At 71.3% G+C, this 53,864-nt stretch carries 55 protein-coding genes and 1 pseudogene (1 of these 56 running past the window's edge); 24 read left to right on the forward strand and 32 right to left on the reverse strand.

Annotated features, from left to right (window positions below):
- Positions 1-96: 96 nt before the first annotated feature.
- The 3 genes and pseudogenes from ACH4D3_RS35310 to ACH4D3_RS35320 form a co-directional block, all read left to right on the forward strand.
- Positions 97-498: pseudogene (locus ACH4D3_RS35310) on the forward strand (ATP-binding protein); the annotation flags it as partial.
- An 857-nt stretch (positions 499-1,355) separates the two neighbouring features.
- On the forward strand, positions 1,356-1,709 hold the full coding sequence (locus ACH4D3_RS35315) for a plasmid mobilization protein (protein WP_372458728.1): 354 nt from the start codon (positions 1,356-1,358) through the stop codon (positions 1,707-1,709).
- Positions 1,706-3,448 (forward strand): relaxase/mobilization nuclease domain-containing protein, encoded by a 1,743-nt coding sequence (locus ACH4D3_RS35320; protein ID WP_398331053.1) that lies wholly within the window; start codon positions 1,706-1,708, stop codon positions 3,446-3,448. Before ACH4D3_RS35315 ends, ACH4D3_RS35320 begins: the two co-directional genes overlap by 4 nt.
- Positions 3,449-3,462: 14 nt before the next feature.
- On the opposite strand, the gene ACH4D3_RS35325 is transcribed toward ACH4D3_RS35320, so the two are convergent.
- The 4 genes from ACH4D3_RS35325 to ACH4D3_RS35340 all read right to left on the reverse strand — a co-directional run bounded on the left by ACH4D3_RS35325 (position 3,463) and on the right by ACH4D3_RS35340 (position 6,819).
- The gene (locus ACH4D3_RS35325) at positions 3,463-4,209 is read right to left on the reverse strand and encodes a trans-aconitate 2-methyltransferase (RefSeq protein WP_115742897.1); all 747 of its coding nucleotides are present in this window, start codon (positions 4,207-4,209) and stop codon (positions 3,463-3,465) included.
- Entirely contained in the window at positions 4,206-5,519 is a 1,314-nt protein-coding gene (locus ACH4D3_RS35330) for an asparagine synthase-related protein (protein ID WP_224309377.1), read from the reverse strand. The genes ACH4D3_RS35325 and ACH4D3_RS35330 overlap by 4 nt, the downstream gene beginning before the upstream one ends.
- A gap of 786 nt (positions 5,520-6,305) precedes the next feature.
- Positions 6,306-6,455 (reverse strand): hypothetical protein, encoded by a 150-nt coding sequence (locus tag ACH4D3_RS35335; protein ID WP_393210681.1) that lies wholly within the window; start codon positions 6,453-6,455, stop codon positions 6,306-6,308.
- Positions 6,448-6,819, reverse strand: coding sequence for a hypothetical protein (locus tag ACH4D3_RS35340; protein WP_148315135.1), 372 nt, complete (start codon positions 6,817-6,819; stop codon positions 6,448-6,450). The genes ACH4D3_RS35335 and ACH4D3_RS35340 overlap by 8 nt, the downstream gene beginning before the upstream one ends.
- Before the next feature lie 167 nt (positions 6,820-6,986).
- Between ACH4D3_RS35340 and ACH4D3_RS35345 the strand changes: the two genes are divergently transcribed.
- From ACH4D3_RS35345 to ACH4D3_RS35365, 5 genes are all read left to right on the forward strand, one after another.
- The gene (locus tag ACH4D3_RS35345; protein WP_398331059.1) at positions 6,987-8,297 is read left to right on the forward strand and encodes a helix-turn-helix domain-containing protein; all 1,311 of its coding nucleotides are present in this window, start codon (positions 6,987-6,989) and stop codon (positions 8,295-8,297) included.
- Positions 8,298-8,311: 14 nt separating this feature from the next.
- Complete coding sequence (locus ACH4D3_RS35350; protein WP_031043854.1) at positions 8,312-8,677, forward strand: hypothetical protein; 366 nt, start codon at positions 8,312-8,314, stop codon at positions 8,675-8,677.
- A 715-nt stretch (positions 8,678-9,392) separates the two neighbouring features.
- Complete coding sequence (locus ACH4D3_RS35355; RefSeq protein ID WP_398331062.1) at positions 9,393-11,120, forward strand: SpoIIE family protein phosphatase; 1,728 nt, start codon at positions 9,393-9,395, stop codon at positions 11,118-11,120.
- Positions 11,121-11,514: 394 nt separating this feature from the next.
- Entirely contained in the window at positions 11,515-12,030 is a 516-nt protein-coding gene (locus ACH4D3_RS35360) for a DUF5994 family protein (protein ID WP_031043860.1), read from the forward strand.
- Positions 12,031-12,130: 100 nt separating this feature from the next.
- Complete coding sequence (locus ACH4D3_RS35365) at positions 12,131-13,168, forward strand: fatty acid desaturase family protein (protein ID WP_393210676.1); 1,038 nt, start codon at positions 12,131-12,133, stop codon at positions 13,166-13,168.
- Here ACH4D3_RS35365 and ACH4D3_RS35370 read toward each other — a convergent pair.
- The gene (locus ACH4D3_RS35370) at positions 13,165-13,446 is read right to left on the reverse strand and encodes a hypothetical protein (RefSeq protein ID WP_165685330.1); all 282 of its coding nucleotides are present in this window, start codon (positions 13,444-13,446) and stop codon (positions 13,165-13,167) included. The genes ACH4D3_RS35365 and ACH4D3_RS35370 overlap by 4 nt on opposite strands.
- Positions 13,447-13,451: 5 nt before the next feature.
- The gene (locus ACH4D3_RS35375) at positions 13,452-14,042 is read right to left on the reverse strand and encodes a DUF5994 family protein (protein WP_031043866.1); all 591 of its coding nucleotides are present in this window, start codon (positions 14,040-14,042) and stop codon (positions 13,452-13,454) included.
- Positions 14,043-14,357: 315 nt separating this feature from the next.
- On the opposite strand from ACH4D3_RS35375, the gene ACH4D3_RS35380 reads away from it, so the two are divergent.
- Positions 14,358-14,753: a DUF5994 family protein gene (locus ACH4D3_RS35380; protein WP_398331067.1), complete on the forward strand. Its 396-nt coding sequence runs from the start codon at positions 14,358-14,360 to the stop codon at positions 14,751-14,753.
- On the opposite strand, the gene ACH4D3_RS35385 is transcribed toward ACH4D3_RS35380, so the two are convergent.
- Together ACH4D3_RS35385 and ACH4D3_RS35390 are read right to left on the reverse strand one after the other, a co-directional pair.
- On the reverse strand, positions 14,721-15,254 hold the full coding sequence (locus tag ACH4D3_RS35385; protein ID WP_398331070.1) for a DUF5994 family protein: 534 nt from the start codon (positions 15,252-15,254) through the stop codon (positions 14,721-14,723). The genes ACH4D3_RS35380 and ACH4D3_RS35385 overlap by 33 nt on opposite strands.
- Before the next feature lie 242 nt (positions 15,255-15,496).
- On the reverse strand, positions 15,497-16,873 hold the full coding sequence (locus ACH4D3_RS35390; RefSeq protein WP_191878945.1) for an NAD(P)-binding domain-containing protein: 1,377 nt from the start codon (positions 16,871-16,873) through the stop codon (positions 15,497-15,499).
- Positions 16,874-17,002: 129 nt separating this feature from the next.
- Between ACH4D3_RS35390 and ACH4D3_RS35395 the strand changes: the two genes are divergently transcribed.
- Positions 17,003-18,085, forward strand: a complete 1,083-nt coding sequence (locus ACH4D3_RS35395) for an NAD(P)/FAD-dependent oxidoreductase (RefSeq protein WP_115742902.1) — start codon at positions 17,003-17,005, stop codon at positions 18,083-18,085.
- Positions 18,086-18,124: 39 nt separating this feature from the next.
- Positions 18,125-18,493 carry a helix-turn-helix transcriptional regulator gene (locus ACH4D3_RS35400; protein ID WP_031045997.1) on the forward strand — a complete coding sequence of 123 codons (369 nt, stop codon included), beginning with the start codon at positions 18,125-18,127 and terminating at the stop codon, positions 18,491-18,493.
- Between the two features lie 10 nt (positions 18,494-18,503).
- On the opposite strand, the gene ACH4D3_RS35405 is transcribed toward ACH4D3_RS35400, so the two are convergent.
- The 3 genes from ACH4D3_RS35405 to ACH4D3_RS35415 are packed head-to-tail and all read right to left on the reverse strand — an operon-like array spanning position 18,504 to position 21,032.
- Complete coding sequence (locus ACH4D3_RS35405) at positions 18,504-19,559, reverse strand: ArsO family NAD(P)H-dependent flavin-containing monooxygenase (RefSeq protein WP_115742903.1); 1,056 nt, start codon at positions 19,557-19,559, stop codon at positions 18,504-18,506.
- Positions 19,560-19,617: 58 nt separating this feature from the next.
- Positions 19,618-20,727, reverse strand: a complete 1,110-nt coding sequence (gene arsB / locus ACH4D3_RS35410) for an ACR3 family arsenite efflux transporter (RefSeq protein WP_061443464.1) — start codon at positions 20,725-20,727, stop codon at positions 19,618-19,620.
- Positions 20,724-21,032 carry a helix-turn-helix transcriptional regulator gene (locus tag ACH4D3_RS35415; protein ID WP_019324863.1) on the reverse strand — a complete coding sequence of 103 codons (309 nt, stop codon included), beginning with the start codon at positions 21,030-21,032 and terminating at the stop codon, positions 20,724-20,726. Before ACH4D3_RS35415 ends, arsB begins: the two co-directional genes overlap by 4 nt.
- A gap of 92 nt (positions 21,033-21,124) precedes the next feature.
- Between ACH4D3_RS35415 and ACH4D3_RS35420 the strand changes: the two genes are divergently transcribed.
- A complete protein-coding gene (locus tag ACH4D3_RS35420) occupies positions 21,125-21,538 on the forward strand; it encodes an arsenate reductase ArsC (protein WP_031046009.1) in 414 nt (137 codons plus the stop codon).
- Between the two features lie 726 nt (positions 21,539-22,264).
- Here the strand turns inward: ACH4D3_RS35420 and ACH4D3_RS35425 are convergent.
- Positions 22,265-22,654, reverse strand: a complete 390-nt coding sequence (locus tag ACH4D3_RS35425; protein ID WP_398331077.1) for a hypothetical protein — start codon at positions 22,652-22,654, stop codon at positions 22,265-22,267.
- Between the two features lie 236 nt (positions 22,655-22,890).
- Here ACH4D3_RS35425 and ACH4D3_RS35430 point away from each other — a divergent pair, with 236 nt between their 5' ends.
- Complete coding sequence (locus ACH4D3_RS35430; protein ID WP_398331080.1) at positions 22,891-24,498, forward strand: alpha/beta hydrolase; 1,608 nt, start codon at positions 22,891-22,893, stop codon at positions 24,496-24,498.
- 152 nt (positions 24,499-24,650) lie between these two features.
- Here ACH4D3_RS35430 and ACH4D3_RS35435 read toward each other — a convergent pair whose 3' ends face one another.
- Complete coding sequence (locus ACH4D3_RS35435; protein WP_398331083.1) at positions 24,651-25,286, reverse strand: TetR/AcrR family transcriptional regulator; 636 nt, start codon at positions 25,284-25,286, stop codon at positions 24,651-24,653.
- A 77-nt stretch (positions 25,287-25,363) separates the two neighbouring features.
- Here ACH4D3_RS35435 and ACH4D3_RS35440 point away from each other — a divergent pair, with 77 nt between their 5' ends.
- From ACH4D3_RS35440 to ACH4D3_RS35450, 3 genes are all read left to right on the forward strand, one after another.
- Positions 25,364-26,137, forward strand: a complete 774-nt coding sequence (locus ACH4D3_RS35440) for an SDR family oxidoreductase (RefSeq protein ID WP_398331086.1) — start codon at positions 25,364-25,366, stop codon at positions 26,135-26,137.
- 279 nt (positions 26,138-26,416) lie between these two features.
- Entirely contained in the window at positions 26,417-28,399 is a 1,983-nt protein-coding gene (locus ACH4D3_RS35445; RefSeq protein WP_398331413.1) for an amino acid transporter, read from the forward strand.
- A gap of 172 nt (positions 28,400-28,571) precedes the next feature.
- Positions 28,572-29,219, forward strand: a complete 648-nt coding sequence (locus tag ACH4D3_RS35450) for a dihydrofolate reductase family protein (RefSeq protein WP_398331089.1) — start codon at positions 28,572-28,574, stop codon at positions 29,217-29,219.
- Positions 29,220-29,257: 38 nt separating this feature from the next.
- Here ACH4D3_RS35450 and ACH4D3_RS35455 read toward each other — a convergent pair whose 3' ends face one another.
- Positions 29,258-31,282, reverse strand: a complete 2,025-nt coding sequence (locus tag ACH4D3_RS35455) for a flavin monoamine oxidase family protein (RefSeq protein ID WP_398331092.1) — start codon at positions 31,280-31,282, stop codon at positions 29,258-29,260.
- 174 nt (positions 31,283-31,456) lie between these two features.
- Here ACH4D3_RS35455 and ACH4D3_RS35460 point away from each other — a divergent pair, with 174 nt between their 5' ends.
- The 4 genes from ACH4D3_RS35460 to ACH4D3_RS35475 all read left to right on the forward strand — a co-directional run bounded on the left by ACH4D3_RS35460 (position 31,457) and on the right by ACH4D3_RS35475 (position 34,730).
- Positions 31,457-31,852, forward strand: coding sequence for a helix-turn-helix transcriptional regulator (locus ACH4D3_RS35460; protein ID WP_356867466.1), 396 nt, complete (start codon positions 31,457-31,459; stop codon positions 31,850-31,852).
- A gap of 150 nt (positions 31,853-32,002) precedes the next feature.
- Positions 32,003-32,815: a molybdate ABC transporter substrate-binding protein gene (gene modA, locus ACH4D3_RS35465; protein WP_398331096.1), complete on the forward strand. Its 813-nt coding sequence runs from the start codon at positions 32,003-32,005 to the stop codon at positions 32,813-32,815.
- Positions 32,812-33,663 (forward strand): ABC transporter permease, encoded by an 852-nt coding sequence (locus tag ACH4D3_RS35470; RefSeq protein ID WP_398331099.1) that lies wholly within the window; start codon positions 32,812-32,814, stop codon positions 33,661-33,663. The genes modA and ACH4D3_RS35470 overlap by 4 nt, the downstream gene beginning before the upstream one ends.
- Positions 33,660-34,730, forward strand: coding sequence for an ABC transporter ATP-binding protein (locus ACH4D3_RS35475; protein ID WP_398331101.1), 1,071 nt, complete (start codon positions 33,660-33,662; stop codon positions 34,728-34,730). Before ACH4D3_RS35470 ends, ACH4D3_RS35475 begins: the two co-directional genes overlap by 4 nt.
- A gap of 55 nt (positions 34,731-34,785) precedes the next feature.
- Here the strand turns inward: ACH4D3_RS35475 and ACH4D3_RS35480 are convergent, their stop codons facing one another.
- The 3 genes from ACH4D3_RS35480 to ACH4D3_RS35490 all read right to left on the reverse strand — a co-directional run bounded on the left by ACH4D3_RS35480 (position 34,786) and on the right by ACH4D3_RS35490 (position 36,656).
- A complete protein-coding gene (locus tag ACH4D3_RS35480; RefSeq protein WP_398331104.1) occupies positions 34,786-35,388 on the reverse strand; it encodes a hypothetical protein in 603 nt (200 codons plus the stop codon).
- Positions 35,389-35,530: 142 nt separating this feature from the next.
- On the reverse strand, positions 35,531-36,109 hold the full coding sequence (locus ACH4D3_RS35485) for a hypothetical protein (protein ID WP_398331107.1): 579 nt from the start codon (positions 36,107-36,109) through the stop codon (positions 35,531-35,533).
- Positions 36,102-36,656, reverse strand: a complete 555-nt coding sequence (locus tag ACH4D3_RS35490; RefSeq protein WP_398331110.1) for a SigE family RNA polymerase sigma factor — start codon at positions 36,654-36,656, stop codon at positions 36,102-36,104. Before ACH4D3_RS35490 ends, ACH4D3_RS35485 begins: the two co-directional genes overlap by 8 nt.
- A 240-nt stretch (positions 36,657-36,896) precedes the next feature.
- On the opposite strand from ACH4D3_RS35490, the gene ACH4D3_RS35495 reads away from it, so the two are divergent.
- On the forward strand, positions 36,897-37,673 hold the full coding sequence (locus ACH4D3_RS35495) for a polysaccharide deacetylase family protein (RefSeq protein WP_398331113.1): 777 nt from the start codon (positions 36,897-36,899) through the stop codon (positions 37,671-37,673).
- A gap of 13 nt (positions 37,674-37,686) precedes the next feature.
- Here ACH4D3_RS35495 and ACH4D3_RS35500 read toward each other — a convergent pair whose 3' ends face one another.
- The 11 genes from ACH4D3_RS35500 to ACH4D3_RS35550 form a co-directional block, all read right to left on the reverse strand.
- A complete protein-coding gene (locus ACH4D3_RS35500; RefSeq protein WP_398331116.1) occupies positions 37,687-38,883 on the reverse strand; it encodes an NAD(P)/FAD-dependent oxidoreductase in 1,197 nt (398 codons plus the stop codon).
- Positions 38,884-39,064: 181 nt separating this feature from the next.
- Positions 39,065-40,006, reverse strand: a complete 942-nt coding sequence (gene sigJ / locus ACH4D3_RS35505) for an RNA polymerase sigma factor SigJ (RefSeq protein WP_398331119.1) — start codon at positions 40,004-40,006, stop codon at positions 39,065-39,067.
- A gap of 21 nt (positions 40,007-40,027) precedes the next feature.
- Positions 40,028-40,705, reverse strand: coding sequence for a potassium-transporting ATPase subunit C (locus tag ACH4D3_RS35510; RefSeq protein WP_398331122.1), 678 nt, complete (start codon positions 40,703-40,705; stop codon positions 40,028-40,030).
- A gap of 5 nt (positions 40,706-40,710) precedes the next feature.
- Positions 40,711-42,849, reverse strand: coding sequence for a potassium-transporting ATPase subunit KdpB (gene kdpB, locus ACH4D3_RS35515; RefSeq protein ID WP_398331125.1), 2,139 nt, complete (start codon positions 42,847-42,849; stop codon positions 40,711-40,713).
- Entirely contained in the window at positions 42,846-44,510 is a 1,665-nt protein-coding gene (kdpA, locus tag ACH4D3_RS35520; RefSeq protein WP_398331128.1) for a potassium-transporting ATPase subunit KdpA, read from the reverse strand. Before kdpA ends, kdpB begins: the two co-directional genes overlap by 4 nt.
- Positions 44,511-44,517: 7 nt before the next feature.
- Entirely contained in the window at positions 44,518-44,607 is a 90-nt protein-coding gene (kdpF, locus tag ACH4D3_RS35525) for a K(+)-transporting ATPase subunit F (RefSeq protein WP_037922167.1), read from the reverse strand.
- 206 nt (positions 44,608-44,813) lie between these two features.
- Positions 44,814-45,602 carry an ABC transporter permease gene (locus ACH4D3_RS35530; RefSeq protein ID WP_398331132.1) on the reverse strand — a complete coding sequence of 263 codons (789 nt, stop codon included), beginning with the start codon at positions 45,600-45,602 and terminating at the stop codon, positions 44,814-44,816.
- On the reverse strand, positions 45,599-46,600 hold the full coding sequence (locus ACH4D3_RS35535) for an ATP-binding cassette domain-containing protein (protein ID WP_398331135.1): 1,002 nt from the start codon (positions 46,598-46,600) through the stop codon (positions 45,599-45,601). Before ACH4D3_RS35535 ends, ACH4D3_RS35530 begins: the two co-directional genes overlap by 4 nt.
- 100 nt (positions 46,601-46,700) lie before the next feature.
- A complete protein-coding gene (locus tag ACH4D3_RS35540; RefSeq protein WP_398331137.1) occupies positions 46,701-47,543 on the reverse strand; it encodes a DUF4097 family beta strand repeat-containing protein in 843 nt (280 codons plus the stop codon).
- Positions 47,544-47,674: 131 nt separating this feature from the next.
- On the reverse strand, positions 47,675-48,193 hold the full coding sequence (locus ACH4D3_RS35545; protein ID WP_398331140.1) for a toxin-antitoxin system HicB family antitoxin: 519 nt from the start codon (positions 48,191-48,193) through the stop codon (positions 47,675-47,677).
- A 162-nt stretch (positions 48,194-48,355) separates the two neighbouring features.
- Positions 48,356-48,979, reverse strand: coding sequence for a carbonic anhydrase (locus ACH4D3_RS35550; RefSeq protein WP_398331143.1), 624 nt, complete (start codon positions 48,977-48,979; stop codon positions 48,356-48,358).
- Positions 48,980-49,117: 138 nt separating this feature from the next.
- Between ACH4D3_RS35550 and ACH4D3_RS35555 the strand changes: the two genes are divergently transcribed.
- Complete coding sequence (locus tag ACH4D3_RS35555; RefSeq protein ID WP_398331146.1) at positions 49,118-49,456, forward strand: ArsR/SmtB family transcription factor; 339 nt, start codon at positions 49,118-49,120, stop codon at positions 49,454-49,456.
- The gene (locus ACH4D3_RS35560) at positions 49,453-49,590 is read left to right on the forward strand and encodes a DUF6126 family protein (protein ID WP_398331149.1); all 138 of its coding nucleotides are present in this window, start codon (positions 49,453-49,455) and stop codon (positions 49,588-49,590) included. The genes ACH4D3_RS35555 and ACH4D3_RS35560 overlap by 4 nt, the downstream gene beginning before the upstream one ends.
- A 14-nt stretch (positions 49,591-49,604) precedes the next feature.
- Here the strand turns inward: ACH4D3_RS35560 and ACH4D3_RS35565 are convergent, their stop codons facing one another.
- Positions 49,605-49,958, reverse strand: a complete 354-nt coding sequence (locus tag ACH4D3_RS35565) for a metalloregulator ArsR/SmtB family transcription factor (protein ID WP_189740087.1) — start codon at positions 49,956-49,958, stop codon at positions 49,605-49,607.
- Between the two features lie 258 nt (positions 49,959-50,216).
- On the opposite strand from ACH4D3_RS35565, the gene ACH4D3_RS35570 reads away from it, so the two are divergent.
- Positions 50,217-51,611: a SpoIIE family protein phosphatase gene (locus ACH4D3_RS35570; RefSeq protein WP_398331153.1), complete on the forward strand. Its 1,395-nt coding sequence runs from the start codon at positions 50,217-50,219 to the stop codon at positions 51,609-51,611.
- A 52-nt stretch (positions 51,612-51,663) separates the two neighbouring features.
- Here ACH4D3_RS35570 and ACH4D3_RS35575 read toward each other — a convergent pair whose 3' ends face one another.
- From ACH4D3_RS35575 to ACH4D3_RS35585, 3 genes are all read right to left on the reverse strand, one after another.
- Positions 51,664-52,089 carry an ATP-binding protein gene (locus tag ACH4D3_RS35575; RefSeq protein ID WP_398331155.1) on the reverse strand — a complete coding sequence of 142 codons (426 nt, stop codon included), beginning with the start codon at positions 52,087-52,089 and terminating at the stop codon, positions 51,664-51,666.
- Between the two features lie 108 nt (positions 52,090-52,197).
- Positions 52,198-53,547, reverse strand: coding sequence for a phosphatase PAP2 family protein (locus ACH4D3_RS35580; protein ID WP_398331158.1), 1,350 nt, complete (start codon positions 53,545-53,547; stop codon positions 52,198-52,200).
- 18 nt (positions 53,548-53,565) lie between these two features.
- Positions 53,566-53,864, reverse strand: the 3' end of a protein-coding gene (locus ACH4D3_RS35585) for a glyoxalase (protein WP_398331161.1). Its footprint extends 322 nt past the window's final position; 299 of the gene's 621 nt are visible here — the last part of the coding sequence; the start codon falls outside the window, past its right edge; it ends in the stop codon at positions 53,566-53,568.

Raw genomic sequence — 53,864 nt, forward strand, 5'->3', positions numbered from 1 at the left:
AACTCCCGTTGATAGCAATGCATCAACGACGCAGAACGCTCACGGTGACGCTCGTTGCAGACAGCGAATCGAGGGGCTCACGCCCCGCTGATAACCACCGGCACGGGCAAGACGCATCAGGCGTACGGCGCCGTCCGGGCTCTCCTCACCCGCGGGGTTCGCCTGCGCTGGGAAGCCGTCACCACCGCCGACCTGTACGCCCGCCTGCGTCCCCGTGCCGGCCACGACGCCGAACGCGACCTGCAGACCCTGGCCCGCAGCCCACTGCTGCTTCTGGACGACCTCGGTGCGGCCAAGACCAGCGAGTGGACCGAGGAGCTGACCTACCGGCTCATCAACCACCGGTACGAGCACTTGCTCCCCACCCTCATCACGACCAATCTGCCCACCGCCGAGCTGCGCACCACCCTCGGTGACCGCGTCGCTTCCCGCCTCGCGGAGATGACCGACCGCGTCATCCTCAAGGGCCCTGACAGACGACGTCACCGCTCCCCCTGACGATGGAGAAAGACCGGATGACGGAAGGGCAGTCCGCGAGCGCGCGTCCTTTCACCAGGAGGACCGGCCGCGTGCCGCGTCGAGGACCGAGCGAGGGTGTCGGGGACCGGTCCTCAATGGCCGGGGACCGGACGGCACATGCGAGGACCGAGCATCCCGGTCCCGGGACCGTGGCCGCCCGAGGTGGGGACCGGTCCTCACCAGACATCGGGGACCGGTCCCGTACGTCTCGGGGACCGGTCCCCGACGGTCCCGTCGGACACGAGAACGGTCTCCTGGCAAAGCAGCAGGTCACAGCCCCCAGGTGGGCGGAAACAACGGTCCTGCACCGCGCATGACAGTCAATCGTGAGGGAGGACCGAGCCCTGCCGGGTCCCGGTCCTGCCGAGGACCGAAGACCCGCACAACGCGGTCCGCGGTCCCCGAGCGTGATGCACAGAGGAAGAGAGGACCGGTCCTCGCGGACCGCTCCAACCTGGAGCCCACCCCACACGGTCCCGTAACGAGCCCGCCCGGTGTCAGCCGCGCACGGCCGCCGCTACGGGTTCTCATCGTGGAACACCCACCCAGAAAAGCGACCCATGCACCAACCACATCAGCACACTCCTGACGACGTGCGTCAGGGGGCCGCCATCTCAGCCTCCGACGGAGCAAGTTGGTGCAAGAGCATTGCTCCCGACGGGAGCAATGCTCTTGCGTCTCCCGCCCCGAGAGCGGCGGGCCCGGAAGCGACCGAGGACGGATCGCAAACCGGCGGGGAAGAGCTACACGCGAACCACAGCATCGACTGCGCGCGCACCTCTCCGTCACAGCCTCGCATACAGCAGCGCGAACGCCTGCGCGACGAGAACAAGCGCCTGCACCAGCCCAGCTGCCGCATGAACGACGCCGAGTACCAACTGCTCGCCCGAGCAGCCGCCACGTGCCACATGAGCATCGCCGGCTTCCTCGCCCGCGCCGCTCTCAACGCCGCCCACGACCTCGGCCGCACCGCCGAGGACATCGCGGGCGAGCGAGAGATGCTGCACGAGCTGTTCGCGCTGCGGCGCCACCTCGGGCAACTCGGCAACAACCTCAACCAGGTCGCCAAGGCACTGAACTCCGGCGCCGACGCACCGCAGGCAGAGGCGGTCCTCGCCGCCGTACAGCGCGCCGCCAGGCGCGTCGACGCCTTCACCCAGCACCACTTGGACAACAGGAGGGCCAGGTGATCCCCCGCATCCACGCAAGAGGCACGCGCACCATCGGCCTGCTCCACTACCTGTACGGGCCCGGCACGCACGAAGAACACACAGACCCGCACCTGGTGGGCGCCTGGGACAGCCTCGCCCCTGATCCCGGGCGCGACCTCGACGCCACGTACGGAGATCTCCAGCGGCTGCTCGACCAGCCGGTCAACGCCCTGCCGAAGAACCGACGGCCCGCCGAGCACGTGTGGCATCTGTCGCTACGCGCCGCTCCTGAGGACCCGGTCCTGTCGGACGAGCAGTGGGCCGAGATTGCGCGCCGAATGGTCGCCGCCACCAGCATCGCTCCCGACGGTGACGACGCCGCCTGCCGCTGGGCAGCGATTCGGCACGCCGACGACCACATTCACATCATCGCCACCGTCGTACGAGAGGACGGCCGGCAAGCCCGCATTCGCCGGGACGGCAAGCGTTCCCAAGCGGAAGCCCGCGTGATCGAGATCGACTACGGGTTGCGCCGCCTCGCCACCGGCGATGGCACCGCAGCCCGTCGTCCGACCAGCGCCGAACGGCACAAGGCCCAGCGGGAAGGCCGGGAGCGCACGGCGCGGGAGGAACTTCGTGAGTCCGTGCGCCGGGCAGTGGCCGGTGCTGCCTCGACGGACGAGTTCTTCGACCGCCTGGCCGCCGCCGGTCTGCTGATCCGCAAGCGTCTCGCGCCTTCCGGCGACCTCCTCGGGTACAAGGTCGCCCTCCCTGATGACCGGAACAAGGACGGCGAGCCGGTCTTCTACTCAGGCTCCAAGCTGGCGCCCGACCTGTCCCTGCCCCGTGTCCGCGAACGCTGGAGCCGGCCCTCGGAGACGCCCACCGCCATCGACGGTTCATGGCCGGATCAGCCTGCACTGCCGCCCGTGACAGGCCCCGCGTTCGCGCGGCGGCGGGCCGCGGCTGCCACGTGGCAGGCCCTGCTGGTGATCGACCACGGCGACGACGGCACCGCAGCAGCCCAGATCGCCGCGACCGGAGAGGTCCTGGACGCGCTGGCCAAGACCTCCGCCGCCCACACCCGGGCTGAACTGCGCGAGGCAGCCTCCGCGTTCGAGCGCGCGAGCCGCTCCTACGTGAAGGCGGTACGCGGGCACGACCGGGGCCTGCGACAAGCCGCCCGTGATCTCGTCCACAGCGGGCCGGTCCTGGGCCGGGGCGAAGACGGCGCATGCACGGCCATGCTCATCGACATGGCCTTCTTCGTCGTGACCGCCGCGGCAAAGTGGCACGCCAGGAAGCATCACACCCAGCAGGCCACAGCAGCCCAGCAAGCCGCCGAGCACCTCCGCGCCGCCTACCAGGCCGCCTCAGTCCAGCCCATGACCGCACTGAGCCAGCGAGGCCGGCGGCTGACTCAACGTGTTCGGCAACAGCAGGCGAACCTGCTCCACCAAGTGCTGCCGGAGCTGGCCGACCAGATCGAGGCTGAGGCCGGTTGGCCCGCCTTGGCCGCCACACTGGACGACGCCCGGAGGGCCGGCCATGACCCGGCCGCCCTGCTGACCGAAGCCACGGCACGGCGCGAACTACGCTCCGCCGGATCCATGAGCGACGTCCTCGTCTGGCGCCTGCGCCGCAGCGCTCACCTGCCCGCACTACCCGACGACCGCAACGCCACGGCCCTCCGAGCCAACCGGCACACCTCGCACTCGGCGCCCACCACGCAGTCGGCGCCCGGCCCGACAGGGAACGATCCCCGCCGTGGCCGCTGACGACCGTGTCCTGATCATCTGTACCGGGCCACGGTGTACGCGGTAGGCCCGTGCAAGGTGCCTGCTCCGATCTCGTCGCTGATCTGGAGGACGTCGAAGCCGGCGAGCGTCGCGTACAGCTCCAGCTCACGCGGCCCGAGAACACGCCGACGAATCACGTCCTGTGTTTCTTCACCTGAGTTGAACACCCAGTGCCGGCGCATGGTGTTCATCTGGGTCCGCAGGTCCCACTCGTAGGTGATGGTCACGTGGGCTGTGTCCGATCCGGTCTCGACCTCTGCTTCCTGCGGCTCATCACGCTCGATCGGGGCTACGGAACAGCAGAGTACAAGGAGCGTCCCGGGACGGGCGTGCGCTGCGAAGGTCCGGAAGACCGCCTGGATGTCCTGGTTGTCGTGCACGTAGGAGAGGGAGTTTCCCAGGCAGGTCAGCACGTCAGCGGTGTGGTCGAGTCGGATGGTGCGCATGTCGCCGAGGCGGATGTCGAGGCCGGGCCGTGTGCGGCGGGCGTAGTCGACCAGGCCGGGCTGGAACTCGACACCGATGCAGTCGAAGTGGCGGGCCAGCAGCTCCAGCTCTCTCCCGGTTCCGCAGCCCAGATCCAGCAGAGTGCGGGCGTCCGGGCGGTGCCGATGGACGAGCGCCCGACAGCTGCTCGCGCTGGTGCTGTCGGACTGCACTCTGTCGTACAGGGCGGGGTCTCGGTAGAAGAGGTTGGAGGCTGCCAGGTGTCTGGGTTCGGCGATGTCCAGGCCGCTCATGCGAGGCTCCGCAGTCCGACTTCCAGGGCGAGTGTGTCGCACAGCAGGTCGGGCACCGCGGGAGTCCGCTCGGCGTGGTCGCGGGCCCGGCTGAGGGCGTCGGCATCAACGTAGCCGAGATCGATCAGCAGGGAATCGGTCAGCATCTCGTCCAGGAGAGGTAGCCCGTAAGTGCGCAGTCCCGACTCCATGACCGCGAGGAAGTTCTCCGGCTCGGTCGGAGCCGCAACGGACTCGGGCAGACCCGTCCGCCGAAGTCGGTCGCGGAACATCTTCTTGTCGCGTTTGTACTCGTACGGCAGTTGCTCCATGAAGCGGATCATCCGGGGGTGGACGAGCGGGGCCACCGGCCAGATACCGAGTCTCACGTACGCCGGGTTGTGCAGGCCGAATGCCATGAGCGTCGGCACAGGCAGGACCGGGATGGGAGCGAGGTTCTCGTTCACCTGGGCCAGCGCCGCGGTGGCCTTGTCGCCGAGCCATGGCACCGGCTCCATCGGCGGGAGTCCGGCTTCCGTACGCGAGTGGTGGGCGTTCACCTCGTCCCCGCCGCCACCTGTGAAGATCAGCTCGCAGCCGTGTGCGGCCACGTGCCCGCGCATGATGTCGAACGCTTCCTGGTAGAAGGCGCCTGCCGGATCGTGCGGCCGTCTGCGTTCCCTCACGCCTCCAGGCACGAAGGGCGGGTGCTGCATCGCCGGCACGGCGGTGTCGCGCAATCCCAGGTGGTCCACCAGGGAGCGGCGTCGGTCTCGCTGGAGCTGGCCGATGCGGCCGCCCATGAGTAGCCCGAAGGTGTGCACGGAGCCGAATCCGGCCGCTACGGCGGACAGTGCCACGTTGGCCGAGTCCGCTCCGCCTGACACCTCGACGCCGACGCGGCCGGCCGTCGATCGCCACTCGGCCACGGCCTCGGTGAGCAGTGCGTCGAACGCGGTCACGGGGTCCACTCCGCTACGGAGGCTGCGGGGTTCCAGGACGTGCTGGGCGGGCTCGGGGTAGAGGATGGAGAGCCCTGCCGGCGTGAAGACCGCGGTAGCGCGTTCGGTGAGTCGGTACACGCCGTCGAAGAGGGTGTCGGTGCTGTAGCGGTGTTGGCGGCTCAAGGTGCGGGCGACCGCTCGTGGATTGAGCTGGTCAGGTCGCAGGTGCGGCCGGAGGTCGACGATGTCCCACGCCCCGAAGATCTCGTCGCCGACAGCTGTGAGGTACAGCGGGACGGTACCCAGCATTCCCGCCGAGACCTGGATCTCGTCGGGCCGGACGAGCAGCGACGTGTAGTCGGCTTCACCGTCTCTGTCTTCTCGCACCAGCACACAGACGCTCGATCCGTCGCCTGGTATGAGGTCCGCGACCAGGACGGTTGCGTGAGCGGGCCGGATCCAGCTCTCCCCCTTGACCCAGCGGTCTGTGTCCCATCGCCAGCCGGCGTCCCGGGTGTCTGCCAGTCGCACACGAAACGAGAGCACTCCGCTCCCCTCCTCTACGGAGCGGCGGAGCAGGACGCCAGGCCCTGCTCCGCCGCGTTCACCGGCCGGTCAGCTGCAGTGGTCGCCGTTGTTGTCGCCACCACCGGGCATCTTGTCGAGCAGCGCCGCGTCCATGCTGGGGACGCCGGTGACCAGGTCTCCCGTGAAGAGCTCGTCGATGATCATGACTGTTCCTTCCTCCTGCGGAGTGGGTGGACGGGCACCGCGAGCTGCGGAACCCGGACCCGTCCCTGCCGCCGGCGTTCACGGCGAACTGGACGGGAGCTCGTCGGGTGGGGGCCCGCTCTGGCCGAGGGAAGAGAGCGGCTGAGCCCTTCCCCGGTGGGGACCGGGTCTTCCCGAGGGCTCGCTCGGCCAGAGCGGGAGTCCGTAGGTCCGGAGCGGACCGGTGGTCTCTCTCAGTCGGGGGCGAGGTGCCACAGAGCCCAGGCGACCGGGGTAGTGGAGACGATGATCAGGGCCGACAGCAGCCACTGCCGCCAGCCATAGGGGCGACCTCGCCTGTTGCGCCGCCGGCTCACCATCCCAGGGACACCGCCACCACGATCGATCCCCCGAGCACCATGACGCACGCGATGTACATGACCTGAGCCGTGACCTGGCCTTTCACTGCGCGCCCTGGTCCTTGCCACGCTGTTGCCCCACGGTCGGCGCGAGGCTAGGTCGGCCGACGAAGACGCGTCGTGCTCGTTCCTGGTCGGGCAGGGTGGCGCCGATCCGGCACACCGGCGGCTCGGCCGGGGTTTGGTCAGCCATCGTTCTGGTCCTTCCTCCGGGTCGCGCGGTAGACGTCGGCGAAGCGTCTGGTCAGTGAGCCGAGATCCCGCATGTACTGGTAGGCATGGAAGTGAGGGGACTGCTCCGTCGGCCGGCGCGTCAGGTCGAGGACCCGGTAGCCCTCCCGGAACAGCGCCTGGACGGCCGGGTTCTCGTCGAAGCCGAGCTCCTCGGCCATCAGCACTCTCAGGTGGCTGACCAGGTCTCGGGTCGTGGCGTCGATCACCGGGCGTTCGGGCATCATCAGGCGAATGGCCAGCGCGGTTTCCACGGTCTCGTCGACCGCCTCCAGGACGATCGACACTCCAGCCACCTCGAACGACGTGACGCTTCCTGCTGCCATTGCCCGCACCCCTTCTCCGGTCTCCACCGTTGTCGTGCCTGACAACGTCCAGAAAAGCGGCTCGTGTTGGCGCAGACCACGGCATCCGCGGGGCAGTCCTGAGACACTTCTGGGACAGCCCGGTGCCGTCGGGTTAGACGCGGGTTGGTGCGTGGAAAGGGGGCGGCATGGGGCTTGCTGAGCGGCGCAGGGCGCTGGGCTACAGTCAGGAAGAGCTCGCGCACGCCCTCGGCGTGGACCGACGGACCGTCGGCCGCTGGGAAGGCCGCTCCACCACGCCGCAGCCGCCGCTGAGACCACGGCTGGCCGAGCTGCTCCACCTCGACCTTGACGAACTCGACGCCTTGGTGGGACAGCCACGAGCAGCCCACCCGGAGTCGGCAGGGCCGCCGCCTCGCGACCACCACGGCTCAGGGGACCTCGACGACATGATCCGACGCCAGTTCCTGCGCGCCATCACCGTCACCAGTGCCCTGGTGGCCCTGCCCCCCGACGAGGGCGCAGCCCTCGCGGAGGGCGCAGCCCTCGCGGAGGGCGCAGCCCTCGCGGAGGGCGCAGCCCTCGCGGAGGGCGCGCTGCGCGGGATGTCCGACGACTTCCTGCGCATGAACGGACACCTGTGGCAGGTCTACCAACTCGCCCGCGCCAAGCGTTCCGTCTACCCGGTCGTCCGCGACCAGCTCACCGCCCTGAACGAGACCCTCGACGGGCGGCCCGAGGTCGAAGCACAGGCCCTGTGCGGCGCGGCCGGCGACCTCTTCCAGCTCGCAGGAGAACTGGCCTTCGACGGCAACCGCTACACCGACGCCGCCGCCTCCTACACGCTCGCCGCCTCTGCCAGCCAGGAGGCGAAGTCCTACGACCTGTGGGCGTGTGCCCTCGTCCGCCACGCCTACGTCGATCTGTACGAACGCCGGTACGCCGACGCGGTCGGCACGCTGTCGGCCGCCGAGAAGGTGGCAAGGCGCGGGGACGGTTCCCTGTCCACCCGCTACTGGGTCGCTGCCGTCCAAGCCGAGGCGTACGCCGGCCTCGGCGACCTCTCCGCCTGCGAACGCGCCTTGGACGAGGCGGAGAAGGTGACCGGCCTGAGCGGGGCGGCCCACAACGGTGGCTGGCTGCGTTTCGACGGCTCCCGCCTCGCAGAAGAGCGTGGCGCGCGCTACCTCCAGCTTGGACGCCTCGACCTCGCTGAGAAGGCACTCAGCAGCGCGCTCAGCCAGGACATCCTCGCTTCCGGCCAGTCCTTCCGCCGACGCGGTGCGGTACTGACCGACCTCGCGGCCATCGGCGCCCGGCGCCAGGACCCCGACCAAGTACTCGCCTACGGCGGGGAGGCGCTGCGACTCGCCCACACGACCTCCTCGGGTTACGTCGCCCATAAACTTCAGGGGCTACGAACCGACCTCGGCCCGCTCTCCCGCGACGCTCGTGTGGCGGAGCTGGGCGCCGAGATCGACGCACTGTGCACGACGTGACGAGAGGGGAAGGCATGTCGCAGTCCGAGGGCGCCCGACTGTTCCGCGAGGCTTGGATCACCGGAGTGCGCAAGCACTTCCCCGGCGAGCCGAAGCCCGGCTACGTCACCCCCTGGGACGAGACCCCCGAGTGGGAGCGCCAGGCCGCCGGTGCCGTCCACGACCAAGTGCGCCAGTTCCTCGACCTCAGCGACCGCCACGCCTCCCGCCTCACCCGCGAGCAGAAGAGCCGCTTTGTCGCCACCTGCTGGACCGCGCAGATGTACAAGCACTTCGAGAACCCGAAGCCGGGCTATGTCGCCGACTGGCCCGACCTGCCCGACTGGCAGAAAGAGACCGACGCGGACATCTTCGAGGCGATCGAGGACGCTCTGAAGTAGTCGCACGGGGCTGCCATTCAAGTCGGCCTGCGCAACCGCCGGGCTTCCTATGGCGTCGATCGGCCCTCCCTTCGCGGCTCGTTTCCGACCGCCGCGTCACGGTTCAGCTCCTGTGGGACCGGCGCGGCGAGGGGGCCGGACAGCGGGCGGATCCTGTTGAGCATGCGCGCGGCTCCGAACTGTTCGCCGGGGTCTCCGGTTGTCCCTTTTCGGGACGGGCGTCATGTCCCGACTCGGGACAAACCTCTTGTCCCGACTCGGGACGGGCTTCCTCCCCCACGACCGCCGAGGCTTTGACTGTCACCATCGCGGCCGGCCCGACAGCCGCCGCAACACCGTCGTAGCCGTGAACAGTGTGCTCGCCGTCCTGACGGTCAGCGACGACGCCTTCATCGAGCAGCATCCCGGAGATCCTGTCACCTGCTGGCCTCGCCGTCCTCGTCACGGGCCTGGCCGCGTCCGTGCCCGGGCGGAGCTGCGCTCCCCGCGGTCCGGGGCGAGGACGGCGCGGGGTACGGCTCGCCGGAGACGAGCGGACCAACCGCCCGGGAGACCCGGCGTCTGGCCAGACGGCGGGATGACGACTGCCCCTGGTCCGGACATACCTGGCTGGCCCGTGGGCCGTGCCCGCGCGGTGTGCGCCGTCTGCCCCGGTGCCGTGCGAGCAGGGCCGCGTCGGAGCACCATCGACGGGAAGACAGCCTCTGGAGGGTCCGTGCGCGATGCGGTGGGTGATGACGTGGGGGCGTGGCCGGTGGGCGAGCCGGGTTTCTGGCGGCGGGTCGTCGAGCGGCTGGGCACGGCGGTGCTGGTGCTGGACACAGCCGGAAGCGTGATCGTCGCGAACCCGGCGGCCGAGCGGCTGCTGGGCCGCACCACCGGGGCGATGCGGGGAGCCGACGCACACGATCTGCTGCACCGGGACGCGGACGGCAACAAGGTGCCGCGAGACCGGTGCCCCCTGCTCCACGCGCTGGCCGAGGGGCAGGGGGCGCGAGGGGAGGGCGGCACATACCTGCGCGGTGACGGTCGTCTGCTGGCTGTCTCCTGGTCCGCATCCCCCTTGACGGAGGACGGCTCCGTGCAAGGCATGGCACTGCTGTTCACGGACGCCACGGGGGACCGCCGCGTCCACCGGGAGCGAACGGCGCGCACGCGCGCCCTGGAGGACCTCAACGAGCGGCTGTCCCTGGTCGCGGAGATCACGGACGTCCTGGGGCAGACTCTGGAGACCGACGAGGCGCTGGCCCGCCTGGTGCGGCTGCTCGTGCCCCGTCTGGCCGACTGGGCCGCGGTGGACCTGCGGACCGGTTCCGGCGAGGTCCACCGGGTGGCGGTGACCGGTCCGGAGGGACGGGACGCCGGATTCCAGGGCCGGAGCGTACTCGGCGCGGAGGGGGCCGGTGAGGGGGAGGACTCGCCGCTGGGCCGTGCGCTGACCGGGGGCGAATCCGTGCTCCAGGAGCGGGTGGCTGCCCTCACCCCGGCCGCCGGACACCCTCCTCTGGCCGCTCTCCACCATGGCTTTCTGACGGCGGTGGGCGCCAGCTCCGCCGTTACGGTGCCCCTCGGCGCCCGGGACCGGGTCACCGGGGCGCTGACGGTGGTGCGCACCGACCCGGCGCATCCCTTCGACGAGGACGACCTGGCCGCAGTGGGCGACGTCGGCCGCCGGGTCGGCGTGCTCATCGACAACACCCGCCGCTACGGCCGTCAGCGCGCCGTCGCCGAGGCCATGCAGCGCAACCTGCTCGTCCCGCTGCCGCAGCACGGCCATCTCCGGCTGGCCGCCCGCTACCAGCCCGCACCCGCGGGCTCCCAGGTCGGCGGGGACTGGTACGACGCCTTCATCCTGAAGGACGGCGCGCTCGCCCTGGTCATCGGTGACGTCGTGGGCCACGACCTGACCGCGGCGGCCGGTATGGCCCAACTGCACGGCATTCTGCGTTCGCTGGCCTGGGACCACACGGGACCGCCCGGCGCCGTCGTCGACCGCCTCGACGCCGCCATGCCGGTCATCACCACCGTCCCGCTGGCCACCCTGATCCTCGCCCGCGTCGAGGGCGACCCGGACACGGGACCGTGGACGCTCCGCTGGACCAGCGCGGGGCACCCGCCCCCGCTGCTCCTCTCCCCGGACGGCACCGCATGCTTTCTGGAAGCCGGCCAGGGGCTGCTCCTCGGCACCGGATCCGTCGGCGACGCGGACCGACCGGACGCCACGCATCCCCTGAAGCCCGGCTCCACCCTGCTGCTGTACACGGACGGGCTCGTCGAGACACCGGGCAGCGACCTCGACACGGGCCTGGACCGGCTGCTCCGGCACGCCCTCACTCTCGTCCACGAACCGCTGGACAGGCTGTGCGGAAAGGTGCTCGCCCACCTGCCGCCCGGCAGCACCGACGACGTGGCCCTGCTCGCCCTGCGCGTACCGCCGCCATGAGACGTGGTGGCCGTCGGACCGGGCCGGTGCCGCGGAGGCGCCCACCATCTCCCACACCACTGATGACCTGCTGTCACGCCGCCTTTACTCGCCGAGGAGTAGTCTGAGGAGACCGAGGGCATCAGGCACGCCGGTGGCGGACCGGCTCCACCCCGGTATCCACCGGCGTTCGTCACGCGGAAGGGTCTCCCCCCTTCACCCCGCATACGCCCGCCGACTCCCTTCCCGCGAACTCGCGGCGGTCGTCGGCGCTTTCCTCCGGCAAGAGCGGCCAGGCACGACCTCCAGCACCCGGATCCACCGGCCACGTCCGGCGCTGCCCGACAGCCCGCGGACCGTCGGCCGCCGTGCCCTGCCGAACCGGCCGGCACCCAACTCGTCAGAGAGATCCCACGTGATCGCCACAGTCCCCACCGCACCGTCCACCCTGTCCCCGCCCCTGCCCCTCGTCCGCCTGCGTCTCGCGCCGCACGGCGCGCTGCCGCGCCGGATCGACGGAGTGTGGTGGCCGTACTCCCGCGATCTTCTGACACAGCTCCCGAAGATGCTCGCCGCGCTGCCGAGAGCGTGGGGCGACATCACCGGCGTCACCGTGGACGCCGCGGCCTGGTCGGCGGCACCGGGGCGCATGTTCGTCGCCAACCAGGTCGTCCGCCTGCACAAGGCCCCCGCCTCTCCGCACGCCCCGGACCGGGTCGTCCTGCTCTCCCCCGGGCTCGGCCGTTGGGACCTGCAGGTGATCCCGCCGGACGCGACGGAGGAAGCAGCCGCTCTCCTTACGACGGCCGCCTTGGACGACCGGCGGCCCGGCGCCGAGGGAGAAGCCCGGCCCCCGGCCCCGACGGCGGCGGCAGGTCCGCGCGGCCGTGTGGGACCCACCGGGCGGGGAACCCGGGCACCTCGATGGTAGGAGCCGCCGCGGGCACGTCCATGTACGCACCTGCTCCCCGCGCCCTACTCGCCCTGGGGCCGCCCCGAGTCATCCGCCCGCTTCTGAGAGAGACGTCCTCATGACCATGGCCACCACCGCCACGCGCCCCGACACTCCCGGCAGCGACTTCGCCCGGTTGTCGAAGAAGATCGCGGACGCCGGACTGCTGGGGCGTCGCCCCGGCTACTACACGTTACGCATCACCGCCGTGACCGGGCTCTACGCCGCCGGATGGGCCGCGTTCGTCCTCGTCGGCGCCTCCTGGTGGACACTGGCGATCGCCGCGTTCCTGGCCGTGATGTACGGGCAAGTCGCCCTGGTCGCCCATGACATGGCCCACCGGCAGGTGTTCCGCCGCCGCCGGGCCAGCGAGTTGTCCGGACGGATCGCCGGCGCGTCGATCGGCATGAGCTACGGCTGGTGGCAGGACAAGCACACCCGTCACCACGCCAACCCCAACACCGAGAACCTCGACCCCGACATCGGACCCGACCTGCTCGTCTGGTCCCCGGACCAGGCCCGCGCCGCCACCGGACTGCCCCGCCTGCTCGGCCGCTGGCAGGCGTTCCTCTTCTTTCCCCTGCTCACGCTGGAGGGCTTCAACCTGCACGTGGCGAGCGGCAGGGCCATGGCCAACCGCCGGCTCAAACGCCGGGCGGTCGACGGCGCTCTGCTCCTGGGGCACTGCGCCGTCTACCTGGCCGCCCTGTTCTGGGTCCTGCCGCCCGGGATGGCGATCGCCTTCCTCGCCGTCCACCAGTGCCTGTTCGGCGTCTACCTCGGTTCGGCCTTCGCGCCCAACCACAAGGGGATGCCGATCCTGACGGCCGACGACCGCCCCGACTTCCTCCGCCGCCAGGTGCTGACCTCACGCAACGTCAACGGCGGCCGGTTCACCGACCTGGCGCTCGGCGGCCTGAACCACCAGATCGAGCACCACCTGTTCCCGAGCATGCCCAGCCCCAACCTGCGCAAGGCCCGCGCCATCGTCCGGCGGTACTGCCGGGACCTGGGCGTCGACTATGCGGAAACGGGCCTGGTCGCCTCCTACCGGTTGGCACTCACCAGCCTCCACGACGCCGGCGCCCCGCTCCGACGGACCCGCGTCCCCACTTAGCGGGGCGAGACGCCGCCGTGGGTACGGCGGCGTCCAGGACGCAGCCGTCCGCGTCCGCCGTACCGGGAGCCCCGGCGCTCGCCGGCGTCGTTCGCGACCGGGGACCGTCGGCGTACCGCCGACCCTTCGTCGGTCTTCCGGTCTGGTGCGACGACACCGCTGCGGCCGTAGTGGAAGGCGGCACTTCTGCCCCCGTGCTGAGAGTTCAGGCGGTGGATGAGGAACGCGCCTGCCGCGATCACCGCCAGCAGCACGAACACCGTCACGAGGATGTCCATGGCCCTCACACCCTTTCCGGCCGGTCCCTCGCGGTGGCGACGGCGACTCGAAGCCATGGAGAAGTGACGGAAGCACCGGCTCCATGTCCTCCTTCGGACTCCCACACCGCTTCCCTGGTGCGGTCGGCCTCGGCGGTCACCGTCAGACGCGCGGCATCCGCCAGCAGGCTGCTCGCGGTCGCTGTCCGGCGCGGGTCGCTCGCGGCGGCCATCAGCCAGGCGGCCGCGGCCGGAGGCGTCTGCGGGGGAACGACCAGCAGGTTCCAGCGGCCCACGTGGTAGGAGAGCAGCAGCAACTCGTGCTCGTCCTGCTCGAAGCGGAACCAGCCCACCTTCACCACGTGCCCGGCGACAGGCACCTTGCGCGGGACGACCGGCCACTGGGCGGGGTTCACCGTGATCCGGGTGATCCGCCCCCACAGCGGATCCAGAACGGACGCCAGGGCCGGCAGTTCGGCGGTGAGATCACGCGAACGCGGCCACCAGGCGCCGTCCAGCAGGAGCGGTGCCGAACCGGCGGGGACGAGCGAGAGACGTACGGGAGACGTGGGACGCCGGTCTTCGGACGTCGTCGGAGGGGAGACGGTCGCAGTCATGACGCGAACCCTGCCCCGGGCGGGCCTGAGCCGACCCGGCGTATTCGATCACCGAAAACGGCACAGACGCGAAATGCCCGTGCGCGGAGTGTCCCCGGTTCCTCCAGCCTACTCTTCGCGGCGCCCGAGCAGGCCGTACGCCGGGAGCAGCCCGCCCGATGAGGCCGAAGCCTCTTGTCGGGGCTCGTCGAGGAGTAGCCTGAGGACTTCGAGGGCTTTCGTGCACCGGCGCCGCCGGTCCCGTCCTCGGTCACCCAACCACCGGGCGCGCCGTCAGCCAGCGCAGGCCCGCAGTCAGGCTTCTTCCTCATGATCATGAACACCACTCAGCTCCGTCCGCACGCGGCACCGTTCCGACCACGTGCCGCACGCCTCGTCCTAGGATCCGCCAGCCGCTTCGGCCGTCCGGACGGCGCCTGGTGGCCACGGACCCGCGACCTGGCACGAGAACTCGGCGAACTGGCCGACGTGATCGATCCGCTGTGGGGCCGGCTCACCCACGTGGCCGTCAATCCCCGCCACTGGCAGCCTCTCCCGCACGGCCTGGTCGTCGTCAACGGCTACGAGGTGGCGGTCGACCGATTCACCGAGGTGCTCAACCCGCACAGGATCCTGCTGCAGTCCTACACCGCGGGCCGCTGGGATCTCCTCGTGGTGCCGCCCCCGACGAGCGCGTCGTCAGCAGCCCGGCTCATGGCGGCCGTGGCGTAGCGCAGCGGTGGGTGCATGCCCCGGGCCCACACGCTCCGTGCCGGTGTCGATGAGGATCTGTTCCGCCGGCGTCTGACTGCCTGCGCGCACGGCTGCGGCCATGGCCGCGCGGGCCGCGTCGGCCGCGGTGTGCGGCGGAACCACCAGCAGCGAGAAGAGATCATTGCCGCCCCGGGTGATGAGAACGGTGTCGTCTCCGACCGGGAAGGAGTCGATGCGGACGACCCGACCGTCGATCGTCAGCCGCGTCGGCAGCTCGTCCCAGGCGTCGGTGTCCAGACCGACACGTGTGATCGGCCCGAGGTACTCGGACAGCGCGGAGACGAGGCCGGGCAGTTCACCGGCGATGTCGCGGGAGCGGGGCCACCACGCCCCGTCGAGCGCGCCCTTCCGGTCATGGGTCGTCTCGAGCCGCACCACGGCGGTTCCAGGTCGCGAAACCGCCTGATGCACAGCGTCGGGCAGGAGCCTGGTCACCCGCGGGGGGTCGGGGTCGGACATCGCACTCGCCTGCCTACCGGGAACGGCAAACCGAAAGCCTCCTGGTTTCACGGTACTCCTCGGCCGACGACGGCCGGGATTCCACGATCACCGGGCTACTCACCGTCATCGCCGCACGCGATGAAGAACAAGGTCGAGGTGTGCTTCCCTCGACCTGCGCTTCTGGGCGGCACCAAGGCCCGTCACCCCGACGTACTCGCCGCCAACGCAAGGAACGCGCCAGCGCCCGCGGTGTCGGTCTGTCAGCAGCCGCCGGAGGCGGCCGGTGCGCCGATGCCGATCTGCAGCGTGGCAGGGGCCGCGCAGCAACCTCCGCCTTCGCCGCTCCGCGCGGCGTCGGGCTCGTCGAACAGACCCGCGCCGCCACACACACCGGTCTCCGGCAGGGTCAGCTCGACGCGTTCGGCCGCCTCGTGGTCACCGGCGAGAGCGGCCGTGATGGAGCGGACCTGCTCGTAGCCGGTCATGGCGAGGAAGGTGGGGGCGCGGCCGTAGGACTTCATGCCGGCCAGGTAGACGCCCTGCTCCGGGTGGGACAGCTCCTTCACGCCGTGCGGGTAGACCGTGCCGCAGGAGTGGACGTTCGGGTCGATCAGCGGAGCCAGCGCGGTCGGGGCCTGGAGGCGTTCGTCGAGGCCGAGGCGGAGCTCGGAGAGGAAGCTGAGGTCGGGGCGGAAGCCGGTCAGGACGACGACCTCGTCGACCGCGTCCAGGCGGCGGCCGTCCTCGGCGACCAGGACCAGCCGGTCGCCGTCACGCTCGACCGCTTCCGTACGGAACCCGGTGACGGCGCTCGCGTGCCCCTGCTCCACCGCCGCCTTGGCACGCAGGCCGAGGGCGCCGCGGGCCGGGAGCTGGTCGGCCTCGCCGCCGCCGTACGTGGCGTCGCCGATGCCTCGGCGCAGGATCCAGACCGCGTGTGTGTCCGCCTCTTCCCCGGCCAGGTCGGCGAGCAGGGCGAGAGCGGTGAAGGCGGAGGCGCCGGAACCGACGACCGCCGTGCGCTTGCCGGCGTAGCGGGCTCGGACAGCCGGGTCCTTCAGGTCGGGGACGCGGTAGGTGATGCGGTCGGAAGCGGACTTCTCACCGAGGGCGGGGATGCCGTTCGCACCCATCGGGCCGGGCACGGACCAGGTGCCGGAGGCGTCGATGACGGCGCGGGCGGTGATCCGCTCCTCGCCGCCGTCCGCTGTCTCGATGTGCACGGTGAAGGGCTGCTCCTCGCGGCCGGAGTCGACAATCCGGTCCCGGCCGGCGCGGGCCACGCCGGTGACCGTCACTCCGTAGCGGACCTGGTCGCCGAGGACGTCCGCGAGCGGCTGGAGGTACCGCTCGACCCAGTCGCCGCCGGTCGGGTACGTCGTCTCGTCGGGGCGGACCCAGCCGGTTGAAGCGAGCAGCTTCTCGGCGGCCGGGTCGGTGACCTCGGCCCAGGGCGAGAACAGGCGGACGTGCGCCCACTCGCGCACCGCAGTGGCAGCGGACTGGCCGGCCTCCAGCACCAGGGGCTCCGCGCCGCGCTCGACGAGGTGTGCGGCTGCGGCCAGGCCGACGGGGCCGGCGCCGATGACCACAACGGGCTGCTGGTGGTCGGTGGTGGACACGCTGGTGTTGGACACGGCGACGACACTCCCTTTTGCTTCGACATCTGTCGATCCCTTGCGAGACCAGGATGGCACCTGCTTCGATGGGCGTCAACATAGACACTTATCGAAGCCGTAGTACTTGAGCGATCCGAGGGAGCGGGCATGGAACACGTCGACGTGGCGGTCATCGGTGGTGGCCAGTCCGGACTGGCCACCGCACACGCCCTGCGCAAGCAGGGTCTGGCACCGGTGATCCTGGAAGCGTCCGGGCAGCCGGCGGGGTCATGGCCCCGCTACTACGACAGCCTCGCCCTCTTCTCCCCCGCGGCCCGCAGCTCCCTTCCGGGCCTGCCGTTCGGCGGCGATCCGGACCGCTACCCGCACCGGGACGAGGTCGTCTCCTACCTGCTGCGTTACGCCGAGCGCCTGGACGCCGACGTCCGCACCGGTATGCGTGTGCAGGAGGTGCGTATGAGCGACGGAGCCTTCGTCCTTACCCTGGAAACCGGAGAACGCATGACGGCCCGGGGCATCGTGGCGGCCTCTGGAACCTTCGGCCGGCCTCACCGGCCCGCCCTCCCAGGGTTGGACGACTTCACGGGCACCGTGCTGCACGCGGCCGAGTACTGCGGGCCGGAACCACTCGCCGGGCTGGGGGGCTCCCCGGCCGGAGGTTGGGGGAGGGTGGTGGTCGTCGGGGCCGGCAACTCGGCGGTGCAGATCGCCGCCGAGCTGGCCACACATACCCGGGTGACGCTCGCGGCGCGGCATCCGGTGCGGTTCGCCCGGCAGCGCCCGCTGGGCCGGGACCTGCACTGGTGGCTACAGCGGACAGGGCTCGACACCTTGCCGGTGGGCAGGTTCCTGCGCACGCCGCCGACACAGTTGGTGATCGACGACGGCCGCTACCGCGCCGCGGTTGCAGCCGGCGCCCCTGACTTGCGCCCGGTGTTCAGCGCGATCGACGGCACGAAGGCGACATGGACCGACGGCGCCATCGAGGAGATCGACACGATCGTCCTGGCCACCGGCTACCGACCCGACCTCGGCTATCTGCGCCCGCTCGGCGCCCTCGACTGCGACGGCCAACCGCGCCACCGGGAGGGCCTGTCGACCACCCATCCCGGACTGGCGTACGTCGGCCTGGAATGGCAGCGCAGCCTCTCCTCGAACTCCCTGCGCGGGGTCGGCAGGGACGCCGCCCGCGTCGTACGGCGCCTTGTCGCCCATCTCGACGCCCGCTGACTCTGGCTGGGCTAGTTCGACATGTGTCAACATAGACGTATGTCGAATGCCAAGGCACTGCCGCTGCTGGAACGATCCGAGGCCCCCGTCGCCGCGGTGCCGTGCTGCCCGCCGTTGAGCGAGCGTCCCTTCACCGCCGAGGAGGCCGAGCGCACCGCCCGTATGTTCAAGGCGCTCGGCGACCCCGTGCGGCTGCGGCTGTTCTCGGCCGTCGCCTCGCACGAGGGCGGCGAGGCATGCGTGTGCGACATCTCCGACGTCGGTGTCTCGCAGCCGACCGTCTCCCACCACCTGAAGAAGCTCAAGGAGGCCGGCCTGCTCACGTCCGAGCGGCGCGGCACCTGGGTCTACTACCGGGTCGAGCCGTCGGTACTGGCGGCGATGGGACAGCTGCTGGCCGTTCGGTAGCGCACGCGGATCACCTTGCACCTTTGAGAAGCCCGGCGATCTGCCGCGCTGCGTCGCGGGCCGCCCGTCCGACGCCGATGAGCGTGGCGGAGGCGGGGCCCGTCCAGTCTCCGTATCCGAGGAGGTGCAGCCGGGGGTCCGCCACTGCACGCGTGCCCTGGGTGGGGATGTGGCCGCGCAGGCCCAGGGGTGACAGGTGGGAGAGGGCAGGCCGGAAGCCGGTGCACCAGATCACCACGTCGGCGGGCGCTCGCGTGCCGTCGACCCAGGCGACGCCGTCGCGGTCGAGGCGGGCGAACATGGGTGACGCTTTGAGCCGCCCGGCGTCCCGGGCCTCGCGCACGGGCGGTACGGCGACGATGTCCCCCAGCGAGGCGACGCCTCCGGTGTCGGTGCGGCCCTCGTCGAGGGCGCGACGTCGGGCGGTGGCCGCGTCGAACAGGGCGCGGCCGTCGATGTCGTCGGCGAGGTACCGGGGCGGACGCCGGGTCACCCAGGTCAGTTCGGTGTCGTGGGCGAGGTCGGCGGCGATCTGCGCGCCGGAGTTGCCGCCCCCGACGACGATCACGCGTTGGCCCGCGAAGTCCCGCGGTCCGCGGTACGAGACGGTGTGCAGTTGCCTGCCCTGGAAGTCGCCGCGGCCGGGGACGGCGGGGAGGAAGGGACGCCACCAAGTGCCGGTCGCGCTGATCACCGCGCGTGTGTACCACGGGCCGGAGTCGGTCTCCACTCGCAGCAGCCGGCTGTCGGCGTGCACGCCGATCACCCGGACGGGTCGCTGCACCGGGAGGTCGTATCGCTTCTCGTAGTCGCTCAGGTAGGCGACCAGGTGCCCGGCGTCCGGGTACTCCTGGCCCGACTGCGGCGGCATGAGGCGGCCGGGGAGCGAGGAGAAGGCTGCCGGGGAGAACAGGTGGAGCGAGTCCCAGGTGTGCTGCCAGGCCCCGCCCGGGGTGGCCTGGGCGTCGAGGACAACGAAGTCGAGGCCCAGGCGGCGCAGGTGGTAGCCGGCGGCGAGCCCTGCCTGACCGCCGCCGATCACCACCACGTCGGAGTGCTGTGTCATGCCGCCTGCGCCGCCGCGCACGTGATGGACCGGACGGTGCGGGCCGTGAGGCAATGCATCAGTAGCCTCTGCCCTCGGTGGTCGGAGCGGACGGGGTGAACTTCTTGCGCCAGGCCAGCGAAACATAGACGAGGCCGATCAGGACGGGCACCTCGATGAGCGGACCCACCACGCCGGACAGGGCCTGGCCGGAGGTGACACCGAAAGTGGCGATGGCGACGGCGATGGCCAGCTCGAAGTTGTTGCCGGCGGCGGTGAAGGCGAGGGTGGCCGTCCGGTCGTAGGCGAGGCCGATCGCCTTGCCCAGCAGGAAGGTGCCGAAGAACATGACCGCGAAGTACACCAGCAGCGGCAGCGCGATGCGGACCACGTCCAGCGGCTGCGAGGTGATGGTCCTGCCCTGCAGGGCGAACAGGATGACGATCGTGAACAGCAGGCCGTAGAGCGCCCACGGACCGATCCTCGGCAGGAAGCGGGACTCGTACTTCTCGCGGCCGAGCCTCTTCTCGCCGATGCGGCGGGTGAGGAAGCCCGCGAGCAGTGGAACACCGAGGAAGATGACGACGTTCAGGGCGATCTTCCACATGGAGATGTCCAGGCGTTCGCCGTCGCCCAGACCCAGCCAGCCGGGCAGCAGGTCGAGGTAGAACCAGCCGAGCAGACCGAACGCCAGGACCTGGAAAACGGAGTTGAGGGCGACGAGTACGGCGGCGGCCTCGCGGTCGCCGCAGGCGAGGTCGTTCCAGATGATGACCATGGCGATGCAGCGGGCCAGGCCGACGATGATCAGGCCGGTGCGGTACTCGGGCAGGTCCGGCAGGAAGATCCAGGCGAGCGCGAACATCACCGCCGGGCCGACGATCCAGTTGATCACCAGCGACGAGGCCATGAGCCTGCGATCGCCGGTAACGGCGTCGAGCCTGTCGTAGCGGACCTTGGCCAGGACCGGATACATCATGACCAGCAGGCCGACGGCGATCGGCAAGGAGATGCCGCCGATCTCGACCCTGGCAAGGGCGTCGTCCAGACCCGAGATGGCTCGGCCCAGGCCGAGGCCGATGGCCATGGCGATGAGGATCCAGACGGCGAGGAAGCGGTCGAGCGTCGACAGCTTCGCGACGACGGAGGGCTCCTCGGTGGTCGTCGCGGGGGCTTCGGTGCGGGTCACGGACAGGCCCTCTTGTTCTCGACGGCGTTGCGTGCGGAGTCGGCCAGGTCGGCGAACTGGCCGGCGAGCGAGGCGATGACGTCCGGGCGGAGCCTGTAGTACGTGTAGCGGCCGCACGGCTCGGTTTCGACGACGCCGGCCTCGCGCAGCACTCTCAGGTGGTTGGAGAGGTTGGTCTGCCGGGCACCGGTCTCCTCCACGAGGTGGGTGGTGCACAGCGTCTCTTTGGCGAGCAGGGTCACGATCCGCAGCCTGAGCGGGTCCGCCAGGACCCGGATCAGGTCAGTGTCGACTGACGTCATCATGCACTGATACTCTCACATCAGTGGTGACTGACACCATCGGGCGCTGATGCCATGCGCGCCTGATGCCGTCTCGAGACAAGAGAGACCTCCTGATGCCCGACAAGCCTTCCGTGCTGTTCGTCTGCGTCCACAACGCCGGCCGCTCGCAGATGGCAGCCGCGTGGCTGACCCACCTGGCCGGGGATCGCGTCGAGGTCCGTTCCGCCGGATCCAACCCGGGCGAGAACGTCAACCCGGCCGCCGTCGAGGCGATGCGCGAGGTCGGTGTCGACATCTCCGCCGAGGTGCCAAAGATGCTGACCGTGGACGCGGTCAAGGAGTCCGACGTCTGCATCACCATGGGCTGTGGCGACACGTGCCCGGTCTTCCCGGGCAAGCGCTACTTGGACTGGCAGTTGGAGGACCCGGCCGGCCAGGGCGTCGAGGCCGTCCGCCCGATCCGCGACGAGATCAAGGTGCTGGTCGAGGGCCTGATCAAGGAGATCGCGCCAGAGCCGCAGTCATGAGCAACGCCCGCAGCCCGCACTCGGATCGACCATGGCCTCACGACAGATCGCCTACTTGAGCCGGCGTACACACCTCGGAGCATCCACGGCCCCGGGCACCGATAGCGCGCAGCGCAGCAACCAACCCGTCGGCCTTCCCCACCACCGATACTCGACAAAACCTCGGTCCAGGCTCGCGTCACGTCGCCGAAGTCCAGCAACAGCCCCCGGACCTGCCGGAGCAGAACGCGCAGGACCACAACACCCGCGACGCCTCCGAGCCCCATCCCGATCCACCACATCGGCCGCCTCCTCGCCCAGAACCCCAGGCTGCCTGCGGCGAAGATCGAAGTCTGTGCCCAAAGGGACGCTTTTTGTGATCTTGGCATCCTCGGTTAGGAGTGTGCACACGCAAGTCACCGTGGCAGCGGTGCTCCCCCGCCAGGCATTCCTCATCACCAAGTGCCCAGCGGCCCTCCGCGAAGCAGCGCCGACCAGCCTCGTGCCCACAGCGTGCCCATACGACCGGACAACAACGGTAAACAGCGGCGCGGAACAGGTAGCCGAAAACGCGCTCCAGAATACGTAGCCGCAGGTGAGAGGTGATCTCACCCGTGAAGCGCCGTCGCTTCCCAAGCTGAGAGCGCGAGTTCGATTCTCGTCACCCGCTCCATGCGAAACCCCCAGGTCATCGACCCGGGGGTTTTGTGCGTGTGGGCCAGTGGTACAGCCTTTCGCGCCTGATGCTCAGTTGGCTGTCGTAACCGGTTCCCGGGCCTCCGTGCCCGGTTCCCTCCCCGTGGCGGCGAGAGCCGCACTCACGCCGGCTGCCGTCTGCAGCCCTGTGGTGAAAGGCGTCCTTCGCCGTGGCAGGTAGGCCGCGACCGCGAGGGTGCCAGTGATCGCGATACCCAGGGCGAGGCCCAGGTCGTATGCCGTCCGACCGGTTGCCGCGGCGGCACCCGTCTTCTCCGCGGGCTCGGCGCCGACCGCCAGGGCCGTGCCGAGGACGCTGATCGGGGCGGTCAGCCCCGCGGATCCGGGCAACAGCCACAGCCCGGCCTCCAGCGGCGACCGACCCGCCACGGCCCGCAGATGCTGCGGGACGAGATACTCGGCGCCGTCGAGGGCCGTCATCCCGAATGACTTGGCCGTTCGTCCCGTCGGGAACCGGCCGAACCGCCCTGGCCGAGCAGGGTGAGCTGCCCAAATCAGATGCGCACTCGGAGTAGGCCCAGGATCTGTCCCCCGAGCGAGCTACCTGTTTTTGTCCTCTCTGGGGTGACGCGCGCCACCGGTGGTCCCTTGTTGACTCGAGTCGGCAACACAACGGCCGGGCAAGACGGACCAGCCCAGTAGCTAAGGACAACACCATGACCACGACGCGCAGTTCCGCACGGCACGGTCTCCCCAGAAGCCGCCGGATCGCCGCAGCTCTGCTGGTTTCCACGCTGGCGGGAACCGCACTGGTCTCGTGCAGTGCCGACGCCGAGAGCTCGAAACCGGCCAAGGCCTCCGGCAAGAGCGTCGGCGAGACCGCGGGCGACGCCAAGATCGCCTGGGGCGAGTGCCCGGCCCCGGCCGAGGGGCAGACCCGTGACCCCGACCTGGCCTGTGGAACGTTGGAGGTGCCGCTCGACTACCAGAACCCGGGCGGCAAGAAGATCGACGTGGCGGTCTCCCGGCTGTCCACCGCGCAGCCCGGGAAGCGACGCGGCGTTCTGCTGCTGAACCCCGGCGGGCCGGCCCTGGGCGGTCTCGGCATGCCCGGGACCGTGGCGTCCGCACTGCCGAAGTCCGTGCTGGACCGCTACGATCTGATCGGTTTCGACCCGCGCGGCGTCGCACACAGCACCCCGCAGAGTTGCGGTCTGCAGGACCCCGGCGTGCCCGGACTCTTCCCCTATCCTGCCGCGGACGGCTCGATCACCGAGAACGTGGCCCTCGCCAAAACCGTCGCCAAGCAGTGCGCCGACACGGTGGGCGAGAACCTGCGGCACTACAACACCGCCAACACCGCCCGCGACATGGACCGCATCCGCCAGGCGCTCGGTGAGAAGAAGATCTCCTACTGGGGCCAGTCCTACGGCACCTACCTCGGCGCCGTCTACCGCTCCCTCTTCCAGGACCACACCGACCGGATGGTCCTGGAAGGCAACGTCGACCCCACCAAGGTATGGGCCGGCCAGGTGGCGGGCACCTGGGGCAAGGGCATGGCCGACCGGTTCCCCGATGCCGCCCGCGTCGCCGCGGCGCAGGCCGGCACCCTCGAACTGGGCACGGACATCGAGGAGGTGACCCACACCTATCTCGCCCTCGCCGACCGGCTCGACCGCACGCCCGCAGCGATTCCCGGCACACCGGTGTCACTGGACGGGGCACTGCTGCGGAACATGACCTACGCCCTGCTTCTGCACAACGACGCCCTTCCCGTGCTCGCCAAGTTCTGGAAGGCAGCCGACAACCTGTCCCACGGCACCACCACGGCCGCCGACAGCGCGGTTCTCAAGGAGGTGTTCGCCCAGACGCCGGCGTCCCCGGGCGTCCCCGCGGACAACCAGGCCACCATGTTCCTGGCTCTCACCTGCGGCGACGCCGAATGGCCGCACGACGTCGACGGCTACGCCGCCCGCACCACCGCCGACCGCGAGAAGTGGCCGCTCACCGCGGGCATGCCCGCCAACATCTGGGCATGCGCCTACTGGGACAAGCCGGCTGAGGCGGCTGTCAAGGTCAACAAGGGCGGCCCGCGCAACACCCTGATCCTGCAGAACCGCCGGGACAACGCCACCCCGTGGGAAGGCGGCGTCGGACTGCACAAGTCCCTCGGCGACGGCTCTGCCTTCGTCGGCGTCGACAACGGCGGGCACTCCGTCTACGGCCAAGGCTCAGCCTGCGCCGACAGGGCCACCGTCGACTTCCTGGCCACCGGCCGGCTGCCGGACAAGGACGTCTACTGCACCGACGTCACCCAGAAGTAGCCCGCCGGCACGCGGTCCCTCCCTGTCCGGCGACAAGGTCACGGTGCTGCACATGCTCGGCCCGGCAGTGAGCAGCCCGGTGTCTTCCACGCCCGAAGTCAGAATCGTCACCCCGCCGCGGCCTCGCCGCCGCTCAGGCGCTCGCGGGCTTCTCAGCCGGCCTGGCCCGGGTCAACCGCATCCGGGCCGAAGGTGGCGACGAGTGCCTGCGCGATCAGGCCCGGAAGGTCGGTCCGCCCGTCGTCCTCGGCCCAGCGCACCAGTGCCGTGTGCATGGCGGCCAGACAGGCACCGGCCGCCGCCCGGGCGCGGAACTCCGCATCGGGATCGGTGACGTCGTTCCCGAGGCCGTCGACGATCGCCTGCTGGAGGGCGTAGTGGCTGTCCAGGTGTCTGGCTCGCAGGGCGGGCGTCGAGATCATGAGCCGGAGGCGGGCGAGCAGGAACGTGTCGCCCGCTGCCGGATCGTCCGGGCGGCCGCCGCCGGTCAGCGTCGCGGCCGCGTCGACGAGGGCACTGCTGATACGGCGGACCAGGGGCTGCGCGGCCGACGTGGCGGCGATCCGCTCGGCGACCAGCGGGCCGTTCTGGTCGACGAGCACCAGGTCTTCCTTCGTGGGGAAGTGCCGGTACACGGTCATGGGCGACACGCCTGCGGCTTCGGCGATGTCGGTCACGGTCGTGGCGTCGTATCCGCGCTCGACGAACAGCCGTACGGCGAGCGTCTGAATCGCGCGCTGCGTCTCCGCCCGCCGTTGCGCTCGCAGCGTTGAGTGCTGACCCACCATGTGGTAGACCCTACCTTGCTGATAGTGACTAACAGATTGGTAGTCACTCACAAGTCACTCACAACAGCGGGGTGGACATGAAGGACACGGACGACCTGACCGGCAGGACGGCTCTGGTGACCGGCGCGTCGCGTGGCATAGGACGAGCGACCGCAGTCCGGCTGGCGGTGAAGGGGGCCGCGGTCATCGTGCATTTCGGCACGGACGAGAACGGTGCGGCAGCGACGGCCGAAGAGATCGAGCGTGCCGGTGGGACGGCTTTCACCGTCCGGGCGGCACTGGGCGTGGAGGACGACGTCGACACGCTCTTCGCGGGAGTCGAGACCGCACTGGCCGGGCGCCCGCTCGACGTCCTCGTCAACAACGCGGCGGCCGCGCCCGCCGGACCGATCGGGGCCACGACACGCGAGGAGTTCGACCACCTCTTCGCGGTGAACGTGCGAGCGCCGTACTTCATCGTCCAACGCGCACTGGACCTGCTCCCCGACGGCGGCCGCGTCATCACGATCTCCTCCGTGGCGACCCGGATGGCCAACCCCTCCCAGACCTCCTTCGCCATGACGAAGGGAGCGGTCGAGACCATGAGCACGACGTTGGCCAACGAGCTGGGCGTACGGGGAATCACCGTGAACGCGGTTGCTCCCGGCGCCACCCGGACCACGACCAACGGGGCGTCCTTCGAAGCACCGGGCCTGGCGGAGCTCATCGCCGGCACGACGGCGCTCGACCGGCTGGGCACGCCCGACGATGTCGCCGACGTGGTCGCGTTCCTCGCCTCCGACGCGGCACGCTGGATCACCGGGCAGGTCGTCGACGCGAGCGGTGGCCTGTTCCTCGGACCGCGCGTCTGAGTGAGCTGCGGTGAACCGGGGTGCCCGGCACGCCCACCGAATCGAGGGGCGCGGTCAGACCCGCCCCGCTCACTGGGCTTCCTCGGTCCGGCCACCTCTGATGCACCTTTAACGAGATCCTGACACGGATGGACTGCTCATCCAGGGTTCGCGCACGTCTGCCCGCATACGCTGATGGGCGCCTTCTCCCGGCGGCGCGTCGGTGACCGGTGGCCGACGCGCCAGATGAAGGCACCACCACTACTGCGCTGGGCAAGCCGGGAAGGGCTGATCACGGACATGGCGGACAACGACGGGTCGGCTGTGCCGGAAGTCGTGGACAGCCCGGCCCTGCGCCCGCAGCCGAGCGGCAGGCCGGCCCAGTGGATGCTGCGCCATCAGGTGCAGCCGGTGGGCCCCGCGGCCGGCGAGGGGCACGCGGAACCGCACGCGTGGTGGAAGGTGATGTGCCTGACCGGGGTCGACTACTTCTCCAGCCTCGCCTACGTTCCCGCCATCGCGGCCCTGGCCGCGGGAGCCGTCTCCCCGTTGGCGACCCTGCTCATCGTGGCGCTGACGCTGCTGGGGATGCTGCCCATGTACCGGCGGGTGGCGAAGGCGAGCCCGCACGGGGCGGGGTCGGGGGCGATGCTGGAAGACCTGCTGCCGTTCTGGTGGGGCAAGCTCTTCGTCCTGGTCCTGCTCGGCTTCGTCGCCACCTCCTGGATCATCACCATCACCCTGTCCACGGCGGACGCCTCCGTCCACGTGGTGGAAAACCCCTTCTTCCCCGCCGCGCTGCACGGACACGAGGTCGCCCTCACCGTGGTGCTGCTGCTGGTCCTGGGAGGGGTCTTCCTGCTCGGCTTCAGCGAGGCGGTCCGCGTGGCCATCCCGCTGGTCGCCGTCTTCCTGGCCCTGAACGCGGTCATCATCGGCGTCGGCCTCGTCGACGTGTTCACCACGCCGGGGGCGTTCTCGGCCTGGACCGACGCGCTCGTGGAAGGCGGCGGGGTCTTCGGCGACCTGCTGACGCCGGCGCTCCTGGCGTTCCCGCTGCTGGTGCTCGGCCTGTCCGGTTTCGAGACCGGGGTGAGCATGATGCCGCTCATCTCCGCCGACGGCGCCGACGACGAACAGCGGCTGCGTTCGCGGATCCGCAACGCCCGCGCGCTGCTCACGACCGCCGCGTTGATCATGAGCGTCTACCTGTTGTCGTCGAGCTTCGTGACCACCGTCCTCATCCCGCACGACGAGTTCGAACCCGGCGGCGCGGCCAACGGCCGGGCCCTGGCCTGGCTCGCCCACGAACACGTGGGGGAGGCGTTCGGCACCGTCTACGACATCAGCACCATTCTCATCCTGTGGTTCGCGGGCGCCTCCGCGATGGCGGGACTGGTCAACATCGTCCCCCGCTACCTGCCCGGCTACGGCATGGCACCCGAGTGGGGCCGAGCGGTGCCGCCGGTCGTCCTCGTCTACACCGTCGTCTGCGTTCTGATCACCATCGCCTTCGACGCCGACGTGGACGCGCAGGCCGGCGCCTACGCCACCGGCATTCTGGCCATGATGGTGTCGGGGGCCTTCGCCGTCACCGTGTCCACCGCGCGACGCGGCCACCGCCCGGCCGCGACCGGGTTCGCGCTGCTGACCCTGGTTCTGCTCTACGCCCTCGTGTACAACATCGTCGACAAGCCCGACGGCATCACGATCTCCGGATTCTTCATCGCGGGCATCATCCTCGTCTCGCTGATCTCCCGTATCGCGCGCACCACCGAGCTGCGCGCCGACCGCATCGTCTTCGACCCGGACGCCCGCCGTTTCATCACCGACACCCTCGCCCACGACCGGTCCATCAACATCGTCGCCAACCGCCGCGAGACCGGCGACAGCGCCGAGTACCGTGCCAAGGAACTCGAACAGCGCGGAAACAACCCCGTGCCGGCACCGGCCGACGTGCTGTTCCTCGAAATCGACGTCGTCGACCCGTCGGACTTCAGCGACACCCTCACCGTGCACGGCGTCGAGGTCGGTGACCACCGCGTCCTGCGCGCCGAGGCCCCGGCCGCGCCCAACGCCATCGCCGCCATCCTGCTCGCCCTGCGCGACGCGACCGGCGTCCGGCCGCACTGCTACTTCGCCTGGGCCGAAGGCAGTCCGCTGCGGCACATGTTCCGCTACTTCCTGCTCGGCCGCGGCGACACCGCACCGGTCACCCGGGAGATCATCCGCAGCAACGAACCCGACCCCGACCGGCGCCCCGGCATCCACGTGGGCAGCTGACCCCGCTCGACCGCATCCGGCTGGTGCTGCTGCCCGAGCCGGGTGACGCCCCGGCCGCCGAGACGGCGCCTTCGGAAGAACTCGCGTGCCGCTGTCGATCCCGTCGGGTCCCGTTCGACATCTTGATGCAGGACGCATCGCCAGGAAGCAACAGGACCTGATGAGGGAACGCATGGATCAGCTACTGCGCGTACAGAACTTCACCGTCTCGCGCGACGGCGTCGCCGCCGGCGAGGACCAGAGCCTGGAGCGGCCCTTCGGCCACGACGTCGATCCGGGGCAGCTCTTCGCCTGGGCGGGCGCCACGGCGAGCTGGCCGAACCGCACCGAGCCGGGAGGAACCCGGGGCCTCGACGACTACTTCGCCCGGGACTTCAGTCACCACATCGGCGCCGAGATCATGGGCCGCAACAAGTTCGGGCCCCAGCGCGGCCCGTGGCAGGACCACGAGTGGCAGGGCTGGTGGGGTGACGAGCCGCCGTTCCACACGCCGGTGTTCGTCCTGACCCACCACGCACGTCCGTCGTTCACGCTCTCCGACACCACGTTCCACTTCGTGGACGGCGAGCCCGCCACCGTGCTCGCGCAGGCGCGAAAGGCCGCGCAGGGCAAGGACGTCCGGCTCGGCGGCGGAGTGAGCACCGTCCGGGAGTTCCTCGACGCCGGGCTCGTCGACACCCTGCACGTGGCCGTCGCGCCGGTGACGCTCGGGTCCGGGCTGCGCCTCTGGGACTCGCCCGAGCAGCTGCTGGAGCGGTACCACATGGAGGTCGTGCCCAGCCCGAGCGGTGTGACGCACCATCTCTTCTGGCGTCGGTGACATGAGTCCCGGACCGTGCGTCCGACGGCAGGAGGAGGTCAGCCCGTGTGCACCTTCAGAGCCGTTCGGACGGCTGATTCGAGGGCGCCCTCGATCCAGGCGGGCTTGATCGAGGTGTGGTCGCCCGCGAAGTGCAGGGGCCCCTCCGACGTGGGGATGTCGGGGAACAGCTCCGTGTGCTGGCCGGGGAAGAGCACGGACGCCTCGCCGTAGGCGTAGTGGTCGCGCATCCACGACTGGGTCCGGCACTTGGTGGTGAAGAAGACCTCGCACCGGCGCCCGAAGACGGCCTGCACTCCGGCGAGGGCGCGCAGACAGCGCTCCTCGTCGGCGTAGGCGTCCCACTTGAGGGCGTCGTCGGACCAGCTGTAGGAGGCCAGCACGATGCCGCCGTCGCTGCCCTCCATGGGGTGGGCGTGCTCGAAGTACATGAAGCGGTTGGCGTTGTCGCTGACGGATCCGCCGCCCCGGACGTGCGCGGCCTCGACCTCGCCCTCCCCGGCGGGCCGGAAGGCGGCGAAGCAGTGCTTGTAGGTGTCGGGGACCGTCACCCCCAGGTCCCGCACGGACTTGTGTGCGCCGAGGTGCCGGGCGTCCGTGACCCTGCCCGCCCGGTACTTGTCGTAGAGGCCGTCCTCGATGCCGTCGAGGGCCTGCTTCCACTGCTCCTCGGTCCACTCCCACCAGCGGCGGGAGAACTCCAGCAGCACCTTGGTCGCGGCGTCGTAGTGCAGCTCCGTGACGGCCCGGCGCTTGCCGTACGACAGCGGGGGGTCGAAGGCGACGTGCCGCAGTCCGGAGAAGGGAACGGTGACGATCGCCTCGTCCCCCTCGAAGACCTCCGTGGTGCCTCCCTTGCCCGTCTGGCAGTCCTCGGAGACGGTGTGGACCCGTACCTTGCCGCCGGTGCGTTCGATGCGCACGGCCCGCCGGTCGAGCCGTACCTTTCCCTTCACCGGCGCGTACATCGCGTCGGCGAGCAGCGCGGTGCCGCCCTTGATCTCCCAGAACCTGGTACTGGGGTCGATCAGCGCGCTGGACAGGAAGCTGTGCAGGAAGGAGAGGTGCAGCCGCGAGGTCAGGTTCTGGATGGTCCCGACGAGGTCGAGCGTCCTCGTGTCGAGACCGGCGGCTTCGGTGAGGTAGCGGTACATGGACCAGTGCCCGTACTTCTTGAGGACCTCGGTCCAGCCGTCGACGAGTGCCGTGCCCTCCTTGCCGCGGATGAGCCGGTGTACGGGTTCGAGGGCGTCGGCGAGGATGGCGGCGGCGGTCTTGCCGCGGTTGGCGCCGGTGACGCCGAAGGTGTCGTTGACCCGTGCCGGGTTCTTGTCGTAGTCGGCGCGCCGCTCGTGGACGCCGTTGACGTGGATCCAGGTGCGGTTGGTCTTCTTCGCCGGGTCGTCGGGGTCGACGTCGACCAGGTAGAACTCCTGGCGGGGCAGGTCGAACCTCTTGAGCAGGGCCATGAGGAGCGGGTGGCTCTCCGGCAGCCGCATGGCCCCGGCCTCGGCGTACTGCCGGGGGTCGGCGAAGGGCTGGCGGCCCTTCTCGTGACCGCCCTTGCGGAAGGTCTTGATACGGCCGCCGACCCGGTTGCCGTTGGCCTCGATCACGACGACGTCGTGGCCCGCGCGGTTGAGCAGGTCGGCGGCGAGCAGTCCCGCCGGACCGGCCCCGACCACCAGGACCCGCTTGGTGGCCTTGCCCCGGCTGGCCGGCAGGCCGTCGTTGACCGCCTTCACGTAGGACGGGACCAGGGGCCTGTCGTGTGCGTCGTGGACGACGACCGCGCGGGCGACCGTCCGGTACGCCTCGGGGTCGGTGCCGGGCGGCGCCGCGGTCGGCGTGATCCCGGGCGCGGTGGCGGGACTGAGCGCGGTCGCGGGAGCGGGAGCGGCGGGAGCGGCTGGAGCGGGGGCGGCGGAGGCGGCGGTGAGCCCGACGGCGATCGCCGAGGCACCGGTCGCCGTGACCACGGAGCGCCGCGAGGGCGCGGTCCGGCGGGGAGACTCGCCGGACGGCGCGCTCGCGCCTGAGGTGTTCGCGTTCTGAGTGTTCATCACGCCCCAGCCTTGAGGGCCTCTTGGCGCAGGAACGACACGGTGGCGGTGCGCTCACACGGACGGGATGTGTAAACCACTCAAACCGGTCCATAGGATGTACCGGTGTTCACTTGATCCGTACCGGAACACGGACCGGGACACCGCTCCCGCCGCTGATCTATCTTGGCGGCCATGCAGTCATACACGATCGGCCAGGCGGCCCGGCTGCTCGGCGTGAGCCCGGACACCGCGCGGCGGTGGGCGGACGCGGGCCGGGTGGCGACCCATCGCGACGAGGCCGGGAAGCGGCTCATCGACGGGAAGGACCTGGCCGCCTTCTCCGTGGAGCTCGCGCAGAGCGGGAGCGGTGAGGAGGACGCCTCCTACACCTCGGTGCGCAACGCCTTCCCCGGCATCGTCACCGCGATCAAGCTCGGTGACGTGGCGGCCCAGGTGGAGATCCAGGCCGGTCCGCACCGGCTGGTTTCGCTGCTCACCCGGGAGGCCGTGGAGGAGCTGGGGCTGGAGGTCGGGGTGGAGGCCACCGCCCGCGTGAAGTCGACGAACGTGCACGTCGACCGGGTCTGAGCCGGCCGCACAGCGCGCCGTACGAACGCACATGCCAGGCGAGGGGATCGATGGCCCCGCTCATGCGAAGCACCAGGAGACTTTTGGCTTGCATCTGCGGCAGTATGCTTGGCGTATGCCCGTACGTTCTGTCCCGGGAGTGGATTCGTGATGACCCGTTCCGTGCGCCGGATCCGCCGGACGCTTCAGGTGACCGGCGCGGGTGCCACCGCGCTGGTCGCCCTGAGTGCCTGCTCGTCGTCGGACTCCGGTGCGGACTCCTCGGGCGGCGGTGCGCAGGGGCTGTCCGGGACCGTGAACGTCTTCGCCGCGGCCTCGCTGACGGAGAGCTTCACCGAGCTGGGCGAGGAGTTCGAGAAGCAGCACCCCGGTACCGAGGTCGTCTTCAACTTCGGCGGCAGCGACTCGCTCGCCGCGGGCATCACCAGCGGGGCACCGGCCGACGTGTTCGCCGCCGCCAGCCCCAGGACCATGAAGGTCGTCACGGACGCGGATGCCGCCGCCGGGACGCCGGCCACCTTCGTCCGCAACCGGCTGGAGATCGCCACCCTGCCGGGCAACCCGGACAAGGTCGCCTCCCTGAAGGACCTCACCGGGGACGGCCTGAAGGTCGTGCTGTGCGACGAGGCGGTGCCGTGCGGAGCCGCCGCCCGGAAGGCGCTCACCGCCGCCGGCCTGAAGCTCACCCCGGTCTCCTACGAGGAGGACGTGAAGTCGGCGCTCAACAAGGTGGTCCTCAAGGAGGCCGACGCTGCGGTCGTCTACCGGACGGATGTGAGGGCGGCCGGTGACAAGGTGGCGGGCGTGGAGTTCCCCGAGTCGGCGAAGGCCGTCAACGACTACCCGATCACCCTGCTCAAGGACGCCCCCAACGCGGACGTCGGCAAGGCGTTCATCGAGCTGGTGCGGTCCGCCGAAGGGCAGAAGGTCCTGACCGGGGCCGGGTTCACGGCGGCGCCGTGACCACCCCGCACAAGGCCGGTGCCGCGGCCGGCCCCCGCCCGGGAGGGCCTCGGCGGCGCCGCCGGGTCCCGGGCGGTGCGCCCCTGCCGCTGCTCGTGCCCGCGCTGCTCGGCCTGGCGTTCCTGGTGCTCCCCCTCGTCGCCCTGCTGATCCGGGCCCCGTGGGCGAGCATGCCCGAGCTGCTGACCAGTACCGAGGTGTGGCAGGCGCTGCGCCTGTCGCTGATCTGCGCGACGGCGGCGACCGTGGTGAGCATGGTGATCGGCGTGCCGCTGGCCTGGCTGCTGGCCCGGGTGGAGTTCCCCGGACGCGGCCTCGTCCGGGCCCTGGTGACGCTGCCGCTGGTGCTGCCGCCGGTGGTGGGCGGTGTCGCCCTGCTCATGGCACTGGGCCGCAACGGCGTCGTCGGGCAGTGGCTGGACTCCTGGTTCGGGATCACGCTGCCGTTCACCACCACCGGGGTGATCCTCGCGGAGGCGTTCGTGGCGATGCCGTTCCTCGTCATCAGCGTCGAGGGCACCCTGCGCGCCGCCGATCCCCGCTACGAGGAGGCGGCCACCACCCTCGGCGCCTCCCGCTTCACCGCGTTCCGGCGGGTCACGCTGCCGCTGATCGCGCCCGGGATCGCCGCCGGTGCCGTGCTGGCCTGGGCGCGGGCGCTCGGCGAGTTCGGGGCGACGATCACCTTCGCGGGGAACTTCCCCGGCCGCACTCAGACCATGCCGCTGGCGGTCTACCTCGCCCTGCAGAGCGACCCGGAGGCGGCCGTCGCCCTCAGCCTGGTCCTGCTGGCCGTGTCCGTCGCCGTACTCGCCGGACTGCGCGACCGCTGGATGACCGCCTCATGACCGGCACCAGGAAGAACGAGGGGACCGACGAAGGGCTCGACGCGCGGCTCGTCGTCGAGCGGGGCGGCTTCCGCCTCGACGTGGCCCTGACCGCGGCCCCCGGCGACGTCGTCGCGCTGCTCGGCCCGAACGGCGCCGGGAAGACCACCGCCCTGCGCGCCCTCGCCGGTCTCGTCCCGCTCTCGGACGGCCATCTGCGGCTCGACGGCGCGGAGTTGGACGGTACGCCCCCGGAGTCCCGGCCGGTCGGAGTCGTCTTCCAGGACTACCTGCTCTTCCCGCACCTGACCGCGCTCGACAACGTGGCCTTCGGGCCGCGCTGCCGGGGCGCGACCAAGGCGCAGGCCCGGACGCGGGCCGCCGCCTGGCTGGAGCGCCTGGGTCTCGCCGGGCACGCCGCCGCCAAACCGCGCCGGCTCTCCGGCGGTCAGGCCCAGCGCGTCGCCCTCGCCCGCGCCCTGGCCACCCACCCCCGGCTGCTGCTCCTCGACGAACCGCTCGCGGCCCTCGACGCCCGCACCCGCCTCGACGTCCGCGCGCAACTCCGCCGCCACCTGGCCGACTTCGAGGCCGTCGCCGTACTGGTCACGCACGACCCGCTGGACGCCATGGTCCTCGCCGACCACCTCGTCGTCGTCGAGGACGGCCACGTCGTCCAGGAGGGCGCCCCCTCCCACATCGCGCGCCGCCCGCGCACGGACTACATCGCCCACCTGGTCGGGCTCAACCTCTACCGGGGCCGGGCCGAGGGCCACACCGTACGGCTCGACGACGGGCCCGCGATCACGACCACCGAGGAGCTGACCGGGCCGGTCTTCGTCGCCTTCCCGCCCAGCGCCGTCACCCTGCACCGGGAGCGCCCCACCGGCTCCAGCGCCCGCAACGTCTGGCGCTGCGAAGTGGCCGGTCTGGAGACCCACGGCGACCAGATCCGCGCCGACCTGGCCGGCGAACTCCCCCTCGCCGCCGACCTGACCACGCTCGCCGCCGCCGAACTGGACCTGCACCCCGGCGTCACCGTCTGGGCCACGGTGAAGGCCACCCAGACACACGCCTACCGCGACTGACGCGTGGGCCCCGTTCCGACCCGTCGGCCCCCGCGTCCGCGGTCGCGGTCGGGCCTCAGGGCGTGTACAGCGACTGCACCCTGGTGACCCGCCCCTGGCCGTCGAAGCTCAGATCGAAGCCGAGGACCGCGCGGTCCGAGGAGGGCCGGGCCGTCAGGCGGCGGACGAACTCGTCCTGGGCATACGCGGCGGGGTGCTTCGCGTCGCCGAGCGGGACCGACAGGAGCACCTGCGCGTCCTCGGTCATGCTCACCTCGGTGTAGGGCCCCTCGCCCGGGACGATCACCCATGCCTCGAACTGGGGATGGGGCTTCTTCTCGGCGGGCCGCACCGACAGGTAGGTCCGTCCGTCGGCGGTCCGGGCGTCGTCGATCTGCACGAACTGCTTGGTGCCGGCCCAGCGGGCCGCGGTGGCGCTCGGCTCGGTACTCGGCTCGGTGCTCGGGGCCGTCCCGTCCGGCGACGGAGCGGACGGCGCCGAGGTCACGGACACGGTGGCGGTGGCAGTGGCAGTGGCAGTGGCGGTGGCGGTCTGCCCGTCGTCCGGTCCGTCGTCCGGTCCGCCGCCGCACCCGGTGAGGGCCAGCAGGCCGACGGTGAGGACGGTGAGGGCGGTGAGGCAGCGGACGGTGGTGGTCCGGCGGTGTGCGACGCGCATGGTGAAGTCCCCCCAAGGACGTGGTGCGTTCTGGATACGCACTCTCTACGCGCCGGCCCACCCGGCGGGTTGCATCGCGTCGCGAATTGTTCGCCCGCCGCCGCCGACGACCCGTCCGGCACCCCCTACGGCACCCGCGGGGTCAGTCGCCGAGCCAGTACGCCTCCCGCAGCGAGTGCACTCGGCCCTCGCCGTCGTAGTCGATCGCGAAGGCCCACTTCCGTCCGGCGGCCAGCGGGTCCAGCAGCTCGTCCAGTCGCAGGTCCGCCGGGTTCCCGCCGGACAGCCGCCGCGCCTCGACCGGCGTCCCCCGCGGCAGGGTCAGCGTGTGCGTCCCGCCCGTGGGCGTCGCCCCGCCCCGCGCGGTACGCAGCGGCTCGACGGTGACCCGCACCGTGTCGCCCTCGGCCACCGCGTCGTACACATAGGCCAGTTCCTCGGCGTACTCCGCTCCCCGAGCGGGCGTCGGCGGCACGAAGGGCGAAGCGGTCGCCGTCGGCACGACGGCGGGCGGCTCGGGGTCCCGGGCGGCCCGGACCAGCGACAGGCCGCCCAGGGCCACCGCCGCGGCCAGCAGCGCGCCGCCGGACGCCAGTGCGGCCCGCCTGCGGCGCAGGCGCTGCTCGCCGCGCGCCCGGATCCGCTCCGGGGCCGGCGGCACCGCGTGCCGGCGGCCCGACTCGGCGAGGTCCGCCAGGGACTCCTCCAGCCTGTCAGCCATGTCGCACCTCCGGCAGGCGACTCGTCCGCGGATCCAGCTCGGTGTCGGACAGCAGCCGGGCCAGCGCCGCCCGGCCCCGGCTCAGCTGCGCCTTGACCGTACCGACCGGGCTGCCGACCTCGGCGGCCACCTGCTCGACCGTCAGGTCGCACAGGTGGTGGAGCACCACGGCCCGTCGTTGCGCCTCGGGTATCCGCCGCAGCGCCTGGACCAGCAGCACATGGTGCGGTTCCGGGGGCGGAACGGCGGCCGGCGGGCCCTGGCGCCGGGCGAAGGCGAGCGCGGTGCGCACCTTCCGCCACCGGCTGACCGCCAACCGCCAGGCCACCGTGCGCACCCACGCCTCGGGGGCACCGTTCAGGTCCAGCTCGGTCCGCCGTTCCCAGGCCCGGGCGAAGGCCTCCTGGACCACGTCCTGGGCCTCGGCGAGGTCGCCCGTCATCGCGTACAGGTGCCCGATGAGCCGGCCGACGCTCTCGGCGTAGAAGGCGTCGAACTCGTGCGTGTCCGCACCCCGGCCGGTGCTCGGTTCGTCTGGTGGTCGCATGTCTCCCCCGTCAGGCTGCACGGTGCCACCCGACCGCCCTCCGGTACAAGAAGCCCGTGTCGTTGGCCGATCGCCGAGCAGGTCGCGCCGTGGCCCGTCGAGTTGTCCGCGAACTCCCCCGGGATTGTCCGTGATCGGTAACGGAGGGATCCCGCGGCGGGTTTCTCCCGTCCTGTCATGTGGTCCCCGACGTGATCGGGGACCGGCGGCGGGCGACTACGCGAAGGCGGGGCGGCGGACATGGCACGGCACGGTGGTGGGCGGGGCTGGTACGGCAAGGTGGTCGGGGCGGCGCTCGGTGTGACGGTGCTCGCCGTGGGCGCCTCGGTGTGGACCGCGCAGGCCGACTCCGTCGGCGACGGCGCGGCGCCGCGGGCGTCCGCGTCGGCCACGCCGGGCGGCGACGCCAAGCCCGTCGACATCAGCATCGCGCACGCCTCGGAGGCGGGGCCGCGCGGCGTGAACATCACCATCGACGACGGCCCCGACCCCGCCTGGACCCCTCAAGTGCTCGACCTGCTGAAGGAGTACGGCGTCAAGGCCACCTTCTGCATGACGGGCCTTCAGGCCGAGGCCCACCCGGACCTCGTGAAGGACGTCGTCGCGGCCGGGCACCGGCTGTGCGACCACACGGTGTCGCACGACACCACCATGGACAAGAAGTCCGAGGCCTACCAGTCCAAGGAGATCCTCGACGCCGAGCGCATGATCACCGAGGCGTCCGGGGGCGTGCGGCCGGTGTACTACCGTGCCCCCGGCGGGGCGTTCACCCCCTACAGCCGCAAGCTCGCCGCCTCCCACGGCATGCGCCCGCTGGGCTGGAACGTGGACACCAAGGACTTCGAGCGGCCGGGTACCGACGCCATCGTCGCCACCGTCAAGCGGGAGCTGTCCAACGGCCCGACCATCCTCTTCCACGACGCCGGGGGCGACCGCACCCAGACCGTGGAAGCCCTGCGGCAGGTGCTGCCCTGGCTGAAGGAGCAGGGCCGCACCTTCGGCTTCCCGGTGCGCTGAGCCGGCCCCTCGTTCAGACCGTCGGGACCGGCTCCGGGGTGCGGGACGCCACCGGGCGGCGGCGGGTCGGGACGCCGAGGGTCGGGTTGGCGACGCCCCAGGCGGCCGACTTGCAGACGAGTTCCTTGTAGAGGGCGGCGAGCCGTCCGGTCAGGGCCGCGCGCACGGCCCGGTCGTCGGCGGTGACGTACTGGATCAGGCCCTGGCCGCGGCCCAGCGAGATGCACTGGTTGAAGTAGCGCGGCGTCACGTTCGGCAGCTTCCCGCCGGTCAGCCGGGCCGCGATGGCGTCGGCGGCCTGCCAGGCGGTGGGCACGCCCGAGGCGCACGACATCCGCAGCGGCTTGTCGCCGGGGCCCGCCGCCAGCGCCGCGTCGCCGACCGCGTACACGTCCGGGTGGGACACCGAGCGCATGGTCCCGTCGACGACGATCCGGCCGGTGTCGGTCACGTTCAGCGTGGTGGCGCTCGCCAGGGGGTGGACGGCGAAGCCGGTGGTCCACACCGTGACGTCGGCCGGGACGGACGTGCCGTCGGCGGTGACGACGTGGTCCGCGGCCACGGCCGTGACGGCGGCGTTCTCGTGTGCCGTGATGCCCAGGGTGGTGAAGACCTTCCGCAGGTGACGGCGGCCCTTGGGGGAGAGCCAGTCGCCGAGTTCGCCGCGGGCCGTGAGCGACACATCGAGGTCCGGGCGGGCCTCGGCGATCTCGGACGCGGCCTCCAGGCCGGTGAGCCCGCCGCCGACGACGACCACGGTACGGCCGGCCTCCAGCCCCGCCAGGCGTTCGCGCAGCCGGAGCGCTCCCGGGCGGCCGGCCAGCTCGTGGGCGTGCTCCGCCGCACCGGGGACGTCCTGCGGGTTCCAGGCGCTGCCGAGGGCGTAGACGAGGGTGTCGTAGACCAGTTCACCGGTGCCGTCCTCGTCGGTGACGGCGACGGTCCTGCGGTCGGCGTCCACGCCGGTGACCTTCGCGATCCGCACCTCGACCCCGGTCTTCGCGAACATCTCGTCGAGCGGCCGGGCCCTGAGGTCCTGGCCGACGGCGAGCTGATGCATCCTGACCCGTTCGACGAAGTGGGGCTCGGCGTTGACGAGGGTGATGGCCGCGTCCTCGCTCCGCAGCCGCCTGGCGAGACGGCCGGCGGCGACGGCTCCGGCGTATCCGGCGCCCAGGACGACGATGCGGTGCCGCGGGGTGTGCTGCATGACGTGCTCCCTTGTCTCCGGCCGCCGGCGCTCTCTCTCCGGCGGAACTCGCCCCTTGAACCGGGCAGCCCGCCGATTCCTGACAGGGGTGGGGAGTGACGCGCACCACATTCCGGCCGGGGGCGCGCGGGGAGGAGCGGCGAGGTCCGGGAAGACCCGGGAGATCCGGGTCAGCTCCGGGTCAGATCCGGAACAGGGGTTCCCCGTGCTCGCCGGCCTCCCAGCGGCGGGCGGCGCGTTCGAGCTTGTCGGGGTTGACCTGGTTGCGGACGCCCGCGACCCCCTCGGGGGTGACCTCCAGGCACATGATCCCGATGACCCGGCCGTGCACGACGGCCACCAGGGCGGGGTCGCCGTTGGCGGTGGCGGCGTGGATCTCGGCCGGACCGCCGGTGAGCTCGCGCTTGGCCCTGCCGGGCTTGAACAGCCCCCGCAGGAACGTCGCCACGGCGTGGGCGCCCTCGAACGCCTTGGCGCGGGCCGGCACCTTCCCGCCGCCGTCGCCGATCGACACGGCGTCCCGGGTGAGCAGCTCGACCAGCGGTTCGGTACGGCCGCTGGTGGCCGCCGCGAGGAACTCGTCGACGATCCGCCGGGCCGCGGCCTCGTCGACCTCGGTACGGGCCCTGCCCTGCGCGACGTGCTTCCTGGCCCGGTGCAGGGTCTGCTGGCTGGCGTCCTCCGTGATGTCGAGGATCGCGGCGATCTCCCGGTGCGCGTACCCGAAGGCCTCACGCAGGACGTACACCGCCCGCTCGGCCGGTGAGAGCCGCTCCAGCAGGGCGAGGACCGCCAGGGAGACCGACTCGCGCTGCTCGGCCGTCTCCGCGGGGCCGAGCATCGGGTCCCCGGCGAGCAGCGGCTCGGGCAGCCACTGGCCCACGTAGGTCTCCCGGCGGGCGCGGGCCGAGGTGAGCTGGTTGAGGCACAGGTTGGTGAGGACCTTCGTCAGCCAGGCCTCGGGAACCTCGACGCGTGCGACGTCGGCCGCCTGCCAGCGCAGGAACGTCTCCTGCACGGCGTCCTCCGCCTCGCTCGCCGAGCCGAGGAGGCGGTAGGCGATGGCCTCCAGACGGTGCCTGGAGGCCTCGAACCGTTCCACGTCGCTCACGGTCAGGGCCATGGCCCGGATTCTAACCGCGGCTCAGTGCCCGGCCCCCGGCGCCACCAGTTCCCCGAGCGCGATGTTGAGTTCCAGGACGTTCACCCGCGGTTCGCCGATGAAGCCGAGAGTGCGGGGGGTGGTGTGCTCGTCGACGAGCTTCTGGACGCGGTCGGCGGGCAGGCCGTTCTTCGCGGCGACCCGGTGCACCTGGAGGTCGGCGTACCGCGGGGAGATGTCCGGGTCCAGGCCGGAGCCGGAGGAGGTGACGGCGTCCGCGGGCACGTCCTCGGGCCGCACGGGGTGTCCGGGCACGGAGTTGTCCTTGACGACGGCGGCCTTGGCGTCCTTCACCCACTGGAGGAGCTCCGGGTTGTCGGCGGAACGGTTGGTGGCCCCGGACAGGATCAGCTCGTACTGGGTGTTCACGGTGTTGGTGCCGAGGCCGTTGGCCGGGCGGCCCTGGAACCATTTCAGGTCCGGCTCCGGGGTGTCCTGGCCCTCCTTCAGCGGCAGGTTGTAGGACTGGCCGATGAGGGAGGAGCCGACGACCTTCCCGCCCGCCTCGGTCTCGGAGCCGTTCGCGTTCCCGGGGAACAGCCCCTGGGCGACGCCGGTGACGACGAGCGGGTAGACGATGCCGGTGACCACGGTCAGGACGAGCAGGGCGCGCAGGCCCGCCGTGAACAGCCGGGCGGCGTTGGTCAGGGAAGTGTTCATGTCGGTCAGCCGATCCCGGGGATGAGGGAGACGATCAGGTCGATGAGCTTGATGCCGAGGAACGGGGCGACCAGCCCGCCCAGTCCGTAGACGCCGAGGTTGCGGCGCAGCATCCGGTCGGCGCTCATGGGCCGGTAGCGCACGCCCTTCAGCGCGAGCGGCACCAGCACGACGATGATCAGCGCGTTGAAGATCACCGCGGACAGGATCGCGGAGTCCGGGGAGGACAGGCCCATGATGTTGAGCTTGTCCAGGCCCGGGTAGACGGCCGCGAAGAGCGCCGGGATGATCGCGAAGTACTTGGCGACGTCGTTGGCGATGGAGAACGTCGTGAGCGCCCCGCGCGTGATCAGCAGTTGCTTGCCGATCTCGACGATCTCGATCAGCTTGGTGGGGTTGGAGTCGAGGTCGACCATGTTGCCGGCCTCCTTGGCGGCCGACGTGCCGGTGTTCATCGCCACGCCGACGTCCGCCTGGGCCAGCGCGGGGGCGTCGTTGGTGCCGTCGCCGGTCATCGCGACCAGTTTGCCGCCGGCCTGCTCGCGCTTGATGAGGGCCATCTTGTCCTCGGGCGTGGCCTCGGCGAGGTAGTCGTCCACGCCCGCCTCCTCGGCGATCGCCCGGGCCGTCAGCGGGTTGTCGCCCGTGATCATGACGGTCTTGATGCCCATCCGGCGCAGCTCGTCGAACCGCTCGCGCATGCCCTGCTTGACGACGTCCTTGAGGTGGACGACGCCGAGGACGCGGGCGCCGCGCTCGTCCTCGACGGCGACGAGCAGCGGTGTGCCGCCCGCCGCGGAGATGCGCTCGACCGCCGTGTCCGCGTCCTCGGTCACCGAGCCGCCGCGCTCCCGGACCCAGGCGACGACGGAGCCCGCCGCGCCCTTGCGGACCTTGCGGCCGTCGGCGTCCACACCGGACATGCGGGTCTGGGCGGTGAACCCGATCCATTCGGCGCCGACGAGTTCACCTTGGTGGCGCTCGCGCAGGCCGTACTTCTCCTTGGCGAGGACCACGATCGAGCGGCCCTCGGGCGTCTCGTCGGCGAGCGAGGAGAGCTGGGCGGCGTCGGCGACCTCGGCCGCCGTCACACCGCCCACCGGCACGAACTCGGCCGCCTGCCGGTTGCCCAGCGTGATCGTGCCGGTCTTGTCGAGGAGCAGCGTGGAGACGTCACCGGCGGCCTCGACCGCGCGGCCGGACATCGCCAGCACGTTGCGCTGCACCAGGCGGTCCATGCCCGCGATGCCGATCGCGGAGAGCAGGGCGCCGATCGTGGTCGGGATGAGGCAGACCAGCAGGGCCACCAGCACGATCATGTCCAGGTGGGTGCCCGCGTAGTCGGCGAACGGCGGGAGGGTGGCGCAGGCCAGCAGGAAGACGACGGTCAGCGAGGCCAGCAGGATGTTGAGCGCGATCTCGTTCGGCGTCTTCTGCCGGGCCGCTCCCTCGACCAGGCTGATCATCCGGTCGATGAAGGTCTCGCCCGGCTTCGTGGTGATCCGGACGACGATGCGGTCGGAGAGCACCTTGGTCCCGCCGGTGACCGCGGACCGGTCGCCGCCGGACTCGCGGATGACGGGTGCCGACTCGCCGGTGATCGCCGACTCGTCAACCGAGGCGACGCCCTCGACGACGTCGCCGTCGCCGGGGATGACGTCCCCGGCCTCGCAGACGACCAGGTCGCCGACCGTGAGCGCGGTGCCGGGCACCGTGGTGCCGTCGGCGCGGTGGGCGACGGTGTCGGTCTTGGCCTTGCGCAGGGTGTCGGCCTGGGCCTTGCCGCGGCCCTCGGCGACCGCCTCCGCCAGGTTGGCGAAGAGCACGGTCAGCCAGAGCCAGGCGCTGATCGTCCAGCCGAACCAGTCACCGGGATCGGTGAAGGAGAAGGCCGTGGTCAGCACGGAGCCGACGAGGACGACGAACATGACGGGCGACTTCACCATCACCCGCGGGTCGAGCTTGCGGAACGCGTCGGGCAGCGACTTGACCAGCTGCTTGGGGTCGAAGAGTCCCCCGCCGACGCGGCCCTGACCGGGCTGGTGCCCGGAGGGTGCGTCGTCGTGCGGCGCCCGGGCCGGGGTGGTTGTGGACATCGCGTTCCCTTGGTTCCACGGGTCGGTCTTGTGCGTGTCGGTGTTCATGCCGCCAGCCCTTCGGCGAGCGGGCCCAGGGCGAGGGCCGGGAAGTAGGTCAGACCGGTGATGATCAGTACGGCGCCGACCAGCAGGCCGGCGAAGAGCGGCTTCTCGGTGCGCAGCGTGCCCGCGGTGGCGGGAACGGGCTGCTGCCGGGCCAGCGAGCCCGCGAGCGCCAGGACGAACACCATCGGCACGAACCGGCCCAGCAGCATGGCGAGGCCGAGGGTGGTGTTGAACCACTGGGTGTCGGCGTTCAGGCCCGCGAAGGCCGAGCCGTTGTTGTTCGAGGCGGAGGTGTAGGCGTACAGGATCTCGGAGAAGCCGTGCGCCCCGCTGTTGGTCATCGAGTCGCCCGGGGTGGGCAGGGCCATCGCCGCGGCCGTGAACACCAGGACCAGGGCCGGGGTGATCAGGATGTAGCAGGCGGCGAACTTGATCTCGCGGGTGCCGATCTTCTTGCCCAGGTACTCCGGGGTGCGGCCGACCATGAGCCCCGCGATGAACACCGCGATGACCGCCATGACCAGCATGCCGTAGAGCCCGGACCCGACGCCGCCGGGCGCGATCTCGCCCAGCATCATGCCGAGCATGGTGATGCCGCCGCCGAGCCCGGTGTAGGAGGAGTGGAAGGAGTCCACCGCGCCGGTCGAGGTGAGGGTCGTGGTCACCGCGAAGAGCGACGAGCCGCCGATCCCGAAACGCAGCTCCTTGCCCTCCATCGCGCCGCCGGCCGCCTGCAGCGCGGGGCCGTGGTGGGCGAACTCGGTCCACATCATCAGGGCGACGAAGCCGACCCAGATGGTGGCCATCGTCCCGAGGATCGCGTAACCCTGGCGCACCGAGCCGGTCATGACGCCGAAGGTCCGGGTCAGCGCGACCGGGATCAGCAGGATCAGGAAGATCTCGAACAGGTTGGTGAACGGCGTCGGGTTCTCGAAGGGGTGGGCGGAGTTGGCGTTGAAGTAGCCGCCGCCGTTGGTGCCCAGCTCCTTGATCACCTCCTGCGAGGCGACCGCGCCCCCGTTCCACTGCTGCGGCGCGCCCAGGAACTGGCCGACCTCGTGGATGCCGGAGAAGTTCTGGATGACGCCGCAGGCCACCAGGATCACCGCGCCGACCAGGGCGATCGGCACCAGGACGCGGACGACCCCGCGGACCAGGTCGGCCCAGAAGTTGCCCAGTTCACCGGTGCGGGACCGCGCGAAGCCGCGCACGAGGGCGACGGCGACGGCGATGCCGACGGCCGCCGAGACGAAGTTCTGCACGGCCAGACCGGCGGTCTGCACGACGTGGCCCATGGCCTGCTCGCCGTAGTACGACTGCCAGTTGGTGTTGGCGACGAAGGACGCGGCGGTGTTGAACGCCTGGTCCGGGTCGATGGAGGCGAAGCCGAGCGAGCCGGGCAGCACGCCCTGGAGCCGCTGGAGCAGGTACAGGAAGAGGACCCCGGCGAGGGAGAAGGCGAGGACGCCGCGCAGGTAGGCGGGCCAGCGCATCTCCGTGTCCGGGTCCGCACCGATGCCCTTGTAGATCCACTTCTCGACCCACAGGTGCTTGGGCGAGCAGTAGACACGGGCCATGTAGTTGCCGAGGGGGACGTAGGCGAGCGCCAGCGCGGCCATGAGGGCGAGCAGCTGGAGCACGCCGGCGAGGACGGGGCTCATGCGGTGCTCAGAACCTCTCCGGGTGGATCAGGGCGAGGACGAGGTAACCGAGCAGGGCGACGGCCACGATCAGGCCGACGATGTTCTCCGCGGTCACAGCTTCGTCACCCCCTTGGCGACAAGGGCCACGAACGCGAACACCGCGATCATGGTGACGACGAAGGCCACGTCGGCCATCGCTGGCTCCTAGTGAGGTTCGGAAAGAAGCTGACAACGAGATGAGAGCCCCGTTCCGACCGTTTTCGGCCGCCGTTGATGGCTTCCATACGGCGGCGCGAACGCCTTTGACACCTCTCTGACGCCCTACTTCTCGTCGCGGTTGAAGAGCGACTTCGACCAGACGTAGCCGAGCACGGTGAGGGCGAGGCACCAGACGAGGGCGAGCCAGCCGTTGTGGCCGATCCCGGTGCCGAGGAGGAGGCCGCGCAGGGTCTCGATGGCGGGCGTGAACGGCTGGTACTCGGCGATCGGCTGGAACCAGCCGGGCATGGCGTTGATGGGGACGAAGGTGCTGGAGATCAGCGGGAGGAAGATCAGCGGCAGCGCGTTGTTGCCGGCGGCCTCGGCGTTCGGGCTGATCAGGCCCATGCCGACCGCGATCCAGGTGAGCGCGGTGGCGAACAGGACGACCAGGGCGAAGGCCGCGAGCCACTCCAGGAGGGTCGCGTCGGTGGAACGGAAGCCGATGGCCGCGGCGACGGCGCCGACGAGGACCACGCTGATCACCGACTGCAGCACACTGCCGACGACGTGCCCGGTGATCACCGAGCCGCGGTGGATGGGCATGGTGCGGAAGCGGGCGATGATGCCCTCGGTCATGTCGTTGGAGACGGAGACCGCGGTGCCGATCGTGGTGGACCCGATCGTCATCAGCACCAGGCCCGGTACGAGGTAGGCGATGTACGCGGACCGGTCGGCGCCGCCGCCGATGCCGGCGCTCATCGTGTCCCCGAAGACGTAGACGAAGAGGAGCAGCAGCATGACGGGCGTGAGCAGGAGGTTCAGGGTGAGGGAGGGGTAGCGGCGGGCGTGCAGGAGGTTGCGGCGCAGCATGGTGGAGGAGTCGCGCACGGCGAGGCTGAGATTGCTCATCGGAGGGTCTCCTTCAGCGGGTCGGTCTGGGCGGGGACGGTGGCGGTGGTGGTCGTGGTGAGGGCGAAGAAGACGTCGTCGAGGTCGGGGGTGTGGACGGTGAGTTCGTCGGCCTCGATGCCCGCGTCGTCGAGGCGGTCCAGGACGGTGCGCAGGTCGCGTTGGCTGCCGTCGCTGGGGATCTTCAGGGTGAGGGTGTCGTCGTCGCCGGTGCCGTGGGGCAGGGCGGTGGTGGCGTCGCGGTAGGTGGTGGGGTCGGTGAAGCGGAGCCGGACGTGTCCGCCGGGGACGATCCGTTTGAGTTCGTCGGCGGTGCCTTCGGCGGCGATTTTTCCGTTGTGGAGTACGGCGATGCGGTCGGCGAGTTCGTCGGCCTCTTCCAGGTACTGGGTGGTGAGGAAGACGGTGACGCCGCTGGTGACGAGGGCGCGGATGATCTGCCACATGGTGTGGCGGGAGCGGGGGTCGAGGCCGGTGGTGGGTTCGTCGAGGAAGATGATCCGGGGGTCGCCGACCAGGGTCATGGCGATGTCCAGGCGGCGTTTCATGCCGCCGGAGTAGGTGGAGGCGGGCTTGTGCGCGGCTTCGGTGAGGTCGAAGCGCTCCAGCAGTTCGGCGGCGACCCGCCGGCCCTCGCGCCGGGGCAGGTGGTGCAGGTCGGCCATGAGGAGCATGTTCTCCTCGCCGGTGATCAGGCCGTCCACGGCGGAGAACTGGCCGGTGACCCCGATCGCGCCGCGCACGGCCTGCGGGGCGGCGGCGAGGTCGTGGCCCGCCACCTGGGCCTGCCCGCCGTCGGCGGAGACGAGGGTGGAGAGGATCTGCACGGTCGTGGTCTTGCCCGCGCCGTTCGGGCCGAGCAGCGCGAACACCGAACCGGCCGGGATCCGCAGGTCGATGCCGTCGAGGACGGTCTTGTCGCCGTAGGACTTGCGCAGACCCACGGCGGAGACGGCGGCGGGTGCCTGCGGACCGGCTGCCGAATTGGACGTGGGCATGACAGATGAAGGCATGGAGCCCTCCCGTTCCGGGGGATGACAGGGGTGGGTGACTGACGTACAGGGGCGGGTGACTGACGTACAGCGGCGGGCGCGGCGCTCAGGCCTTGGCGCGGCGGACGTCGATGTTTCCGTACCGGGTGCGGGCGTGGACCTTCACGGTCTCCTCGGTCTCGGCGGGACTGTCGGACGCGGTGAGGGTGTTGCGCACCTGCCCGCCGCTCGAACGCACGTCGAGCCAGGCCGCCGTGCCCTCGCGGACGCCGACCTCGATGGCGCCGTAGGAGGTCTCCAGCCGGATCTCGCCGCGGGCCACCTCGTCCACCCGCAGGGTGCCGTGGGCGGTGGTCGCGGTGAGCGAGGCCTCGGCGTGGGCGACGTTGATGTCACCGTTGGCGTTCTTCACCCGCAGGTCGCCGAGCGCGGCGCCCACGGTCGTGGAGCCGTGCGAGTTCTTCAGTACGGCCGGACCGTCGAGGACGCCGACGCGGACGCTGCCGGAGCTGGTGGTGATCTCGGCCGAGCCCTCGACCCGGTCCACGGTGACCGAGCCGTGGGAGGCGGTGAGCTGGAGCGGCCCCGTCGTGTCCAGGCGGACGTCACCGCCCGGGGTCTTCACCCGGACCTCGCCGAGCCGGCCCTCGCCGAGGACCTGGGTCCAGGAGCCCTCCATGTCGACGCGTGAGCCCGTGGGCAGCTCCACCGTCACGTCGACGGCGCCGGAGGGCCCGATGAAGCGGCGCTCCTTCGTGCTGATCGTCAGGACGCCGCTCGCGCAGGAGACCTCGGTCTGCTCGGCAGCCCGTACGTCCCTGTCCCGCCCGGGGTCGACGGGCAGCACCTCGACGACCGTGTCGAGCCGGTCGCCCGCGGTGAACCGGATGGAACCGGCGCCCACGTGGGCGGTCACCGCGATCGGCCGGGGAGTGTCGAAAGAAGGCATGGCTGTACCGTCCTCATGAGTCCGTGGGGTGTCCCCGCTGGTGGGACGTGGTGTGAGCGCTGTGCTGTGGTTCTCTCGGGGCGCGAGCGCGAGAGGCTGAGCCCGTCCCGGGGCCCGCCCTGTGGCCCGTCCTAGCGCACCCAGCCCGTGAAGCTCTGTCCGACGTTGCGGGCCCGCTCCGGCGGACGCGGGGTGCCGCCGCCGTCGACGGCGGCCGACACGGCGCGTACCAGCCAGGCGTTGACGGACAGACCCTCGCGGCTCGCGGCCTCCTCGGCGCGCGCCTTGAGATGGGCCGGCAGCCGCAGGTTGACGCGGGCGGTGCCGCCCTCGTCGATGTCGGCGGCCGCCGGCGCCTTGAGCGTCTCGACGGGCGCGGCCGGCTCGACGGAGCCACCGCCCTCGGTGGGCGGCGGCGTCACCACGAAGTCGGGCTCGAGCCCGCGCAGCCGTACGTCGACGGAACCGGGGGCCAGGTCGCGGGTGATCTCGTCCATCGCGGCGGAGAGCACGTTGAGCATGGTCAGCCGGGTCGCCGACTCCAACGGGGCGATGAGCCGCTCCGCCAGTTCGCGGGCTTCGTGGCCACCGGCCTCGGCGGCCACCGCGAGTTCACGGCGGAGGGTGTCGACGTACGGAGTGAGATCCATGACGCCATGGTGGCACCACTATGGCGTCACACGCAAGCCCGAACGCTATCGACATGAGGGCGAGGGGGCGAACACCTCTCCGACCTGCGAAAACAAGCGAGACACCTCATGGTGCCATCGTGGCGCCACGGGAGCATCGTGGCGGCGCCATGCGTCGGGCGGCTACTCCGGGAGCCCGTGGGACGCCACCCGCTTCACCGTCCCCCCGGCCAGCCGGTAGGACAGACCGACGACCGCGCACCGGCCGGCGTCCACCTCGTTCGCCAGCAGCGCCGAGCGCCCCACCAGACCGTCGACGCTGCGGCGGATGTGCTCCTCCACGAACCGGTCGATCCCAGTGCCGCCCAGGGCGCGCGCCGCGAGCACGCTCGGGATCACCCGTTCCACCACGTCCCCGATGTAGCCGGCCGGCGCCGTACCGCCGTGCACGGCGTCGGCGGCCGCGGTGACCGCGCCGCAGGAGTCGTGCCCCAGCACCACCACGAGCGGTGCGCCCAGCACCTTCACGCCGTACTCGACACTGCCCAATGCCTCCGCGCCCGCCACGTGACCGGCCGTCCGCACCACGAACAGGTCGCCCAGCCCCCGGTCGAAGATGATCTCGGCCGCCAGCCGCGAGTCCGAGCACCCGAAGAGCACCGCGAACGGATGCTGGCGCGGGGCCAGCTCCGAGCGGCGGTCTGCGTCCTGGTTGGGGTGCAGGCGGTCACCGCTCACGAAACGGGCGTTGCCCTGCAGCAGGGCCGCGTAGGCCTCGGCGGGGGAGGAAGGGCTCAGATCAGGCATAGGTGCAAGGTACTGGCCCGATGGCGGAACGGCGGGCAGGCGGTAGAGTGGGGAGGACTTGCAGAATTCTTCAATTCAGCAGTTGCCTTGATCCATACATCCTCCACGGACTGCACGGACGGACGAGAGGTGATCGGAATGCCGGTCCCGCTGTACGAGGCGAAGGCCGACTTCTTCCGGATGCTGGGTCACCCGGTACGCATCCGGGTGCTGGAACTGCTGCAGGCCGGTCCGAGGCCGGTCCGCGAGCTGCTCGCGGAGATCGAGATCGAGCCCTCGAACCTCTCCCAGCAGCTCGCCGTGCTCCGCCGTTCCGGCATCGTCACCGCCACCCGCACCGGCTCCACCGTCGTGTACGAACTGTCCGGCGGGGAGGTCGCCGAGCTGCTGGCCACCGCCCGGCGGATCCTCTCCGATCTGCTCACGGGCCAACGGCGGCTGCTGGAAGAGCTGCGGACCGCGGAGCCCGTCCGATGAGCGGGCGCCGCAACGAGGAACGCCGGTTCGAGCGCGGCGTCGCCATCCGGGCGGGCTTCTACATCTTCGGCACGCACGTCCTCGCCGGTTTCATCTGGCTGCTCTTCTACGTGGGCGAGCACGCCCACAAGTGACCGGCCGCGCGGGCCTACGCCCGCTCGGGCCCCGGCTCGGGCTGTCCGGCCCGTAGGTCCGCGAGCAGTTCGGCCTGCCCGGCGAGCACGCCGGACAGGATGCCGCGCGCGACCCTGAGCAGCTCGGCGACCTGCGGGCTGGTCAGGGAGTAGTACACGGTCGATCCCTCCTTGCGGGACACCACCAGGTTCGCCCGGCGCAACACCGCGAGCTGCTGGGACAGATGGGCCGGCTCGATCCCCACCTCGGGGAGCATCTCCGCCACCGCGTGCTCGCGCTCGCTCAGCAGTTCCAGGACGCGGATGCGCGCCGGGTGGCCGAGCGTCTTGAAGAACTCGGCCTTCAACTGGTACAGCGGCGTGCTCATCGTGCCTTCGCCCTCCTAGCGCCGCGGCGGCGCGGCCCGGTCGGCCCGCTCTGGGCGCGTCGCGCCCGTCCCGTCCTCATCAGCATGCCGCCCATCCTCGCCCGAGCCACCCGCCAGGCCGAATCCGCCGGGACGAACCCGGTCGCACCGGGACGGTGCCGGGTTACTCCGACCGGCTGTGGACGGGCGGCACGCCCCGGACCCACGGGCCAGGGTGGGCGGAAGGCGAACCGCACGGCGGGAGGCGAGGCACGCGTGATGGCGGAGGAGAACTCCGGTGAGGGCCCCGCCGAGGAGCCCGCGGCGGTCACCGGCCGCAGTGGCGCCGACGAGCCGTACGCCTCGCTCCTCGACCTGCCGCTCAGCTCCGACCTGAACCGGATCGGCGAGCAGCTGCACGCCCTGGCCCGCGCCCAGCGGACCCTCCAGGAACTGCTCCAGGCGGTCGTGAACATCACCGGCGAGCTGGAGCTGCCCGCGGTGCTGCGCCGCATCGTGCGCACCGCGATGGACCTGGTGGGCGCCCGCTACGGGGCCATGGGCGTCCTCGACCAGGAGGGCAGGCTCCTGGAGGAGTTCATTCCGCTGGGGCTCACCACGAAGGAGCTGGCCGACCTGGAGGGCGTGGAGCTGCCGCGGGGCAGGGGCCTGCTGGGACACCTGATCCACCACCCCGAGCCGCTGCGGGTCAAGAACATCTCGCGCCACCCGGAATCGGCGGGCTTCCCGCCCGGACATCCGCCGATGCGCAGCCTGCTCGGGGTGGCGATCAGTGTGCGCGGCCGGATCTACGGCAACCTCTACCTCTCCGAACGCAAGGACGGGCAGCCCTTCGACCGGCACGACGAGGGCGTGATCCGCGCGCTGGCCGGCACGGCGGGCGTGGCGATCGAGAACGCCCGCCTCTACCAGCAGGTCCAGAACAGCAGCGAGCAGTTCCAGCGGCTGCTGCTGCCGCGCCTGCCCGACCTGCGGCCCTTCTCCGCGGGCGCGGCCTACCGCCCGGCGAGCGCGCCCGCCGCCGTGGGCGGCGACTGGTACGACGCCATGCTGCTGCCCGGCGGGGCCTGCGCGGCGGTGATCGGCGACGTCGTGGGGCACGACCTGCGGGCCGCGGCCGACATGTCCCAGATCCGCAACATGCTGCGCGCCCTGTACTACGACCCGGGCGCCGCGCCCAGCACCTCCCTCGCCCGGCTCGACCGGATCATGAACGCGGCCCTGGACGAGGCCCCGGTCGCCACGGCGCTCCTCGCCCGGCTGGAGCCCGCCGACGGCACCTGGCAGCTGCGCTGGTCCAGCGCGGGGCACCCACAGCCGCTGGTGCTGCTGCCCGACGGGCGGGTCCGCTACCTGGACGTGGAGCCCGGACTTCCGCTCGGAGTGGCGCCCGATCTGCCGCGGCCCGACCACTGCCGGCCCCTGCCGGTGGACAGCACCGTCATCCTGTTCACCGACGGCCTCGTGGAGGTCCCCGGCCAGCCGCTGGACCGGGGCCTGGACGCGCTGGCCGTCACCGCCTCCCGGCTGGCGGGGCTGGCGCCCGAGGACCTGTGCCGTGCCCTGGTCGCCCACCGGCCCGGCAACGGCCACGACGACAAGGCGGTCATCGCCCTGCGCACCCCGCCCCTGACGAGCTACGGCGCCTCGTGAGGGCGGCCGGTCCGCGGCTCACAGCGGTCCGCGGCTCACAGCGGTCTCCGGCTCACAGCGGGAGCGTGATCCAGATGCTCTTGCCCCGGCCGTCGCCGTCGCCCCGGACCACCGCGGTGCCGCCCAGGGTGCCGGTGAGCTCCATGACGGTCGCCAGGCCCCCGGTCCGGCCGGTGGTCTCCGCGCCGTGCAGCCGCGGCTGGTACGGGTGCCGGTCGTGCACGGCGAAGGCCAGGCAGTCGTCTCCGACCGCGTACGTGACGGTCACCTGCTCGCTCGGCGGCGACGCGTGGCGGACGCTGTTGGTGACCAGTTCGCTGAGGATCAGCAGGGCGGGTGCGACGGCGGGGTGCCCCGGGTTCACGCCCCACTCGGCGAGGGCCTGCTCGGCCGTCTCCCGGGCCACCCGGACCGCCGGGGGCGCCGCGGGCAGGGTGAGCACGTGCCGGTGGGGCAGGGGCTGGAGCAGGGTGCTCATCGCGTCTCCACAGGGGAAACCGGTCCGCGGCTTCCTGCGGACCCGGGGCCCCAGCATCCAACGACTTGCGAACTTTCGCAATTCAGCAGACATGCGGCCCCGGGACGCTCAGGCCGCCTCCAGCCGTGGTTCCGGCAGCGCCGGCGGCGCCGCGGGCACCGGTGCCCAGCCCTTCGTGGTCCGTACGTAGCCGTGGATCACCGAGGCCATGGCCAGCAGCAGGAGCGGTCCGAAGACCCACGGGTGCCGGGCCATCTCCAGCGACAGGTAGCGCGTCGAGGCCAGGATCGCGGCGAACACCAGCGCCCCGTGGGCGACCAGCAGGCTCCCCGACCGGTCCCAGCCGCGGTCCAGGGCACGCAGCCCCGCCTCGACCGTGACCGCGAACACGACGCCGGCGATGAGGTCGATGGCGTAGTGGTAGCCGAACCCCAGCGTCGCGGTGAGCGTGGCGACCAGCCAGAACGTTCCCGCCCAGCGCAGGACGCGCGGACCCTTCCGGGAGTGGATGAAGATCACGGTGGCCCACGCCGTGTGCAGGCTGGGCATGCAGTTGCGGGGGGTGACCCCGTCGTACGTGAACGGGTGGGGCGGGCCGATCGGCGGAAGCGTGTGCGGCCACAGGTCGGCGATCGCCCACTCCGCGCCGCCGGTGCCGAAGGCGCCCGTGCCGTAGGCGAAGACCGGTCCGACGACCGGGAAGATCATGTAGATGCCCGGCCCGAGCAGGCCTATCAGCAGGAAGGTGCGGACCAGGTGGTGGCGCGGGAACCGGCGCTCGGCCGCCACCTTGCGCAGCTGGTACAGCGCGACGACGACCGCGGCCACCGCGAGCTGCACGTAGACCCAGTCCAGTACGTGCTCACCGACCGCGCCCGTGGCCTCGACGGCCCGTCCCACCAGCCACGACGGGTTCCCCAGCGCGTGGTCGGCGGTCGCCACGTACGGGTCGAGCACGTCCGGACGCGTCTTCGACGTGATCAGCAGCCAGGCGTCCCCGGTCTTGCGGCCGGCCACCAGCAGGAGGCCGAGCCCGACGCCCTTCAGCAGGAGGATCCGTTCCGGGCCGGTGCGGCGGGTCAGGGCGACGACCCCGCAGCCCAGGACCACCCACAGCGCGCCGTTGCCGAAGGAGTGGCTGCCGGACGCGGTGGCGTCCGCCGCCCACCGCACCAGGGCGACGGCGAGGTCGACGCCGACCGCGACGGCCGCCGCGACCAGCCGCTGCCGCCAGGTGAGAACCACCATCGTCAGCGCCAGCCCGGCGTAGAGCAGGGGCCCCGAGGCCGGGGCGAACACCAACTCCTTGGCCTGGTTGGTCATCGGCCCCGGCAGGCCGTAGTGGCGCGCGGCGATCTCCAGCGCGACGAGGAACGCGAGGGTCGCCGCACCCGCCGCGGCCCAGAGTCCGGCCCGCGTCCCGCCCCTGGGTATTCGCGGTGTTTCCCGTGAAGACATGCACAGGAAACTAGCCCATCAGTGGCTGAGCTCCGGCTGCCAGGCGAAGCCGTCCGGGTCGGCGAACGGGCGGGTGCCGCCGGAGAGGACGAGACGGTGGGAGCCGGTGCCGTCGGCGGAGACGCCCGCGACCTTGGCGAGGGCCCGGCGCTTGTAGAGGGAGAGCTTGACGGTGCCCGGGCCGGTGGCGAACTCGACGTACTTCCCGCCGAAGCTCTTGCCCACGGTGAGGCCCTGCTCGACGTAGAACCGCTTGGTGGCCTTGACGTCCTCGACGCCCAGGAGCAGCACGATCTCGTCGACGTCGCGGGTGACCG

This window comes from Streptomyces sp. NPDC018026 (genome assembly GCF_044327745.1).
Lineage (GTDB): Bacteria > Actinomycetota > Actinomycetes > Streptomycetales > Streptomycetaceae > Streptomyces > Streptomyces rubrogriseus.

Coding starts and splice junctions, on each gene's coding strand:
- ACH4D3_RS35395 (WP_115742902.1), top strand. CDS start 17,003: ATGGAACACGTCGACGTGGCGGTCATCGGTGGTGGCCAGTCCGGACTG.
- ACH4D3_RS35450 (WP_398331089.1), top strand. CDS start 28,572: ATGGATCAGCTACTGCGCGTACAGAACTTCACCGTCTCGCGCGACGGC.
- ACH4D3_RS35545 (WP_398331140.1), bottom strand. CDS start 48,193: ATGGATCTCACTCCGTACGTCGACACCCTCCGCCGTGAACTCGCGGTG.
- modA (WP_398331096.1), top strand. CDS start 32,003: ATGACCCGTTCCGTGCGCCGGATCCGCCGGACGCTTCAGGTGACCGGC.
- ACH4D3_RS35480 (WP_398331104.1), bottom strand. CDS start 35,388: ATGCGCGTCGCACACCGCCGGACCACCACCGTCCGCTGCCTCACCGCC.
- ACH4D3_RS35575 (WP_398331155.1), bottom strand. CDS start 52,089: ATGAGCACCCTGCTCCAGCCCCTGCCCCACCGGCACGTGCTCACCCTG.
- ACH4D3_RS35440 (WP_398331086.1), top strand. CDS start 25,364: ATGAAGGACACGGACGACCTGACCGGCAGGACGGCTCTGGTGACCGGC.
- ACH4D3_RS35375 (WP_031043866.1), bottom strand. CDS start 14,042: ATGACTGCGACCGTCTCCCCTCCGACGACGTCCGAAGACCGGCGTCCC.
- ACH4D3_RS35530 (WP_398331132.1), bottom strand. CDS start 45,602: ATGAGCAATCTCAGCCTCGCCGTGCGCGACTCCTCCACCATGCTGCGC.
- ACH4D3_RS35560 (WP_398331149.1), top strand. CDS start 49,453: ATGAGCGGGCGCCGCAACGAGGAACGCCGGTTCGAGCGCGGCGTCGCC.
- ACH4D3_RS35400 (WP_031045997.1), top strand. CDS start 18,125: ATGTCGAATGCCAAGGCACTGCCGCTGCTGGAACGATCCGAGGCCCCC.
- ACH4D3_RS35415 (WP_019324863.1), bottom strand. CDS start 21,032: ATGATGACGTCAGTCGACACTGACCTGATCCGGGTCCTGGCGGACCCG.
- ACH4D3_RS35445 (WP_398331413.1), top strand. CDS start 26,417: ATGGCGGACAACGACGGGTCGGCTGTGCCGGAAGTCGTGGACAGCCCG.
- ACH4D3_RS35565 (WP_189740087.1), bottom strand. CDS start 49,958: ATGAGCACGCCGCTGTACCAGTTGAAGGCCGAGTTCTTCAAGACGCTC.
- ACH4D3_RS35475 (WP_398331101.1), top strand. CDS start 33,660: ATGACCGGCACCAGGAAGAACGAGGGGACCGACGAAGGGCTCGACGCG.
- ACH4D3_RS35385 (WP_398331070.1), bottom strand. CDS start 15,254: ATGTCCGACCCCGACCCCCCGCGGGTGACCAGGCTCCTGCCCGACGCT.
- sigJ (WP_398331119.1), bottom strand. CDS start 40,006: ATGGCCCTGACCGTGAGCGACGTGGAACGGTTCGAGGCCTCCAGGCAC.
- ACH4D3_RS35435 (WP_398331083.1), bottom strand. CDS start 25,286: ATGGTGGGTCAGCACTCAACGCTGCGAGCGCAACGGCGGGCGGAGACG.
- ACH4D3_RS35455 (WP_398331092.1), bottom strand. CDS start 31,282: ATGAACACTCAGAACGCGAACACCTCAGGCGCGAGCGCGCCGTCCGGC.
- ACH4D3_RS35535 (WP_398331135.1), bottom strand. CDS start 46,600: ATGCCCACGTCCAATTCGGCAGCCGGTCCGCAGGCACCCGCCGCCGTC.
- ACH4D3_RS35405 (WP_115742903.1), bottom strand. CDS start 19,559: ATGACACAGCACTCCGACGTGGTGGTGATCGGCGGCGGTCAGGCAGGG.
- ACH4D3_RS35570 (WP_398331153.1), top strand. CDS start 50,217: ATGGCGGAGGAGAACTCCGGTGAGGGCCCCGCCGAGGAGCCCGCGGCG.
- ACH4D3_RS35550 (WP_398331143.1), bottom strand. CDS start 48,979: ATGCCTGATCTGAGCCCTTCCTCCCCCGCCGAGGCCTACGCGGCCCTG.
- ACH4D3_RS35345 (WP_398331059.1), top strand. CDS start 6,987: ATGGGGCTTGCTGAGCGGCGCAGGGCGCTGGGCTACAGTCAGGAAGAG.
- ACH4D3_RS35500 (WP_398331116.1), bottom strand. CDS start 38,883: ATGCAGCACACCCCGCGGCACCGCATCGTCGTCCTGGGCGCCGGATAC.
- ACH4D3_RS35370 (WP_165685330.1), bottom strand. CDS start 13,446: ATGGACATCCTCGTGACGGTGTTCGTGCTGCTGGCGGTGATCGCGGCA.
- ACH4D3_RS35510 (WP_398331122.1), bottom strand. CDS start 40,705: ATGAACACTTCCCTGACCAACGCCGCCCGGCTGTTCACGGCGGGCCTG.
- ACH4D3_RS35460 (WP_356867466.1), top strand. CDS start 31,457: ATGCAGTCATACACGATCGGCCAGGCGGCCCGGCTGCTCGGCGTGAGC.
- ACH4D3_RS35580 (WP_398331158.1), bottom strand. CDS start 53,547: ATGTCTTCACGGGAAACACCGCGAATACCCAGGGGCGGGACGCGGGCC.
- ACH4D3_RS35365 (WP_393210676.1), top strand. CDS start 12,131: ATGACCATGGCCACCACCGCCACGCGCCCCGACACTCCCGGCAGCGAC.
- ACH4D3_RS35490 (WP_398331110.1), bottom strand. CDS start 36,656: ATGCGACCACCAGACGAACCGAGCACCGGCCGGGGTGCGGACACGCAC.
- ACH4D3_RS35350 (WP_031043854.1), top strand. CDS start 8,312: ATGTCGCAGTCCGAGGGCGCCCGACTGTTCCGCGAGGCTTGGATCACC.
- ACH4D3_RS35420 (WP_031046009.1), top strand. CDS start 21,125: ATGCCCGACAAGCCTTCCGTGCTGTTCGTCTGCGTCCACAACGCCGGC.
- kdpA (WP_398331128.1), bottom strand. CDS start 44,510: ATGAGCCCCGTCCTCGCCGGCGTGCTCCAGCTGCTCGCCCTCATGGCC.
- ACH4D3_RS35485 (WP_398331107.1), bottom strand. CDS start 36,109: ATGGCTGACAGGCTGGAGGAGTCCCTGGCGGACCTCGCCGAGTCGGGC.
- ACH4D3_RS35325 (WP_115742897.1), bottom strand. CDS start 4,209: ATGAGCGGCCTGGACATCGCCGAACCCAGACACCTGGCAGCCTCCAAC.
- ACH4D3_RS35555 (WP_398331146.1), top strand. CDS start 49,118: ATGCCGGTCCCGCTGTACGAGGCGAAGGCCGACTTCTTCCGGATGCTG.
- ACH4D3_RS35425 (WP_398331077.1), bottom strand. CDS start 22,654: ATGACGGCCCTCGACGGCGCCGAGTATCTCGTCCCGCAGCATCTGCGG.
- ACH4D3_RS35340 (WP_148315135.1), bottom strand. CDS start 6,819: ATGGCAGCAGGAAGCGTCACGTCGTTCGAGGTGGCTGGAGTGTCGATC.
- kdpB (WP_398331125.1), bottom strand. CDS start 42,849: ATGAACACCGACACGCACAAGACCGACCCGTGGAACCAAGGGAACGCG.
- ACH4D3_RS35335 (WP_393210681.1), bottom strand. CDS start 6,455: ATGGCTGACCAAACCCCGGCCGAGCCGCCGGTGTGCCGGATCGGCGCC.
- ACH4D3_RS35430 (WP_398331080.1), top strand. CDS start 22,891: ATGACCACGACGCGCAGTTCCGCACGGCACGGTCTCCCCAGAAGCCGC.
- ACH4D3_RS35380 (WP_398331067.1), top strand. CDS start 14,358: ATGAACACCACTCAGCTCCGTCCGCACGCGGCACCGTTCCGACCACGT.
- ACH4D3_RS35540 (WP_398331137.1), bottom strand. CDS start 47,543: ATGCCTTCTTTCGACACTCCCCGGCCGATCGCGGTGACCGCCCACGTG.
- ACH4D3_RS35495 (WP_398331113.1), top strand. CDS start 36,897: ATGGCACGGCACGGTGGTGGGCGGGGCTGGTACGGCAAGGTGGTCGGG.